Source organism: Hydrogenobacter hydrogenophilus (assembly GCF_900215655.1).
GTDB lineage: Bacteria > Aquificota > Aquificia > Aquificales > Aquificaceae > Hydrogenobacter > Hydrogenobacter hydrogenophilus.
The window spans coordinates 1-57,186 of the sequence record NZ_OBEN01000002.1 but is presented as its reverse complement, the minus strand read 5'-3'; the positions used below and the strand labels follow the sequence as shown (position 1 = coordinate 57,186).

The following is a 57,186-nucleotide window of genomic DNA, read 5'->3' as shown; positions in this document are numbered from 1 at the left end:
CTCTACGGTGTTATAGAAGATCCTTTTGGTGCATCTTTATGTCTCTTTCTTGTGGGTCTTTTCTTTGCAAAGCCTCTTTACAGGATGAACCTGCTTACCTTTGGTGATTTTTATCGTGCCATGTATGGCAGAAAAGTAGAGATAGTGGCAAGCTTTATGTTAGCTCTCTCTTACTTAGGATGGGTTGCAGCACAGATGGTTGCCATAGGTATCATCATGCAAGTTGCTCTTGGCATACCCAGAGAGTTAGGCATTTTTATAGGCTTTGGTGTAGTACTCTTTTACACATTTTTGGGTGGTATGTGGGCGGTGTCTCTTACAGACTTCATACAAACCATTATGATAGTGGTGGGACTTTTGCTTACTCTTTATGAGGTCTCTAACGGTTTTTCTCAGATAACCACAGTCCTTAAAAACCAGCCACCAGGGTTTTACAAATTCTTTCCGGATAACAATCTCAAAGACATTCTTTACTACATCAGCGCTTGGATCACCATAGGGTTAGGGTCTATACCCCAACAGGATGTTTTTCAAAGGGTTATGTCTTCAAGGTCTGAAAGGGTGGCGGTGCTTTCCTCTTTTGTGGCGGGATTTATGTATCTCACCGTTGCTATGATACCTTTGATTTTAGCCCTCTTTGCTAAGACCTACTATCCGGAGCTTTTGTCTACAGATACCCAACTGCTTCTGCCACGCATGGTAATGGAACACACAAGTATGCTAACGCAGATCCTCTTTGTAGGTGCTCTTCTTTCTGCCATAATGAGCACCGCAAGCGGTGCCCTTCTTGCACCTTCTGCAGTGCTGAGTGAAAACCTGATAAAGCCCCTTTTTAAGGAATTGTCAGATAGCGCCTTTTTGTGGATCACAAGAGCTTGTATATTAGCAGTTGCTCTTATCTCTTTAACCTTTGCCTTTATGGGAGAGTCCATATACGAACTTGTGGGAAGCTCTTCCGCTCTTAGTCTTGTGTCTCTGTTTGTGCCGTTGGTGGCAGGTTTGTACTTTAAAGGTTCTAACAGCACCAGTGCTATGGCATCCATGCTCTGCGGTTTTATTGCGTGGCTTTTGCTCTATTTATTTGATCAGGAGTATGCCTTGTTGGTGGGCTTGCTCTTTAGTATTCTTGGCTACTTAATACCTTCATTGATGAGGAAGTTTTTAACTTCTCCATCTCCTGTATAGATGGTGTGTTATGCCAAGGCTATCTAACACCTTACCCACCACAAAGTCTATCATATCCTGAAGGCTCTGAGGCTTGTGGTAAAAGGCTGGGCTTGCAGACATAACAACCGCTCCAGCTTTTGCCACTTTGAGCATGTTTTCTATGTGTATGATGGAATAGGGCATCTCGCGCAGAAGAAGCACCAAAGGCACACGCTCTTTTAGTGCCACTTCACATGTCCTGTGTATGAGGTTTTGGTTTATTCCATTTGCAATACACCCAAGAGTGCTCATGGAACAGGGAGCCACTATCACACCCTTGTAAGAGACAAGGCGCGAACCGCTGGCTATATGACTATCTATCTTCCCAGCAGGTATTAGGTTTATCTGAGGGAACTTTTTAAGAAGGTCTTCTTTTGTGAGTCCGAGCTCTTCTTTCAAAACTAAGTATCCTGAGGGAGATACAATAAGGTGCACATTAAAGTCTGGATAGAGAAGTTCAAGGAGCCTGTATCCGTACACGCTACCGCTGGCACCTGTTATACAGATCACTATGTCTTTTTTCAAACCATTACCTCTGCCAGCTGATCTTTTTTTATGTACTGTTGGAGTCTCTCTATCCTTAGTGTCTTACCAGAAAGCTCATCTATATCTACTAAGATACCGTTGAAAACAAGGTCTTCTTTTTCTTCCACCTCATACTTTTGAGGTATTCCCTTTATAAATCTTTCTATCACCGCGTTTGGCTTCATACCTATGACTGAATACCAGCATCCACTCATCCCCACATCGGTTATATAACCAGTTCCTCCCTTAAGTATTACTTGATCTGCCGTGGGTACATGTGTATGAGTTCCGTACACAAGACTTGCCCTCCCATCGGCGTAGATACCAAAAGCCCACTTTTCTGAAGTGGTTTCCGCATGAAAATCAACGATGATAATTGGGGTTTCTTGAGAAACCTCTCGGTAAATTTTGTCAAAGGTCGCAAAGGGATTTTCAAGATTTGAGTCCAAAAAAGACCTACCCATAAGGTTTATGAGAGCAAACCTTACACCCTTTTTCTCAAAAATACCGTATCCCCTACCCGGTACACCTTGTGGATAGTTGGCAGGTCTTAGCAGGTCTGGCGCGCTGTTTATGAACTCATAAACCTCCTTTTTGTCCCATATGTGATTGCCCGAGGTCATAAAATCAACACCCATGGACTTTAGCTCTTCGTAAACCTTTTTAGTTATACCAAAACCACCAGCGGAGTTTTCTACATTAACTATAACCAAGTCCACTAAGTCTCTGTAGCCCCTTAGTACATATTTGAGAGCTTTCCTACCAGGTTTGCCTATTATATCGCCAACAGCAAGCACCCTCATATTAACCTCAAGTGCGGGTGGAGGGAGTCGAACCCTCACGGCCCAAAGGCCACAGGATCCTAAGTCCTGCGCGTCTGCCAGTTCCGCCACACCCGCTATACCTTGTATATTATAATTAGCAAATTTAGATTTTTGGGTTATAATGATCACTAAGGCGCGTAGCTCAGTAGGGAGAGCGCCGCCCTTACAAGGCGGAGGTCGGCGGTTCGAGTCCGCCCGTGCCTACCACTCAAATAAACGGAAAAAACCCTCAATAGTAAAGTCATAAAGGGAGTTTTTTGAGAAAACCCTAAACCCTGTAATGTCCTTTCTTCTTAAGACCTTTCTTATTCCGAGCCTTTCTTTTAAATATTCAACATTCTCTTCATTGAAAATTTCACTCACCTCTAAGGTATAAGATGCATCATAAACATCTTTAAATAGCCTTTCCTTAAAAGCCATGTGAATATTTACAAGGTCTATGAGCTCGTTGTTTATCTTCTCCTGTCTTATTTTGTTTCTTTGAAAGCTAAGATTTGATCTTTTTCTGTCTATAGATTTTATGATCTCTCTGGTTTTGATAAACCTTGCGGAAAGTTCTGCGGAAAAATGTTCCAAAAAGATCTCTTTAAAAAGAAAGCTTAGGTAAAGTCTCAAGACTTCCTTAAGTATAAGCTCCTCATCACCTTCAAAGTTCATAACACTATCCTTTATGTAAGAGCCTTCTAAAACTGGAGGGATAATCTTTACCACTTGAGGTCTGTAGGAAGTTATGTGTCCTATAGCCAAAGGTACTTTAGGTGTGGCTCTTTTAAAAAGCTCATAAAATACCTCTCCTACTTGAACTCTTTCTCTTTTTACCGCTTTTTCTTCTTTTTCGGTTTTCTCTGCATACAGCACACCTTTTACTACAGGTCTGTTAATGGCTACATAAACCACATCGTAGTAGTTCATCATGTACTGTTCCACTACGCTCTGAAATATCTCCTGAGCCTTATGCCAATCCACATCTTTCTTAAACACATCTGTGTATATTTCTACACCTCCCCTATTTTTAAAGTACTCTGAACCTCTTTTGCCTAAAATTATAAACCTTTTTAGCTCAAGTGATGTTTTTTCTAAAAAGTCAAGGACTTTTTTCACTAAAATCTCATTAAAGTTTCCCACAAAACCTCTATCCGTACTCAAAAGGATGAGACACATACTTTTCTCCTCCCTTCTCAGATTAAGCAGACCTCCCTTGTATAGGTATACGAGTGTTCCAAGCACCTCCTTAAGCCTTAGAAAGTACATGTACTGAGCGCTTAGCTCTGCATAGTACCTTCTGTATCTGTTTACGGAAAGAAGATTCATGGCGTTTATGTACTTTTTTATTGAATCAAGGTAGTTTATCTTTTCATCAATATCCTTTAATCTCATCAGGAGGGCACTATCCTGTAAAAGCGCTTTTTACCTACCTGAAGTTTTAGCTCTTGGTTTACTTCTATTTCTTCGTTTTCGTCCTGAACCTTTCTAAAGTTTATCCTAAGACCCCCTCCCTGAATGACCCTTCTGGCGGAGTTTTTCGTTTCCTCTATACCAAGCTCGTAAAGAAGCTCGTAAGCCTTTTTCCTTAGTCCCATGGGGACCTTTATCACAGGTGCATCTTCGGGAAACTCTCTCTTTGAAAAGGTCTTTTCAAAAAACTCAAGGGCTCTGTCTGCATCTTCTTTTGAGTGGTATCTGGCAACTATGTAGTGTGCAAGCTTTTTCTTCGCAGACATAGGATGTAGTTCTCTTTTCATACGCTCTATCTCTTCCTGGGTGTAATCGGTAAGAAGCGTGTAATACTCCCACATGAGCTCGTCAGAAATGGACATGATCTTGCCAAACATGGTGTTTGGGTCTTCTGTTATGCCCACATAGTTTCCGTAGGACTTGGACATTTTCTTAACACCGTCAAGTCCCACAAGAAGTGGCAGTGTTATGCACACCTGAGGCTCTTGTCCTGCGTCTCTTTGCAGGTCCCTTCCCACCAAAAGGTTAAACTTTTGATCTGTACCACCAAGTTCCACATCAGCCCTGAGAAACACAGAATCGTAGCCTTGAAGTAGCGGATAGAGAAACTCATGTATGTATATGGGAATACCTTCTTTGTATCTTTTTGAAAAATCGTCCCTTTCTAACATTCTTGCAACAGTGTATTTACCCGCAAGCCTTATAATACCTTCCGCACCAAGCTCAGAGAGCCAAGTGCTGTTAAACACTATGTTGGTCTTTTGTGGATCAAGCACTTTAAACACTTGGTGTTCGTAAGTCTTTGCATTTTCAAGTACCTGTTCTTTTGTGAGTGGAGGCCTTGTCTCAAGCCTACCGGTTGGGTCCCCTATCATAGCGGTAAAGTCCCCTATGACGAAGTAAACCTCATGTCCAAGCATTTGGAAAGTTCTTAGCTTTTGGAGTAAAACAGTATGACCAAGATGAAGGTCAGGAGCGGTAGGGTCAAAGCCTGCCTTTACCTTTAGCTTTCTTCCACTCTTTAACTTTTTCAGAAGTTCCTCCTCTTCTATGATCTCCACAGTGCCCTTTTTTATAAGCTGGAGTTGTTCCTCCGGAGTCATCATAATCATTTTACCATGTGCTGTATAATTTTAAGTAATGGGGGTGTGGCGGAACTGGCAGACGCCGGGGACTTAAAATCCCCTGGGGTAACCCCCGTGAGGGTTCGAGTCCCTCCACCCCCATGTGTAAAGACATGATATTAAGTGATGCTACCATAAAAGAGCTAATTTTAAAAGGAGAGCTCCTTATAGAGCCTTACTCTCCAAGTCATGTGCAGGCATCTTCTGTGGACCTCACTCTTGGCAGAGAAGTGCTAATTTACAGAGCAAACTACATAGATGTGATGCAAGAGGATATACCAGTTGAGAAGGTGTCTATACCAGACGAAGGTTTTATAATACAGCCAAAGGCATTTGTTCTTGCTACCACCAACGAGTATATAAAGCTTCCGCAGGACATAACAGCCTTTGTGGAAGGGCGCTCATCTTTGGGAAGACTGGGACTCTTTATAGAAAACGCTGGTTGGGTGGATGCAGGTTTTGAAGGGCAGATCACCCTTGAACTCTACAATGCTAACTCTTGTCCTATAAAGCTTTATGCCGGTATGAGGATATGCCAGATAGTTTTGGCAAGGTTAGACAGAAAAGCGGAAAAACCTTACAGTGGTAAGTACCAAAAGCAAAAGGGTGTAACCCCATCAAAGATCTTTCTTGATTTTGGCAGGTGAGTTTATGTCTTTAAAAACTATTATTCGCATATCTATCAAGTACGTACTGACAAGCAAAGGATCTACCTTGCTTGTGTCCTTAATAGCTCTTTTGGGTGTGATCCTCAGCGTTTGCGCTATTTTACTCACTATGGGGGTCTTTGCGGGCTTTCAGCACGCTCTGAAAGAAAAAATTCTTTCCACATCACCTCACATAGTGATAAGCATTACATCTGACGAAAACATAAAGGAGTATGAGGAAAAGCTGAGTCTCACAGAAGGCATAAAAAGAGCTTATCCTGTTGTCCTTTATCAAGGTATACTATCAAAAGACGACTCTCTACAGAGTGTTAGTGTGAAAGGAATGAGACCCTCTGACATGCTTCAAAAGAAGAGGTTTCTTGTGGAAGGATCTTTTAAAGGTGGCTTGCTTATAGGAAAAGGGCTTGCAGACATTATGGGTATAAAGGTGGGACAGGAAATAACCTTAGTTTCCCCTGTGGGTAGAAGCACCCCTTTTGGCTTTTTACCCAAGGTGGGACATTTCAGAGTGGACGGCATCTTTCAAACGGGTACTTTTGATCAAGACTATCTTACTGTGCTTATGAGCATGTCTTCCGCAACAGAGTTCTTTGGAAGTCAGTGGCAACTTTACGGTTTTGAAGTTTATCTACAAGACCCTTACAAGGCTCAAGAGATAAAAAAGCAGATAGAAAAGGAGCTGGGCACTAATGTAATAGTGCGCTCGTGGATAGACCTTAACAAACCCCTTTTTAACGCCTTACAGCTTGAAAAGGTGGGTATATTCTTTGTCCTTCTTCTGATGGTCATAGTAGCTTCTTTTAATATAACCAGCTTGCTTTTTATGAAGGTAAAGGAAAAAACCAGAGACATAGCAATTTTTCGCACCTTTGGTATGAAGAAGAAAGAGGTGGCTATGATATTTCTCTTTCAAGGTATGACCATTGGTGTTTTTGGCTCTCTGTGTGGTCTTTTATTATCCCTGCTTGGTGGTTATCTCATCAACGAGTATAAACTGGTGAGAGTGCCTGCGGATGTTTATCTCATGGATCATGTGCCTGTATTCTTTGAAGTGTCAGATGTATTCATAACCATAATGGGTGCCTTTTTCCTTTCTTTAATAGCAAGCCTTTTACCTGCCTACAGAGCTAGTAAAACGAGTATAGTGGAGATCCTCAGAAATGAGTGAAGCTATAAAAGTGGTGAATCTTAAAAAGGTCTATCCAGATGGCACGAAGGCTCTAAAGGGTATTAACCTGACCATTAAAGAGGGAGAGTTCTGTGGACTTATGGGTCCTTCTGGTTCGGGCAAAAGCAGTCTATTGCACCTAATAGCAGGCCTTGACAGGCCTACGGAGGGTAATGTTTGGGTATTGGGTAGAGAGATCACATCTATGGAAGAAGACGATCTTGCAGAGTTTAGAAAGAAAAACATAGCTTTTGTGTTTCAGTTTTACTATCTTTTGGAAGATTTTAGTGTTCTGGAAAACCTCGTCATTATAGGACAGATGGCAGGGATAAGAGATGTGAAAAGAAAAGCTCTTGATATCCTTAACTTTTTGAGGCTTGAAGACAAAGTCAAACATAAACCCAGCCAGCTCTCAGGTGGTCAGATGCAAAGAGTTGCCATAGGTAGAGCTCTTATGTTAGAGCCAAAAATACTCCTTGCAGATGAACCCACAGGCAATCTTGACCTTGAGGAAGGGATGAGAATATTTGAACTTTTTAAACACCTCAATCAAGAAAAGGGAATAACCTTTGTAGTAGCAACGCACAACACAGAACTTAGCAAGTTTTTCAGTAGGATCATCAGATTAAGGGACGGTATGATCCTTTAGAGGTTTATAGTCTTCTCTATAATATACGGCTTTTCCTCTTTTATCCTGTAGTATATCCTTATCATCATCTCAGCTAATATTCCCGTGGATATCAGCTGTATACCTGCAAGTATAAGGAGCACGCTCAGAATAAGCAGAGGTCTCCTTCCTATATCCTCTCCAAAAAGCTTCAGAAAAGTAAGATAAAAAAGTGCCAACATACCAATTGAAAAAAGGACAAAACCTGCAGTACCAAACACATACATGGGTTTGTTTATGTACTCGTTTAAAAACTTCACCAAAAGTATGTCAAGTATAACTCTAATGGTTCTGCCTATACCGTACTTGGACTTACCATAAAGCCTTGGGTGGTGTCTTACCACTATCTCTGTTATCTTTGCTCCCTGTCTTTTTGTAAGAGCAGGCAAAAACCTGTGCATATCACCGTAAAGCTCAAGCTCCTTTAAAAGCTCTGCTCTATAAGCCTTTAGAGTGCACCCATAGTCGTGTAAATGGACACCCGTAGCTTTAGATATGATCCAATTGGCTATCATGGAAGGAAGTCTTCTTGATAAAAAGGGATCTTTGCGGTCCTTTCTCCATCCGCTCACAAGGTCATAGCCTTCCTCAAGCTTTTTAAGTAGAGCAGGAATGTCCTCAGGGTCATTTTGTAGGTCCGCATCCATAGTGATTATCACATCACCCTTTGCATGCTGAAAGCCTGCATACATAGCGGAGGTCTGTCCGTAATTTCTCTTAAAGCGTATAACTTTTACCCTCTTATCCTTGTTAGCTATCTTTTCCAACACATTAAAAGTGCCATCTTCAGAACCATCATCAACAAATATGATCTCGTAATCTTTACCTTCAAGCACTTGGGTAAGCTTTTGATAAAGTATGGGAATATTCTGTTCTTCGTTATAAGCGGGTATAACTACGGAAATCATTTTACATATTATAGGTTAAAATTCCTCTATCTGTATCTCTTCAAGACTTACCTTCTGTATAGCATCTATGAGCCTTTCAATAACTGTATGGAAGTCATCTGTGATACTTCTCACATACCTTCCGTAAAGGGACTGAAAAGCCTTGCTTACTATAGCCTCCTTTTGAAGTGGGTTTTTCATCTGCAACTCTTCGTACCGCTTGTTTAAAACTTCCTTTGCTTTTAGAAGCAGGTTGGCTCTGTTTTCTCTCTCTTTCTGAGCTTGGGATATGGGCTGTTCAAGGAAATAATCTAACTTCTTCAGTACCTTTTCAAAGGCATAGCCCGGAAACTTTTTATCACCTATCCTATCCGTTATAAAGCCTATTGTTATAAGGTATGCTTCCTCTATGAGCCTTTCTAACTTATACTCTGGGGTTTCTGGTGCGCTATTGAGGTATTCCAAAAATATCTCGTAAGCTTGATGAGCCTTGTCCTTCAGAGAAGGAGCTTTTTCTATGTTAAGAGCTATTATGTGCTGTTTGTATTCTGGGGGAAGCACTATAACTGGAAACTCAGTTATACCAAGCTGACGCCCTGCAAGAAGACGGTGCTGTCCGTTGATAACTTCATAAGACCCTTTACCATCTGGTACAACAGAGAGGGGTTCTATAAATCCCAGTTTCTCTATGGATTCCATAAGTCTTTTGATGTGATTTTCAGAAATTTCCCTCTGTATAGAGGGAATGGTCAATTTCTCTGAAGGTAGTATGGCAAACTCTAACTCCACACCTCTGAGCTGATCTCTAAACTTAAAACCTTCCATAAAATATAGGATATTTTATATCACGCTCAACAAAAAAGCCTTATAATTAATTCTTATGTTTAAGTTTACTGAGGAGCAGATAAAGAGATACGCAAGGCACATTATCCTACCAGAAGTTGGAGGTAAGGGACAGGAAAAACTGCTGAACTCAAAAGTTCTTGTAGTAGGTGCTGGAGGTTTGGGTTCTCCCGCTATTTTCTACCTTGCTGCAGCTGGTGTGGGAACCATAGGTATTGTTGATTTTGATGTGGTAGACTTCTCAAACCTTCAGAGACAGATACTTCACGACACTGAAAGAGTGGGCATTCCCAAAGTGGAATCCGCCCGCATGACTGTGGAAAAACTAAATCCTGATGTGAAGGTCATAACCTATAACACTATGCTCAACAAAAGCAACATTATGGACATAATAAAGGATTACGATGTAGTACTTGACGGTACAGACAACTTTCCCACCAGATTCCTCATAAACGATGCGTGCTACTTTGCAAACAAACCTTTGGTTTCTGCTGCTATGCTCAGGTTTGAAGGGCAGATCACCGTTTTTGACTTCAGAGACAAAGAGCACTCACCATGTTATAGATGCCTGTTTCCAGAACCACCCCCTCCAGGGCTTGTGCCAAGCTGTCAAGAGGCAGGTATTTTGGGCTCTATAGGTGGAATCATGGGGTGCATTCAGGCAACGGAAGCCATAAAGCTTCTTTTGGGCATAGGTGAACCTTTGGTAGGTAAGCTTCTTATCATGGATGCCCTATCCATGGACTTTAGGAAGGTAAAGCTTCGTAAAGATCCTTCTTGTCCCCTCTGTAGCCAGAAGGCAAGCATAAAGGAGCTTATAGAGTACGAGCAGATCTGCGATGTACACTTCTGAGAGATAAGATGAGGTTCGTAGTTTATTTTGTGCTCTTTTTGATTATACTTGGTGTTTCTGCTTACTTGGTGTTTTTGAACCACCAACCCATTAGTCTTTTGCTTACTCCACAGATGGGAGAATACATATACACCACATACCCTATGCCCTTGGGACTTCTCGTACTACTCTTTTTCTTTGCCGGCTTGCTTTTTGGATACTTACTTCGTATGTTTTTAAAGTAGAACATGGATGAGATCAAAGCCCTCTTAGATGTTGTGGAGAGGATAAGAAGGGAGTGCCCTTGGGACAGGTCTCAAACTCACGAGAGTCTAAAAAAGTATCTTATAGAAGAAACTTACGAGCTGTTGGACGCTATAGATAAAAAAGATGACAAGGCCCTTTTGGAAGAGCTGGGAGATGTGTTTCTTCAGGTGCTTATACACTCACAGATAGCAAAAGAGAGGGGAGCTTTCACCTTTTACCATGTGGTAAAGCATCTGAAAGAAAAGCTTGTAGAGAGACACCCTCATGTGTTTGGATGCGAGCCTGCACATGAGGTGCTCAAAAAATGGGAAGAGAAAAAGGTAAAGAATAGGGAAAGTGTCCTTGATGGCATACCAAAGAATATGCCAGCCTTGATGCGCTCTCAGAAACTCCAAGACAGAGCGAGCTTGGTAGGCTTTGATTTTGAAAATACAGATCAGGTGCTTGAAAAGCTTCAGGAAGAGATCCAAGAGCTCAAAGAGGCTTTAAAGGAAGGAAATAGAGAAAACATAGAGCACGAGGTTGGCGATGTTCTAACTGCGGTAGTAGAGCTTTGCAGACTGCTAAAACTGGATGCGGAAATGGCACTTCAAAAAGCCAACGACAGGTTTGAAAGAAGGTTCAGGTATATGGAAGAGAAAGCAAAACAGATGGGTAGAGAACTAAAAAGTATGAGTCTTGAAGAGACGGATGCACTGTGGCTTGAGGCAAAGAAGTTTGACAAAGATGAAACTCCTAATAGTAGAAGATGAACATGACTTAGGACGACTGCTCAAAGAGTACTTAGAGGATAAAGGCTATAAAGTTTATCTGGCAGAGAACGGTAGTGAAGCACTTGAACTCTTAGAAAGACAGAGCTTTGATCTGATTTTGCTTGATCTTTTACTTCCCGATGTGGACGGTATGCAGATCCTTGAAAGTGCAAAACTCTCCCAACCCCTTTCGGAAGTCATAGTGCTAACAGGGCATGGCACGGTTAAGGTTGCGGTAGAAGCCATGAAAAAGGGAGCTTACGACTTTCTTACAAAACCGTGTACTCTTGAGGAAATAGAAACTACCCTTGAAAAAGCCTATCAGTCCTTGATGATAAAGAAAGAAAACAAGCTTTTTAAAAGAGAAAGAAACTTAACAGAAGAAGAGTTTGTCTTTGAAAGTCCTAAAATGAGAGAGCTACTAAAAACTGTAGAAAAAATAGCTTGTAGTGATTGCCCTGTGCTTTTAGTAGGAGAGACGGGTGTAGGCAAGGAGTTGATAGCAAGGATAATCCATTCTACAAGTGATAGAAGAGAAAAACCCTTTATAGCCATCAACATAGCATCTATACCCAAAGACCTTCTTGAGGCAGAGCTATTTGGATATGAAAAGGGTGCTTTTACAGGTGCTGGTTCTTCCAAAGAGGGCTTTTTTGAGCTTGCAGATGGCGGTGTGCTCTTTCTTGACGAAATAAGTGAGATAGAACCTTCCCTTCAGGCTAAGCTTCTGAGAGCTATAGAGACCAAAAAGTTTTATAGGGTAGGTGGAAGAAAAGAGATAGAAAGCGATGTGAGAATTATAAGTGCAACAAACAGAAACCTTAAGGAACTCATAAAAGAGGGTAAGTTCAGGGAGGACCTTTACTTTAGACTAAATACCTTTGAGCTCCACATACCACCTCTCAGAGAAAGAAAGGAAGACATGATACCCCTTGCACAGCACTTTTTAAAGAAGTTCTCTGCAAAGTATTCCAAAAATATAAAGGGTCTTACAAAGGAAGCAGAAAAACTGCTGTTGTCGTACAACTTTCCGGGAAATGTAAGAGAGCTAAAAAACATAATGGAGAGAGCTTGCTTGCTTTGTGATGATGAATACTTAGATGAGGATGATCTTTCTTTTCTGAATATTGAAGAGCACAAACTTCTGAAAGAGCTTGAAAGGAAAAAGATAGAGGAGGTTTTAAAAGAGGTAAATTACAACAAAAAGCTCGCATCGGAAATACTGGGTATACCTCTTAGAACCCTCTACAGGAAGATTGAAAAGTACGGTATAAAAGCTCAGCCTTAGCGCCTTTTTATCCTTATGCTATCAAAGAGCTCATAAACTATAGGGAGTACCAGAAGGCTCAGTGGCAGTGCGGAGGCTATACCACCTATGACGGATATGGCTAAGGGTTGCCTGAGTTCTGAGCCTGCGGTAAGACCAAGAGATACAGGAAGAAGAGCAAAAACTATGGTCATGGTAGTCATAAGTATAGGTCTTAGTCTCTCTCTTCTTGCCTGAAGAATGGCATCTCTGGTTTCATAGCCTTCCTCTCTGAGCTGTATGATCCTCTCTATAAAGAGGACCGCATCGCGCACCACTATGCCTATTAGGAGGATGATCCCAAAGTAAGAGGGTACGCTAAGAGAGGTATCCGTCAGGTAAAGGAGACCAAACGCTCCAGAGAGACTAAGAGGCACAGTCAATAGCACCGTAAAGGGATGTCTATAGCTCTCAAAAAGGCTGGCAAGCACCATGTATATGCTTATGAGAGCCACTAACATGGCAAAAGCCAATCCCCTAAAAGCCCGTGCAAACTCCTTGGTTTGGCCCACTGCTTGAAAGGTGTAGCCCGGTGGTAGGTTGTTCCTAAGCCAAGACTCAACTTCCGCAGTGGCATCTCCAAGAGACTTTCCAGACAGGTTAGCGTAGAAGGTAAAGGAGTATTGTCTGTCATACCTGTTTATGACGTGATATCCTGGTGCTATCTGCAGGTTCACTACCTGGGTTAGTGGTATAAGTCCGCCATCTTTGGTTCTCAAAAAGACCTTATTTAGGTTCTGCCAATTTTCTAAGAATTGGGGGTCTGCCTTTATATAAGCGTCGTAGCTTTCTCCTCCCACTTCGTATGTGCCAAACTTGTACTTTCCAAAGAGTATGTTAAGGGTAGTGCCCACGTCTTCAACGGATATGCCCAAGTCTCCAAGCTTTGCCCTATCAACACTTATCTTTATCTGAGGTTCGTTGAGCCTAAGGTCTGTATCCACATCCTTAAAGCCCGGTCTGTTTCTAAACTCTGAGACCATCTTTTGGGATATCTTTTGGAGCTCCTCCAAAGATGGACCTCTTATGGCATAAGTTATATCTGTCTGTCTTCCTGCAGACATAACTATGGGGAAGGCTTCCACGCTTACTCTTATGTCCTTTATTTTGGATAGTTCCTGCCTAAGCTGGTTCATGATGATCTTTTGGTGAGGTCTTTCTGATCTGTCTTTGAGAAAGATAAAAGCCTGTCCGCCATTCACATCAGGCCTTCCTGCAACGCCCTGACCTATAGCAATACCAAATCTGTCTATGTAGGGATTTTTCAGAAGGATGGCTTCCACCTCCTTTGCCTTTTGGTCAGTAAAGTCAAAGGAAGTGCCTATGGGTGTTTCAAACCTCACTATGAAAGCGCCTTCGTCCGTGGTTGGGAAAAACTCCTTTTTTGATAACTTCACAAACATAAAGCCCAAAAGCACGGTGAGCAATGAGAAAGATATCACCACAAGCTTGTGATCTAAGGACCATCTTAGCAATCTATCAAAGAAAGCCTCAAACTTGCTGTAGATGCGCATAAAGATGTTTTCTTTTGTCTGCGTTATCATTCTTGCGCCTGCCATGGGAGTAAAGCTTATGGCTACTATGTAAGAGACACCTATTGCCACCGCAAGGGTGAGAGCAAAGCTTCCAAAGAAACTGCCTACCACGCCCTTTAGGAATATGATGGGTAAGAACACTATCACCAAGGATGCGGTAGATGCCAAAAGAGCAAACACTACAACCCGAGTGCCCACCTCCGCAGCTTGTATGGGAGGTATGCCCTCCTCTCTTCTTCTGTATATACTCTCAATGACCACTATGGCGTCATCTATGACTATACCCACCGCTACCGCAAGAGCCAGCAGGGTGAAGGTGTTAAGAGAGTTGCCTGTATAGTAAAGGAATATGATGGCACTGAAAAGGGTGATGGGTATGGCAATCACAGGAATTAGAGTGAGCCTCAGACTTCCTAAAAAGAGAAACACAACAAGACCAGTAAGAAAACTACCTATTGCTATCTCTTCTATAGCTGCCTTTGCGCTCTCTTTGGGAAACACGCTGGCATCAAAGGTTATGTCCATGTGCATGCCAGGAGGGAGTTTTTGGTTTAGCTCCTCCATCTTTTGCTTGACCGCATCTGCTACCTTCACTGTGTTAAATCCCGATTGTTTGTATATAATGAGGGCTATGGATTGCTCGCCCTTAAACCTTGCTACTCCTCTCTTTTCGTCCTCTGTGAATTCCACATAGCCCACATCTCTGAGCTTTATATTTCCTTTTATATAAGTGTTTTCAAGCTCCTTTGGGTCTTTAACTTTTCCATAGAGCCTTATGATGTAATCCTTATCTTTGCCGTAGATAGCTCCCGCAGGTGTCTCAAGGTGATTTTTAACAACTGCGTTTAGCACATCCACCGGAGTTATGCCATAAGAGTATAGCCTCCCTGGATAGAGCCTCACCCAAAGCACATTGTCCCTAAAGCCTCCTATACCCACATCGCCCACGCCGTTTATCTTTTGGAACTCTCTCTTTACCACCTTGTCCGCATAGTATGCAAGAGTCTGGTAATCCACGCTATTTGAGTGTAGATGTATGGCAAGTATGGGAAAACTGCCCGTATTAACCTTCCTAACCACTGGTGGGTCTATACCAGAAGGCATACGCCTGTAGGCTCTTTGCACTGCGTCTCTTACTTCCTGTGCAGCTATATCTATGTTCTTATCAAGGTTAAAGATGATATTAACGCTTGATAAACCCGCATAGCTCTGTGAAACTATGGCATCTATACCGCTTATGGTGGAAACTTCGTCTTCTATGTATCTAGTGACGTTGGTATCCACTACATCTGGATTAGCTCCCGGATAAGTGGTGCTAACACTAACTACAGGAAAGTCCACATTGGGAAGCCTGTCTACAGGTATTCTGTTGTAGATATACAATCCCAAAAGCACAAAGGACATCATGAACATAATGGTGGTCACTGGCCTGTGTATAAAAAATCTGTACATGGGTTTATATTATAACTGACTGACTAGTCAGTATGGTGTATAATTATGGGTATGGTAAGATGGTTTTTACTCATAGCACTATTTCTTTTGGGAAGCTGTAGCAGGGAGGAAAAAGTCCAGGGCCAAAAGAAGGAGGAGAGCATACCCATAAGCATCTACTATGTGAAACCCCAAGAGATAGAAGTGTTTTATACCACAAACGGCTACTTTGAGGGTATAAGGGATGTGATACTTAGGCCAGAGGTGAGCGGAAGGGTGCTTGAGCTTTTGGTAGATGAAGGGAGCTTTGTAAAAAAGGGTCAACCCCTTCTAAGGATAGACCCCACGGACTACCAAAACGCTCTAAACCAGATAAAGGCAAACCTTATGCAGGCAAAAGCCAATTACGAAAACCAAAAAGCCATATATGAGAGGAGAAAGTTCCTCTACGAGCAAAACCTGATAGCAAGGGAGGAATTTGAAAACGCAAGCACCCAGCTAAAGGTTTATCAAGATCAGATCTCTGCTATAGAAGCCCAGCTGAGGAATGCACAGACTCAGCTCTATAGGACAGTGCTTAGAGCTCCCTTTTCTGGATACATAGCTCAGAAGTTTATAAATGTAGGTGATTACATAACCCCTCAGTCTCAAGCCTTTAGGATAGTTACCCTTGATCCTATAAAGGTGGTCTTTCAAGTGCCACAGGAGATAATTTCCAGTGTGAAGATGGGTTCTGAGGTGTATCTTGATGTGGAGGGTATAGGCAGTTATAAGGGTAAAGTGATATTTTTGTCTCCTTCTGCGGATGCCAACAGGCTCATAACGGTAAAGGCACTTGTGAAAAACCAAGATGGAAAGATTAAACCCAACATGTACGCAAAAGTAAAGATACCCACATCCTCTACAGTGGCTTTTAAAGTCCCAGAGATGGCGGTGGTGCTCATAGGCAACGAGAAAGCAGTTTGGAAGGTAGAAGGCAACAGAGTGAGCCCAGTAAAGGTGCAGATACTAAAGCAGGAAGAAGGCTTTGTGTATGTAAAAGGTGACCTAAAAGAAGGTGACCAAGTGGCGGTTGAAAACGCATACCTCCTTAACCAGACAAGCAAGGTGAAAGTCAAATGAGGCTTGTGATCTTTTTATTTCTTTGGGTATCCTTTGGATGGTGCATCACTCTAGAGGAAGCCATAAACATAGCTCTAAAGAACAATACCAACATCAGGTTATCCGAGCTTGATCTCAAAAGGGTAGAAGAGGACATAAAAAAGGCTCGGGCAGGCATACTCCCCCAAATAAATGCCAGCTACTCCTATACAAGATTAGACAGTTCTTTAGCTTTTGGTTTTACTCCAAAAAACAGGCAGTCTTACCTGTTACAGCTAAACCAAGCCATATTTGACAAGTCCGTGTTTGATGCCCTTAGGCTCGCAAAACTTTCAAAAGACCTTCAGTCCTACTTGCTTGAGGACATAAAAAGAACGGTGGAGCTACAGACCAAAAACCTCTTTTACGCTCTGCTGTACAAAAAGCAATTGGTGGAACTATACAAGCAGAACATATCTTACTGGGAAGAGAACTACAACCTGACTTCTGCCCAATACAAGGCTGGGGTTATACCCATGGTGAATTTGCTAAGAAGCAAGGCACAGCTTGAGAGTGCAAAAGCCCAGTACGAACAGGCTCTGTCTGATTACAAGAAATCCTTAGAGGACTTTAAGGCTTACCTGAGGATCGATGAGGATGTGGAACCAGAGGGTAGTTTGCAGTTAGTGCCCTTTGAGGAGGACTACAATAAATTAGAAAAGCTTCTCCTTGAGAGGAACTCCACTCTTCTTGTGGCAAAAAAGAACCTTGAGGTGTACCAAAAGCGTATAGATTTAGCCAAGGACTCTTACTACCCTACGCTATCTGGCTTTTTGACATATCAGGGAAGCACTGGAAGGCGTAGTTTAATGGGTGGTACCGAGTGGATACAGGGCTATACCTTTGGCTTTCAGCTTCAGTACAACATATTTGATGGCTTTCAGAAGTCTGCAAATGTAGCTCAAGCAAACATAGACTACCTTAAGCAAAAAGAAAACTTTATTGACCTTCTTTACAACCAGAAGGCTCAGCTAAAGAAAAATTTAGAGGATCTTAAGTCCCTAAGGGCTCAGTTAAAGGCGGTGGAAGCTTCTTTGGAAGCAGCAAAGGAATCTTTGAAGTTATCTACTGAGCGCTACAGATACGGCGTGGGCAGTCAGCTTGAGGTCTTAGATGCCAGAAACAACTACAACCAAACACTTCAGAACTATTACTTGGTCCTCTACCAGTATATGAGCACTATAGCGGAAATAGATAGGCTTACCAAATGATGGATACACGGGAAAAGCTCATCTCCTCTGCTAAGAAGCTCTTTTCCCAAAAAGGCTACTACGAAACCAAAGTGTCTGATATAGTGGCTGATGCGGGGCTCTCTCAGGGCACTTTCTACCTGTATTTTAGGAGCAAGGAGGACATCTTCAAAGAGCTTGTAAGAATCATGTCGGAGAAGGTCCTAAACCTTTTGGAAGAATACGCACGCAAAGATGACGATGTGGAAAAGATAATAAAGGACGCTACCCTTGAGTTTTTTAGGATAATGTACGAGGAGAAACCCATCGCTTACATATTCTTGTTCCAGCTTGTGGCTACCAACGAAGAGTTCAGAGAGATGTACTTTGAGAAGAATAAAAAGGTGAGAAAACTTTTAAGAGTTATAGCAGAAAAAGGGATTAGAAGTGGGAAATTTGCTTACAAAAATGCAGAAAACATTGTTAACATACTCATGGGATATGTAAGGATAGTGTATCTTGACTACCTGCTCAAAGGCAATATGCCCCTTGAGGAGATACTAAGCATGGTAGAAGAGGGCATTGATGTGATACTAAAGGGGGTAAAAGCATGAGGTTGGCTCTACTTCTGTTTAGTTTCTCCTTAGGCTTTTGTCTAACGTTGGAGGATGCTATAAAGAGTGCCCAAGAGAGCAATCCCGAGCTAAAGGCTCAGGAGCATGCCATAAAGTCCGCCTTTTACAACTTGAAAGGGGACACAAGCCTATACCTGCCAGAGGTCTTTCTGAACTTTTCTTTCAACAGACTGTCCAGCAAGCAAAAGCTAAACATTCCAGCCTTTGACGGTTTTCCTCCTTTGGCAGTAGATTCTGCAAAGATCAGCTATAAGAACTTTAGCGCTGGGCTAAGGGAGGTCCTCTACGATGGGGGTGCAAGAGAGGGCAGGATAGGGGTTTCCAGTTCCGAAGTTAGACTCCAGGGGGCTCTCTACGAGGAGAAGATCCAAGACATAAAGTTAAGAGTTATAAAGGCTTACTTGGATGTGCTTTCCGCAAGGGACATAGTGGAAATCTACAGTAAACAGCTTGAGGCTATAAGGGCACAGTATGAGAGAGCTAAGGCTTTTTACAAGGAGGGTCTGGTAGCTATAACGGATGTGCTACAGGCTCAGGTGAGGCTCGCAGAAGTCCAAAGGGACCTAAGGCAGGCGGAGGGAAACTACAGCATAGCACTTGCTAACCTTTCAAAGCTCACAGGCATAAAAGAAGACAGTCTGAAGGACCTTGAGCCTCTCAAAAGCGTTAGCTACACACCAGAGAGCTTCCAAAAGTTATACCAGATGGCGCTGGAGAACAGACCCATACTGCGCGTGTATTCAGAAAGGGTAGTTCAAGCGCGCAGGCTCACAGAGATAGAAAGAAGCAAGTACCTGCCCAAGGTCTTTGTACAAGCCCAATACACCTACTCTGACCAAAACCCCATCATAAGCCCAAAGGGAGTCTATGCGCTTTCTGTGGGTCTAAACGTTGATTTCCAGTCTACAGAACCCTACTATAGGGTGCTCTCAAAGGTGGAGGACGAGCTAAGAGCTAAGTGGGAGCTTGAGAACGCAAAGGAAAACCTCAGGCTTGAAGTAAAGCAAACTTACGAAAACCTGCTTACAGCAAGAGACAATATGAAAGTAGCGGAAGACTCACTTAAATATGCAGAAGAGTTTTACAAACTATCAGAGGAGCAATACAAAAATCAGATCATAAGTTCTACAGACCTTCTTCTTGCTGAAGCGAGTCTCACACAGGCAAGAAAAAACAAGGTTATATCTTACTACGAATACTTAAAGGCTTACTACGAACTTATGCGTGCTGTAGGAGGTCTCAGATGAAGAGAAAGGTGGGCATAGTTGTTGTTCTTTTACTTATAGTGATCTTTGCGATCCTTGCCTTCAGGTGGATAAAACATCGCATAGAGTATGCCATAACAGATGCGGTCTTTGTCAAAGCGGATGAGCTATCCAATGTGGGCTTTCAGAAGGTCTCTGGGAAGGTCATAAAGCTATACAAAAACATGGGAGACAGAGTTAGCAAGGGTGAGGTGATAGCACAGATAGACCCAACAGATTACGAGCTTAACCTACAGAACATACAGGCAAAGATAGAGAGCCTAAAAGCCCAGAGAGAACAGCTTGAGATCCAGCTAAAGAGGGTCTCTGAGGAGCTCGTTGCGAACTACTCCATATCCACCCTTAGCGCAGGAGAAGTAGAAAAAAAGAGACAGTCCTTAGAGAGCCAGCTGGCACAGGTACAGGCACAGCTTGAGCTTGCAAAAAAAGACAGAGATCGCTACAAAAATCTGCTAGAAAAGGGCGTGATACCCAAAAGGACGTACGAAGAGGCAGAGACTCGCTACTCAGTCCTGAAGGACCAAGCGGAATCCATAAGGAGATCCCTTGAGGAGCTAAACCTGAGCTACAAAAAGAGCTTAGAGGGTGTAAAACTTTCGCGCATATCTTTCCTGAAGGAGAAGGAGCTAATATCCCAGATAGAGGCACTTAATAAGGAGATAGAGAGCCTAAAAAAGCAGGAAGAGTTAGTAAAGAATTACCTTGAAAACACAAAGCTCACCGCCCCCTTTGATGGCATAGTGGCAAAGAAGTATGTAAGCGTAGGAGATGTGGTAAGTCCAGGCATGCCCGTGTATGCAATAGTAAAGCCAGACTCCATGTATGTGGATGTGCTTTTGGAGGAATCCAAGCTAAAGGGTGTAGAGAAGGGTTGTAAGGCTTACATAAGGTTGGATGCTTACCCAGACAAAGTGTTTGAGGGTGTGGTAGAAGAGATAAGCCCAGCTTCCGCAGCAACTTTTGCACTGGTTCCGCGCGATGTGTCTGCGGGTGAGTTCACCAAGGTAGTCCAGCGCATACCCGTAAAGATAAGGATAACCAAAGGTGATATGTCCCTTCTGAGGGTCGGCATGGGTGGTGAGGTGGAAATACAGAGGAAGAGATAATGGAAGAAAAACCACTGCACGAGACCCTTAGCACTGGCGAGAGAGTGATCCTGACCTTCTCCCTGATGCTGGGCGTATTTATGGCTATACTGGACACAACCATAGTGGACACAGTAGTTCCCAAGATGATGGCACCTCTTAGCACTGACCTTTATGGTGTTCAGTGGGTTATCACCTCTTATATGATGGCCGCTGCAGTTGGTATCCTCCTTGTTGAAAGCTTGGAGAGAGTCCTTGGTCTAAAGAAGGTGTTTGTAGGTGGTTTGTTTCTCTTTGTGGTGGCTTCCTTTCTTTCTGGACAGGCGCATACCCTTGACTGGATGATAAGCAGTAGGTCCCTTCAGGGTCTGGGAGAAGCTCTGATAGTTGTGAGCGCAGAGGCACTTCTTTTTAGTGCGTACCCTCCAGAGAAGCGCGGGCTTGCCATGGGTATATACGGGCTTGGTGTGAGCTTTGCACCTGCTTTGGGTCCTACCTTGGGTGGATACATAACCGAACACATAAATTGGCGATGGATATTCTACATAAACGTCCCTGTTGGTGTCTTAAACTTGGCTCTCAGTCTGTTTTTCTTGCCAGAGTATAAACCTCAAAACACTCACGGTAAGTTTAACTTCCTGTCTTTTTTGTTTATATCATGCGCCACAACTTCTTTGCTGATAACCCTCAGCAAAGGACAGCAGTTAGGTTGGTTCAGTTCAGACCTCATACTCTACACATCCCTAATATCCATATTTTCCTTCCTTTTTTTCCTACTCTCTGAGCTCTCCTCAAAGCATCCTCTCATTGACCCTTCCATATTCCGCATAAAGGAGTTTGTAGTAGCAATTACGGTGTATTGCTTTTTGCTTGGCTTTTCCATGTACCAAGTGTTTTACCTTATACCCCTTTATTACGAGAATCTAAAGCTCGTAGGCACTTTTCAGACAGGCACACACATACTCCCCCTGGCTCTTGCCATAGGCCTCTCTTCTCCCATAGCAGGCATCTTAGGAGATAAAAAGTCTGAGCTTCTGTCTTTGACTGTTGCGGTTGCCTTTTACCTTTCTTCTGCTTTCCTGTTGCTTCCTACCCTAAACTACTTTACGCCTGCCTGGGAAGCCTCCCTAAAAATGATCCCGCTAGGCATAGGCATGGGCTTTTTCTTCGCTCCCATTACTAACCTTGCCCTCAAAAAGCTCGGAGAGAAAACCACACTGGGGGTTAGCCTTATGCACTACATTAGGTTTGTGGGCGGTTCCTTTGGTACTGCCCTTGCCACCAACGACCTTCAGCGCTATATGTGGGAGAACTTCAACAAAACCAACGAAATACAAGATTACAGTTCCGTTATGTCTTACCTTGAGAGGCTTTACAGCACCTTTATGCCCTTTGTGCATAACTACGAGAACAAAGCTAAGGCTTTCTTTTACGGGATAGAGCAAGTTTATGCTTACTCTGATGCCTTTAGCAGTACCTTTCTCTCCGCTGGCTTTTGGGGACTTTTGGGAGCCATACCCATCTTTTACCTACTCTTGGAGTTTTCTTACAGAAGGATGACAAGATGGTCTGGTTCTACACGCTCCTGATAGTCCTTGGGACCTTTCTGGCGGTTCTTGGTATAACAAGCACTAATGTGGCCATACCCAAGATGATCGCACCTTTGCAGACAGACATATACGGCATTGAGTGGGTCCCCATAAGCTACATAACTGCCACTGCCATAACTATAATAGCCTTCAACTCAATAAGCTCTCGCCTTGGTCTCAAGAAAACCTACCTTATAGGCTTGGCTACCTTTAGCTTGGGTAGTGCTCTCTCAGGACAGGCAGGAAGCCTTGAAGAGATGATAGTATTTAGATTCCTACAGGGTATAGGAGAAGGGCTTCTCATACCCTCCTCTCAAGCTATACTCTTTAACCTTTTTCCACCAGAGAGAAGGGGCACCGCTATGGGGTTTTACGCCATGGCGGTAGCCTTTGCACCGGGGCTTGGTCCCACGGTGGGCGGGTACATGGTAGAGTATTTCTCTTGGCGTTGGATATTCTACATGAATGTTCCTGTGGTGGTGATCCTCCTGCCAGTAGCTTACTTTATGCTCCCAGAGATAGGAAACAGGGCAAAAGTACCCTTTAACCTGCCGAGCTTTGTGTTCCTGTCCATATCATCCATATCCTTTATAGTGTTTCTCTCCAAAGGAGAGAGCTGGGGTTGGTTCTACTCTATGAAAACCTTTGTAGCCTTCTGCGTTGCGGTTTTTTCCTTCTTGCTCTTTGTGCTCTCAGAGCTTTTGGGGAAGAACAAACTCATAGACTACTCCATCTTTAGAGAACCCAACTACCTTTACGCCATAATCACCTTTGTCACCATATACGGCTTTGTGTTCTTCCAAGTTATATACATCATGCCCATATACCTTGAGAGCCTAAAGAATGTGCCTACCTTTCAGGCTGGTCTAACTTTCCTGTGGTACGCCTTTTTGCTTGCCACCTTTGCTTTGATAGGGGGTAGGCTGAGCGACAGGATAGAGCCTAAGCTTCTCTTACTTATATCCCAGAGCGTGCTATTTTTGACCCTGTTTTTCTTCTTGTCGCACATAGACTACTACACCCCCAGATGGAAAGTGGCTTTTTTCCTGTGCTTTATAGGTATGGCTATGGGCTTTTTCTTCGCACCCCTTACCGCTCTTGCCTTTAAGAGCCTAAAACCTCAACAGATACCTATCGGCACAGCGCTTTACAACTACGCAAGGCTCATGGGAGCCTCCATAGCCACATCTTTGGCAACCTACACCTTAGAGACCAGAAGAGCTTTCCACTTTGACGAGATAAACAGCATAAGAGCGGTTTTGAGTTCCAAGTACCCAATGGTTATTGCGCAGAAGCTTTCTGGACTTGATGCCTTCAGATACAAAGTAATTCTTGGACAGTTTCAGAATGTGATAGCAGGTACTTACGCAGTGCAGGATGCCCTCAGAATGGCTTCCTATATAAGCCTCTTGAGTATAGTAATAACCCTTACCTTTCTCTTTATCACTAACAGGAAAAAGGCTTAGACTACCACTTTAGCTCGCTTCTTTTTGCGTAGGTCTGTGGCTTTGCTTGGAAAAAGTCCGTTTTAGTGTCGTTTATGGTCCTAAACTGGTCTATCCACTTCATTGGGTTTTCGGTTATGCTGGGATAAAGAGGTTTGTATCCAAGTTGGGTGAGCCTGAGGTTGGCAAGATACTTTATGTACCTATCTATGAGCGTGTTGTTTATACCAAGTATCTGGTTCTGGGTCACGTACTGACCCCACTTGATCTCCGCATCCACCGCATACTTGAAAAACTCATACACCCACTTTTCTATCTCTGGACTAAACAGCTCTGGGCTTTCTTCCCTTAGGGTAAGTATAATGTTCCTAAAGAGAGTCACATGCGTGAGTTCATCTCTATTTATGTACTTTATCTGTTGTACGGTATTTCTCATCTTTCCCTGTCTTCCCAGCGTATAAAAGAAGGCAAAACCAGAGTAGAAGTAGAGGCTCTCAAGCACATAGTTGCCAAAGACTGCCTTTATAAAGTTCTCTTCCGTTGGCTTTCTTATAAACTCATTGTAAAGTTCTGCTATGACTTTGTTGCGTTCCATAAGCACTTCATCTTGACGCCAGTAGTTGTATATTTCATCAGCTTTTATAGGGTCTACCACGCTCTCAAGGATAAACTGGTAAGAGTAAGAGTGAAGAGCTTCCTGAAATTCTTGAGAGGTAAGAGCCATAACAAGTTCTGGAGCTGTAATGTAGCGAGCAAATTCCTTTAGCATGTTCACTTGATAAGAATCAAGAGCTATTAAAAAGCTAAGCACCATCTCGTACGCTCTTCTTTCGTATGGTGAAAGGTCTTTTTCGTACTGTTTCTTGTCTTCTTGCATGGGTATCTCCTCGGGAATCCAGAAGTTGGTAAACCCCATGGTTTTATAAAGGTCAAAAGCCCACTGGTACTTAACATTGTTTAACTCCATAATGTTGGTAGGATTGCCATGCAAGAGTCTTCTGTTGCTTGCCGATCTGTCTCCATCTGGATTAAAGATGATGGTTCTTTCCATTGCAAAACCTCCTTAGGCACTACAGCTTTCACATTCCTCTATCTCTGTTAAACTTTTACTTCTGCAGTAATACACGGTTTTTAGCCCAAGCTCCCAGGCAAGTTCGTAAAGCCTTGAGAGCTTAGGTCCGTCCACCTGCTCAGGGTCTATAAATAAATTTAAACTCTGCGCCTGATCTATCCACTTTTGTCTTTCTGCACCTGCCTTTATGACCCATTCTTGATCTATCAAGTAAGCAGATTTGTAATGCCAGAAGTACTTGTCTATTTCAGGCGGAACCTGCGGAAGAATACCTGACATGTTCTCTTCCTTGTAGTACTTTGCGAATATGGGGTCTATGGAAGGTGTGGCACCCACTATTAGTGAAGTGCTACCTGTTGGCATAAGCGCCAGAAGGTAAGCATTGCGTAAGCCGTATCTTTTGACCTCCTCTGCAAGACCTATCCAATCTAAATTGTTTCCATTCTGCTCAGATAGCCTTTGGTTTTCCTCCGCAGACCTGCCAAAAAATACGCCCTTGCTCCAGTCAGAGCCATCAAAGAGCTCATACTTACCCCTTTCTTTTGCAAGCTCCATAGAGCCTTTTATGGCATAGTAGGCTATCCTTTCAAAGAGTGAGTTTGCAAACCTAAGATGCTCCTCTGACTCCCAGAGTATGTTGTTTTTCACAAGGCAGTAGTGGTAGTTGCTAACACCTATGCCTATAGCTCTGTAGCGTCTGTTGGTGTACTCTGCCTCTTTTATAGCGTAGTAGTTCATAGAGATCACATTGTCCAACATGCGCACCAGAAGGGGTACAACCCTTTCAATGTCCGCTTTTTCATAAACCTTTCCAAGGTTTATAGAACCAAGATTACACACCACTACATCTCCAGACTTTTTCCTATGGGTTATCAAGCCTGTTGATGGGTCCAGAGAATCCTCTACATGCTGGCTTACAGACATGTTTTGGACTATCTCATGACAAAGGTTAGAAGAGTACACCATACCGCAGTGCTTGTTGGGATTGAACTTGTTAGCGGTATCCCTAAAGAAGATGTAGGGCTCTCCTGTCTCAAACACTACAGTAAGAAGCCTCTTCCAAAGCTCAAAGGCGTCCACCTCCTTTTTCGCATCTGGGGGCACTTCCCTCTCAAGTCTTTGGTAAACTTCTTCAAACTCCTCACCATACAGGTCTTCAAGGTTTTTACCATCTTTTACATTCTTACAGTAATATGGATCTAAAAGAGTCCAATTTTCCCTGTTTTTTAGGCGCTTCATGAATAGGTCTGGTATGGATATGGCAGGGTGTATGTCATGCGCCTTCTTGCGCTCATCACCCACGTTAGTTTTTACCTCAAGAAACTCCAGAACATCCTTGTGCCATATGTCAAGGGTGATGCTCGCTGAACCCTTTCTCATCCCGAGCTGGTCTACATAAACCATAACATCGTTGAGAATTTTAACTACAGGAAGCACACCAGAGCTTGCACCTTTGAATTTCCTTATAGGAGAGCCTGTTGCCCTTATTTTACCAAGGTATATACCCAGGCCTCCAGCAAACTTGGATATCTGACCAGCTTTCTGTACATTGTCAAATATGTCATAAAGATCGTCGTCAACAGTTAAAACAAAACAGGAAGAAAGCTGAGTGTGAGGCCTTCTTGCGTTCATAAGAGTAGGTGTTGCTAAAGATACCTCATGTTTTGACATAAGGTCGTAGAAAAGCTTTGTGTACTTTATCCTATCTTCCTTTCTTTCTGGTATAGCAAGAGTCATGGCAATAAGCATGTACATTTCCTGTGGAAGCTCTATAACATTTCCATCCTCATCCCTTACTAAATACCTATCGTAGAGTACTTTTATACCCGTATAGTTAAAAAGAAGGTCTCTGTCTGGATCCATGTAGCGCGCTAAGGTATTAAAATCTTCCTTTGAGTACTCTTTCAGAAGATAGTCTCCGTATATACCCCTCTCTGCATAAGTTCTAACAAGCTCAAAAAAGCTATCTGGGTTGTACGGCTTGTACTTTCCGTTTATCTTGTCTTTTACCTTATAACCACGTAGGTGCCCCACATCCTTATAAAGGTCGTAAAGAAGAAGTCTTGCTGCCACATACTGCCAATCGGGACTCTGTGGAGATACTTTTTCCGCAGCGGTCCTTATAAGAAGCTGTTGTATTTCCTTCGTTGTTATGCCTTCACGGAACTGAATCTGTGCATCCGCTTCCAGCTCAAGGGGATCAACCCTCAAGCCTTTGCAGGCAAAGTCTATAACTATGCGTATCTTGGATATATCCATAGACTCTTTAAGTCCGTTCCTCTTTATTACGTACATAACCTTTCCCTTTCTTTCGTAGGCTGATAATAGCCTACGGCTGGAGTATTTATATCCCGCCTTCTTTTGAGCAACCATCCTCCAGCAGGCGGTACTTGGTTGCCCATAAGACCTTCCCCCAGATGAATGTTAATCTGATAGAATACTCAAGTCAAACTCTTGGAAGGTTATAAAGTAAAGCACAGATAGACGAAATGCAAAATTATTGAAAATACGAAAACTTCTATTGTTGGCTTAGGTAAGCCACGCTTTCTATGTGATATGTCTGTGGAAAGTTGTCTATAAGCCTTATGCCTTTTAGAGTGTATCCTCCACTTGTAAGCTTGCCTATATCTCTTGCTAATGTGGTAGGGTTGCAGGACACATATATGATCTCTTTTGGTCTGTTCTGGAGTATAAGCTTGGTTTCTTCCTGGGTAAGCCCACCTCTTGGTGGGTCAAGAAACAGAAGGTCTATAACTTCTCCGGCGTAATTTTTTAGAGTTTGATAGGCACTCTCTTGGGAAAAGACTATGTTATCCCTCATGTTTAACTTAGCGTTGTATTCTGCATCCCTTATTGCAGACGGATTACTGTCAGAGGATAAAAGAAAGTTAGAAATTTCGGATAGGGGAATACTAAAAAAACCAGCACCACAGTAAAGCTCAACTACCTTTCTGTAGCTACCTACAACAACGCTCCTTATAAGCTCCTCCCAAAGAGTGAAGTTTACTTGAAAGAAAGAATCGTTGCTTACCCTGTAGCGATACTTTCCCACTTGCATGTAGGTAAAGTTTCTTCCTATGTGATACCTCTTAATAAGCTGATCCCCTAACTTGGAATAATTACCTATACCTACAACCTTTTTGGGTAGCAGTCTCTCTTTTAGAGTTCTCATCTTATTTACATCACACGCAGTAGGTGTTATGAGTTTTAAAAGAAACTCATCTTCAGTAGGAGAATAAAGCACATGAAGTTCCTGAAGGTCTTTGACTTTCTTAATAAGCTCTCTGAGGGAAGGAATAAGCCCATTTATAGCTGGATGTAGCAAAAGACATTCTTCTATACTCACAAGTTCGTGAGTTCCCCATGCAAAAAACCCAAGCTTACCGCTTTGAACTTTAAATTGCGCTTTTATCCTGTATCCAAATTCTTGTCCTGACTTTATGCTATCCCAGAGCCTGTTTATACTTATGTGTGCAATGCGTTGTAGACTCTCCAAAAGAATCTCCTCCTTTATCTTAACCTGTTTGTCTGGGTGTATGTGTTGAAGCTGACAACCTCCACAGTAGGTGTAGTACTTACAAGGTGCTTGTCTTCTCCAAGGGGAACTCAGTATTATATCTTTTACTACCGCTTCTACATGATCCTTTTTCTCCTTTATTACTTCTGCAGAGACAAGCTCCATGGGTGCAGAATACCTAACAAACACCTTCTTTCCTTCGTAATCCGCAAGACCGTATCCCCCATAAACCATCTTTTTTATGGAAAGTTCAGGTAGGACCTTCATTTCAGAGCGGTTAACCTTTCAAAGTCTTCCTCTGAGAGCACATCTATGTACCAGCCGGTTATTCTGTTAGCAAGCTTTACATTAACACCGTGTTTACCTATAGCTAAGGATAGCTTGTCCTTTGGTACAGCAACTTCTGCCCTTTTTTCCTGAGGAATAAGTCTAACTTTTACCACAGGTGCAGGAGATAGACTTTTCTTTATGAGTTCCTCCGGATTATCTGTCCACCTTATCACATCTATCTTTTCCCCTGAAAGTTCCTTAGATATGGGGTTTATGCGCGATCCTTTAAGCCCTACTATCACACCCACTGGATCCATTTTCATGTCCTTTGCATGGACCAAAACTTTTGCTCTCTCTCCTGGTTCTCTTGCTATGGCTTTTATTTCTATCTCTCCGCTTTTTATCTCAGGCACTTCCGCTTCAAGAAGCTTTTTTAAAAACTTGGGGTGTGTCCTTGAAAGAATAATTTCGTACTTCCCCCTGTGCTTTCTTACCTCAAGAAGAAGTGCTTTTACTCTCTCCCCTTGTCTATACACCTCTTTTGGTATCTGCTCCCTTTTAGGAAGGATACCCATAACTTTACCCAAGTCTACGAGCACATCACCGTTTTCAAGTATTCTCCTTACTATACCAACAACTATCTGACCTTCTTGCTCTACAAACTCCAAATATCCCCTTTCCTCTTCTGCCTTTTCAAGTTCCTTTAAAAACTCTTCCTTTGCAACATGAGCAGCAATCCTGTTTACTTCCTCTGTAGATATATCCAAGGGAAAGGCTAATTCCTCTGAGTTTTTTCTCTTAACTATGTAAACTTTTATACCTTCCTCTAAAAGCTCAACGCGCAAATTTTCTTTTAGCTTTCTGTCCTTTTTTACAGCTAAGGCTATAGCGTTTTTTAGTGCGTTTTCTACTGTCCATTCTGGCAGATTTTTCTCTTTGGCTACCTGCTCTATGAGCTTTTTTAGGTTTTTTACCATCCTTCTATCTCCAGATTTGCCTTAGCTATGGCAGAAAAAGGTATGTGAAGTAATTGGCCACTTTCTCTTTCCTTGAGTTGGAGTATGCCCTCTTTTACATCTGATATGTAGCCTTTGAACTCTCTCTTGCCCTCCAAAGGTGCTCTCAAAACAACTCTTATTAGTCTTCCTTTAAAAAATTCGTAATGTTCTGGTTTAGTAAGCTCTCTCGTTAAACCAGGAGATGATACCTCAAGTATGTAAGATGTGGGTATTATATCTTCCACATCAAGAAGCGAGCTTAGTCTTTTACTTACTTCTTCACAATCACTTATAGTTATGCCACCCTCCTTGTCCAATATAACTCTCAAAACCCATCCCCTTTCTGGTTTGAATTCCACATCAAAAAGCCTAAAACCCATGCTTTTTACTATAGGTTCTACAAGTTCTTTTACTTTTTGAACAATACTTTTTTCGTTTATCTGCATGATTAAAATTATAACCTATGGACATAAGCAGAATAGTAGATGAGATTAGCTCAGTTCTTAAAGGAAAGGATGATGTGATAACTTACTCTTTGGTTTGCTTTCTCTCTGGGGGACATCTTATACTTGAGGATGTACCGGGTGTTGGTAAAACTACCTTAGCCCTTGCCCTTTCTAAGGTGCTTGGATTATCTTTTGCAAGGATTCAGTTCACGAGCGACCTCTTACCTTCTGACATAATAGGTGTAAGCGTTTATGACCAATCTAAGAAAACCTTTGTTTTTAAACATGGTCCAATATTTCACAACATAGTCCTGGCAGATGAGATAAACAGAGCAACACCTAAGACTCAAAGTGCCCTTCTGGAAGCTATGGCAGAGTCCAAAGTGAGCGTAGAAGGTATAACTTACGAACTTCCCTTACCTTTCTTTGTTATAGCAACGCAAAATCCCATTGAGCAGTATGGCACTTATCCCCTTCCAGAATCTCAGCTTGATAGGTTTAGCATGAGGCTTTCCATAGGATACCCAGATCCAGAAACGGAAATGCAAATAATAAGGGGAGAAAACCCCATTGAAAAGGTAGACAAGCTAAGCCCAGTAGTAAAACCACAAGAGATCTTAAGCACTATAAACCAGATAAAGAGGTTTTACATATCGCCTGATGTAGGAAGGTTTGTAGTGGAGATCATAAACCAAACAAGGTCTCATCCTGATGTACTACTTGGCGTGTCAACAAGAGGAGCCATACACCTAGTCAGCTGTGCCAAAGCACTTGCTTACGTGAAAGGTAGAGACTTTGTAGTCCCAGAAGACATAATAGAGCTTTGTCCCCTTGTACTTCCTCACAGGATCATAACAAGGGGAGATACAGACCCAAAAGTTATAGTAGAGGAAATACTCACTAAGGTGGAAGTTCCTTAATTTTGGTGGAGGCGGGCGGAATCGAACCGCCGTCCGAGGACAGCCCGGCAAGAGAGCATCTACAGGCTTAGCAGGTGTTTTCCTACTGACCTTCGGGCGTCCACCTGCAAACTCCCGAAGGTAGGCAGGGTTTTCCTTTCGGGAAGGTTCCACCCTGCAAGAACCCTTCCCTACACCTCTGTCTCTGAACCCATCCGGCAACCCAGAGGCCAAGCCACCGGTGAGCCGCTACCTTTTCTTAGGCAGCGAGAGCGAGCTGTGCTTCGGGAACTGTTTGCTTTGGCTATTAAGGTTGCCACCCTGCCTGCTACTCTCTACCTACTGTCCCCGTCGAAGCCATTCGCCCCCTTCAACAAGGGACCAAAGGTCCCTCAAGCTCTATTATGTAAAATATACACCAAAAAACTCTTAGATCAACCTTGCATAACTGGCACTCAGCTTAAAAAGCTTAATAGCCAAAGTCTTTGCTTGCTCTTTATTTGGATAGTTTGGGTCATCTAATAGAAAGCTGTTCACCTTTCCCCTCACATAAGCCCTGTAGCACTTAAAGAATGGCAGGAATATATCAAATTCCTCATCCTTTGAAAGCTTCCTGTATTCATCTTCATATACCTTAGACAGATCATCTCTTCCGTAAAGCTCAAGCTCCATAGACAAAAAGCACATATCGTTTATCACATCACCACACCTAAAGCGTTCGTTAAACTCTATACAATCAAAAATGCATATACCATTATCCAAAAAAGCTACATGTTCAAGCCTTAAATCTCCATGTCCGTCCCTTATCCTACCATTCCTTATCCTTTTCTCAAAAAGTTCACCGTACTTTTCGTAAAAAGTTTGCGTTTTTTCCATTATAAAAGCGTAATCTTGAGCATCTATAGTTATTCCTATGTACTTTTGTGTTTGTTGAAAATTTTCGTCTGTGTTGAACTTCATAATCTCAATCCTTCCAAACTCATCTTTTCTTTCCACTTTTGTATGAAATTCAAATACACGTTTAGCTATTAGTTTCATATGGTCAGTAGATGCCTTATCAAGCATGTTTATTAAAAGTCTTTCTGTAGGTATTCTTCTCATCTTAACCGCGTACTCAACAACATGGCTATCATCTTCCAAGATATAAACGCCGTTGACATAGCTGATGGGTACAACACCAAGATATACATTGGAACAAAGTCTTCTGTTTAGTAAAACTTCTCTTTCGCAGTTTTCCCTTCTCTTTTCAAGAGTTGAGTAGTCTAAGAATCCAAAGTTTACAGGTTTCTTTATCTTATAAACCACATCCTCCAAAAGGAGTACCCAACTTACATGAGTTTGAACTATTTGAGCGCTTAACTGTTTAGCCAATTCCTCTATCTTTATCATACCTTTTTTCCTTCTTTTTATACTTGTTTTATTTATTATAAAAAAATATAAATAATAAAGCAAAAAACATGCCAAAGAGCCCAAATCTTTGATGCTCAATATTTTGCTCAAAAGAATTTCACATCCCACATCTCAAATTGTTGATTTTCAAAGACTTCCTTTATTGAAAAATGTATCGTTAGATCAATAAGTTATGATTTTTGTTCACACCTTTCACATCCCATATTTTAGACGGTTGATTCTGTAGGTTTTCCTTTAATTAAAAATGTTCCGTAATTTCAATGACTTATGCTAAATGATGTGAAATTCTATTATGAGGCTTGTGTATCAAGCCTTTGGCTAATGTGAAAATCTCTTGGTAAAAATTACGCATTTTCAATGACTTATGCATACACACCTAAAAGGGGTAAAAATATGTGGAGAAAATGTGAAATTCCATGTGGAATTCTTGGTTCATAAGTTATTGATTTTACGAATGAATTTTTAGGGATGTGAAATTCTCTACAAGTTGTTATCCGACAAGAATTTAATTAAATGACATTATATTAACACATGTGAGTTTTGTTTTCTTAGAATTACAAGCACTAAACAAGTTTTTGTGATAAAAATCATATTAACTTTTAGTTTTTGATTTGCAAGCATAAGCTATGTGGGTGTGAAATTCTTTTGATATTATATTATCATGAGGACTGCTATAGTACACGATTGGCTTTTGTCTTACGGTGGTGCTGAGTTAGTGCTTGAAGAGATATATAAGCTTTACCCATCGCCCATATATACGCTTCTTTATAATAGTTCCAAATTTTCTAAGAGCGTTTTGAGCTCTGCAGAAGTTTATACCTCCTTTATTCAAAATCTTCCCTTTTCAAAAAAGTTCTATCGTTATTACCTGCCTCTGTTTCCTTTAGCGGTGGAGCAATTTGATCTTTCTGAGTATGACCTAATAATATCCTCTTCCCACGCTGTAGCCAAAGGTATTCTGAGACACTCAGGACAGGTTCACATATGCTACTGTCATACACCTATGAGATATGCGTGGGATCTTTATCATCAGTACATGCTCCATTTGGGTATAGGAAAACTTTTAGCGGGATTTTTTCTACACTATATAAGACTTTGGGATTATGTGAGTGCCCAAAGGGTGGACCATTTTATAGCAAACTCTATTTTTGTTGCAAAGCGTATAGAAAAGTTGTACGGTAGGCAGGCAGAGGTTATATATCCTCCTGTGGATACAGAATTTTTCCTTCAGACTGAAAGATGTGCAAGTGAAAATTACTACATAACCGTCTCAAGGCTTGTACCCTACAAGAAGGTGGACATCATTATCGGTGCTTTTTCATTGTTGAAAGACAAAAAGCTACTTGTTGTGGGAGATGGTCCAGATTACGAAAGACTGAAAAAACTTGCAGGAAGAAATGTGGAGTTTCTTGGACATGTGAGCCGTGAGCAGTTAAGGGATTATCTTTCAAAGGCAAAAGCCTTCATTTACATGGCTCAAGAGGACTTTGGTATAGCTATGGTAGAAGCTCAAGCTTGTGGTGTACCAGTTATAGCATACGGAAAAGGTGGTGCCAGTGAAATAGTTGTAGATGGAAAGACAGGTATACTCTTTTGGGATCAGAATAAAGACGCTCTTGTTCAAGCTATAAATAAGTTTGAAAAGTTAGCAGATAAGTTTTCCTCGGAAGATATAAGGCAGAACGCAGAAAGGTTCAGCAAGTCTATATTCAGGGCGAAATTCAAGGCTTTTGTTGAAAAGGTCTTTTAACTTAACTACTGTATATGCTTACAGGTCTGTAAAAGGTGTCCCTCTCAACGGGTATTTTTTGTGCGTCTCTTATTAGTTTTATGAGCTTTTCCTTTGAATGTCCGTAGGCGGATTTGGTACCCGCAGAGTGTACTATCTTTTCTTCTTCTATGGTGCCATCCAAGTCATCAGCTCCAAAGTTTAGAGCTATTTGTGCTATCTTTTCTCCTAAGGTGATCCAGTAGGCTTTTATGTGATTAAAGTTGTCAAGGAAGAGCCTTGATATAGCTATTGTCTTTAAGTCATCAACGGAAGATGTCCTTTTTCCACCTAACTTGGTACCTTCTGGCCAGTAAGCTAAAGGTATGAAAACTTGAAAACCTCCAGTTTCGTCCTGAAGTTCCCTAAGTTTTAGCATGTGCTCCACTCTCTCTTCATAAGTTTCTATATGACCGTAGAGCATAGTTGCATTTGTAGGAATGCCAAGCTTGTGAGCTGTTTTATGAACCTGAAGGTACTCTTCCGCGCTGGCTTTATAAGGTGCTATTACTTTTCTGACTCTCTCAGAGAATATTTCCGCACCACCACCCGGGAGCACCTCAAGCCCTGCATCCAAAAGCTCTTTTAGTATGTCCTCATAGGACCTTCCTGATATTTTTGACATGTGATGTATCTCTACCGCTGTCCATGCCTTTACAGTTATTTTAGGAAAAGCCTTCTTTATCTCCCTCACGAGCTTTATGTAATCCTCTACCTTCCAGTGAGGTGGCAATCCTCCAACCATGTGAATTTCTCTACCACCTTGAGCATAAGTCTCTTCCACTTTTTTGAGTATTTCTTCAAGACTCATCTCGTAAGCTCTTGGATCAGATTTGACCACTCCAAAGGCACAGAAACTACACTGATACACACAAACATTTGTTGGATTTATCTGTCTGTTTACAATAAAGTAAGCAAACATACCATTCTTTTTCCTATTCACATACTCCGCAAGCGCTCCTATAAAGGTAAGTTCATTAGAGTAGAACATGTAAACCGCATCATCAAAGGAAAGCCTATCACCCTTTAATACCTTTTCTCCTATGCTTCTTAACCTCTTGTCAGATACATACTCCAAAAGCTCGGATACTTGCATTTTTAACGCTCCTTGTCTATAAATTTAATCCCTTTAGATCCTTTAACACACTTTCCACATGCCCTTTGGCTTTTACATTGTACCAAGCTTTTACTATCTTTCCCTCTTTGTCTATTAAAAAGGTGCTTCTTATAATGCCTTCCATTTCTTTTCCGTACATCTTCTTTTTACCGTATGCAAAATAAAGTTTTGCCACCTCTTTGTTTGGGTCGCTGAGTAAAGTAAAGTTAAGTCCGTATTTTTCTCTGAATTTTTTATGAGAGGATAAACTGTCAGGGCTTATGCCTATAACCTTTATACCCATAGAGCTAAGTACAGACATATTGTCTCTAAAATCGCAAGCTTCTTGGGTACAGCCGGGTGTGTCATCCTTTGGGTAAAAGTACAGAACAAGAGGCTTTCCCAAAAAGTCCTTAAGGCAGAACCTGCCTTCCTTTCCTTCTTCATCTATACCTTCCAAACAAAAATCTGGTGCTTTTTCCCCTTCTTTCAACATACCCCTATTATACAATATGGGCTATATTTTTATTCATGGTTGAGATATTGATAGCACCCCATGCAGGATTTTGTTTTGGAGTAAAGAGAGCTATACACATGGCTGAAAAAGCCTCACAGCTTGCCAAAGAGGGTAAAAGGGTTTTCACCATGGGACCCCTCATACACAACCCACAGGAGGTAGAAAGACTAAGAAAAGAAGGAGTTGAACTTCTAAAACAGGAGGAGGACTTAAAAGAAGGAGATACAGTCATCATAAGGTCGCACGGCATACCACCTTACAAAGAAAGAAAGCTTAGAGCTATAGGTTTGAATATAGTTGATGCTACATGCCCTTATGTAAAGGCTGTACACGAAGCTGTGGTGCAACTCTCTAAGGAGGGATATTTTGTCGTCCTTGTGGGTGAGAGGAACCATCCCGAGGTCATAGGCACATTGGGCTACCTTCAAGAGGTCGGTGGGGAAGGCACAGTTGTTGAGAAGAGAGAGGACCTCCTTTCTGTTCTCGGTAAAGATAAAGTGGGTATTGTGGCGCAAACAACTCAAGACGAACAGTTTTTCAAAGAGGTGGTAGGTGAAATAGCTCTTTGGGCAAAAGAGGTGAAGATAATAAACACCATATGCAATGCCACCTCAGAGAGACAAGAAGATGTTTACAAGCTTGCACCTGAAGTTGATGTGATGATCATAATAGGGGGTAAAAACAGTGGGAACACCAGGAGGCTCTATCAGATATCTAAAAGCCTAAATCCAAACACATATCATATAGAAACTGCAGACGAGATAAATAGGGAGTGGTTCGTAGGTGTGAAAAAAGTTGGTATAACTGCAGGAGCTTCTACTCCAGATTGGATAATAAAGGATGTGGTGGATAAGATAAAACTTATAATTAATTATCATGCAAACACTCATTCCTGATGTTTTAACCTTTGTTGTCTTTTTGGTCCTCTTAAGCTTGATAAGACCCCTTTTAGGGGAGTATATGGCAAGGGTCTTTAGCGCTAAGCTTCTGCCAGGGGAGGCGCTTATCTGCAAAGTTTTGGGTATAGACCCACAAAAGGAGATGAACTGGAAGGAGTACGCTTTTCATTTGCTTTCCTTCAACATATTGGGTATGGTAGTGCTCTTTCTCTTACTTGTCTTTCAGGGATACTTACCTCTGAACCCTCAGGGCTTTGGGGGCTTTTCTTGGAACCTTGCGCTCAATACTGCGGTGAGTTTCACTACCAACACAAACTGGCAAGCTTACTCAGGTGAAAACACTATCTCTTACCTTTCCCAGATGATGGGCCTTGCGGTCCAAAACTTTCTTTCTGCATCCACGGGTATAGTGGTGGTCTTGGCACTTTTGAGGGGCATAACCAGAGCGGAAACTCCCTACATAGGCAACTTCTGGGTGGATATCACGAGAGCCACTCTGTATGTACTGCTTCCCATATCCGTGTTTGGTGCCATCTTTTTGGTGAGCCAAGGAGTGATACAGAACCTTGACCCATATGTAAAGGTAAAGCTCTTAGACCCAGCTTTTGGTGGCAAAGAGCAGATCATACCCATGGGTCCTGTGGCAAGTCAAGAGGTTATAAAGCTTTTGGGTACCAACGGAGGTGGTTTCTTTGGTGCTAACTCTGCCCATCCCTTTGAAAATCCTACGCCCCTTTCTAACTTCTTTGAGTGTCTTCTTATGCTGATGATACCTGCATCCCTGACCTATACCTTTGGAAAGCTCACAGGTAGGCGCAGGCTGGGTCTTGTGCTGTACGGGGTTATGCTGGCTATATTTGTGAGTGCTTTGATTTTTGAGTACCTTTACATGTCTAAACCTCATCCAGACTTTGCGCGTATGGGTATAGAGGGTCCTTATGTGGAGGGTCAGGAGACGCGCTTTGGGATATCTGGTAGTGCTCTCTTTGGCGTGGTCACGGACTCCGCAGAGACGGGCGCGGTCAATGGCATGTTTGACTCTTACCTACCTTTGGCAGGCATGATACCTCTAATGTTGATGGCTCTGGGTGTTGCCTTTGGGGGAGTAGGAGCGGGTCTGTACGGCATGATAGCCTATATGATAATATCCGCATTCATCGCAGGTTTGATGGTGGGCAGAGTGCCCGAGTTCCTGCAAAAAAAGCTCTACCCCAGAGATATGTGGGCATCCGTTATCGCAGCTCTGACATCTACCTTCTTGATCCTCTTCCTTTCCTCTGTTGCACTCAAAACCAAGGCAGGCACCACCTCTATACTCAACCCCGGACCTCACGGCATCACTGAAGTGCTCTATGCTTATACCTCTACTGCCAACAACAACGGAAGTGCCTTTGCGGGCTTGAATGCCAACACGATCTTTTATAACCTCTCAACTGCCTTTGCTATGTTTGTAGGTAGGTATGTGCCCATAGTTGCCCTTCTGTTCCTCGCAGGTAGCTTCTCTCATAAGAAGACGGTACCCCAAAGCCCCCACAACCTCAGAGAAGACAGTCTGGTTTTTGCCATCTGGCTCATATTTGTGATACTGCTCATAAATGTCCTTGGCCTGTTCCCGGCTCTTTCTATGGGTCCTGTGCTTGAGCACTTTCTGCTGTACGCAGGAAACTAAACATGAAAAACGGTGCTTTTGGTAGGGATCTCCTTGTAAAGGCGCTCTATGGCTCCTTCAAGAAACTTAACCCCCTTGACCTCTGGCACAATCCTGTGATGTTCTCTGTGGAGTTAGGTGCCATAGTGCTCACTGTGGAGTTCGTGCTGGAGGCTTTGGGCTACAAAAAGGGCGTACTTTGGTTCACAGGATGGACTACCTTTTGGCTATGGCTCACTGTTTTGCTTTCTAACTTTGCGGAGAGCCTATCAGAGATAAGAGGCAAGGCGAGGGCAGAGTCCCTAAAGAGCTACAAAACCGCAGTGATGGCTAAAAAGCTCAGAGAGCCTTTGCCCGATAGCCCCTACGATACGGTGAGCTCTACGGACCTGAGGAAAGGAGACTTGGTGCTTGTGGAGGAGGGAGACATCATTCCAGGCGATGGTGAGATAGTAGAGGGTGCAGCGCTTGTGAACGAGGCGGCAGTCACGGGAGAGTCCGCACCTGTGATCAGGGAGGCGGGTTCGGACAGAAACGCAGTCATAGGAGGTACCAAGGTGGTAGCTGGTAGGATAGTGGTGAAGATAACAGCAAACCCCGGAGAGACCTTCCTAGACAAGATGATAGGCATGATAGAGACAGCAAAGCGTAGAAAGACACCCAACGAGAGAGCCCTTGAGGTCCTTCTTGTATCTCTCACCGCCATATTCTTGGTGGTGGTGCTAAACTTTAGGGTGCTTTCTGAGTACCTTGTAAGAACTACAGGTAGGGGTGAGCCCGCATCCATAACCATCCTTATGGCTCTTTTTGTGTGTCTTGCACCCACTACCATAGCAGCACTCTTGCCTGCCATAGGCATAGCGGGTATGGACAGGCTCTTTAGAAGAAATGTAGTAGCCCTTTCCGGAAGAGCCATAGAGGCAGCGGGAGATGTCAATGTGCTTCTGCTGGACAAAACAGGCACCATCACGCTGGGCAACAGGATGGCTTCCGAATTTATACCAGTGGGAAACCACACCTTTGAGGAATGCGTGCACACTGCCATGATAGCATCCATAGCGGACGAGACACCAGAGGGCAAGAGCATAATGGAGTTGGCAAAGAAGACCCTCGGTGTACGGTCAGACGCCCTGCCCAAGAATGTAAAGGTTATACCCTTCACCCCAGAGACCAAGATGAGCGGTGTAGAAGTAGACGGTCATAGCTACCGCAAAGGAGCTTTCAGCGCGGTAAAGGAGTATATCCTAAGGATAGGTGGCACGCTTCCCCCAGAGCTTGAGAGGGTGGTGGGTAGGATAGCCATGAGTGGTGCTACTCCGTTGGTGGTAGTCAAAGACAAAGAGGTGGTGGGAGTGGTGGCACTAAAGGATGTGCTAAAAGAGGGCATAAAGGCAAGGCTTGCCAAACTAAGGAACATGGGCATAAAGTCCATCATGATAACTGGTGACAATCCCCTGACCGCATCCGCAATAGCAAAGGAAGCAGGTGTGGACGACTTCGTGGCAGAGGCAAAACCCGAAGACAAGCTTAACCTCGTCAGGGACTTACAGAAACAAGGCTACATAGTGGCGATGACAGGTGATGGTACAAACGACGCACCAGCATTGGCGCAGGCAGATGTAGCGGTTGCTATGAACGCAGGCACTCAGGCGGCAAGAGAGGCTGCAAACCTCATAGACTTAGACTCAGACCCTTCTAAGCTCTTGGACATAGTGGAGGTAGGAAAGAGCATGCTCATAACGAGGGGTGCCCTTACCACCTTTTCCATAGCCAACGATATAGCCAAGTACTTTGTAATAGTGCCCTCCGCAGTCAGTCCCATCTTTCCACACTTAGACAAGCTCAATATCCTACGCTTAGAAGACCCGTATGTAGCAGTGCTTTCTGCGGTCATTTTCAACGCACTGATCATACCCGCTCTTACACCCCTTGCCCTAAAGGGAGCCTTCTACAGGGCGGTGGCACCTGACAAGCTCTTTGTGTATAACCTTCTCATCTACGGCGTGGGTGGTGTGATAGCACCCTTCGTAGCCATAAAGCTCATATACCACCTTATAGAGTTCTTTGTGGGGTAAGGTGCCATGAGAGATCTTCTAAAGACCACAAAGCTATACATACTACTCCTTATTATTACGGGCTTGGTGTATCCTCTCTTGATCACGCTCGTGTCTCAGGTAGTCTTCAGAGAAAAAGCCAAGGGAAGCATCGTGTACTACAAAGGACAGCCTGTAGGCTCAGAGTTAATAGCCCAACCCTTCCAGAGCCCATACCTTTTCTACAGCAGGCCATCTGCTACAAACTACGACACGCTTTCCAGCGGAGGCTCCAACTTGGGACCCACCAACCCTGAACTATACAAAGGGGTAAAAGAGAGGTTAGAAAACCTCAAAAAGCAAGACATAAAAGAACCCATCCCATCCTACTTGGTCTTTGCGTCCGCAAGCGGACTAGACCCTCATCTGCCTCCCTCCGCAGTCTACGCACAGGTGGAGCGCGTCTCCAAGAACACAGGCATACCGGAAGAAGAGCTACGCCAAATGATACAGAAGCACACAGAAGGGAGAACCTTTGGCTTTTTGGGACAGGAGAGGGTAAACATCCTTATGCTCAACTTGGAGCTTTTGGAGGTTATAGAAAAGCATGGACATAGAAGATAGGGACATAGAGAGAGAACTTCTGGCGCAGGAACTTTTGGAGCTAAGCGAGGCATACAAAGAAGAGCCTATCGGTGTAGGAAATCTCACCGTTTATCTGGGCTATGCGCCAGGTGTGGGTAAAACTTACGCCATGCTTTATGACGCACACCTTCTCAAAAAGGAAGGTATAGACATAGTGGTAGGCTACGCAGAGACCCACCAAAGACCAGAAACGGATGCCCTCTTAGAAGGCCTTGAGGTCATAGAGCCCAAGGTGGTGGAGTACAAGGGTCTCAAACTAAAAGAGGTAGACTACGAGAGTATACTGAGCAGAAAGCCACAGATAGTGATCATAGACGAGCTACCTCACACAAATCCCCCCGGCTTTCCTGAAGAGAAGAGGTACCAGAGCATAAAGAAGGTCTTAGACGCAGGCATAGATGTCTTTACCGCCATGAATATACAGCACTTAGAGAGTCTAAAGGACATAGTTTTGCAAATTACAGGTGTGGAAGTAAAGGAGACGGTCCCCGACCCCTTTGTGAAGAGTGCCAAAGAAATAAAGCTCATAGACTTACCCCCAAGGGACCTTCTCAAAAGGCTAAAAGAGGGTAAGGTTTATGTGAAGGACATGGCACAGGAGGCAGTCAACAGGTTTTTCAGGATAGGAAACCTGATAGCTTTGAGGACATTAGCCCTAAGGGTGCTTGCAGAACAGCTGGACGAAAGGCTCAAAGAGTACCTAAGACAGAGAGGCTTTTCGGGACCTCTTGGCTTTAAGGAGAAATTACTCGTAGGTATATACGCAAGCCCTTACGCCACACAGCTTGTGAGAGCAACCTATAGGCTCTCCTCTGAGCTTGGGGGTGTAGAGTGGATAGCCTTGTATGTAGAAACAGACAGAGCCAAAAACTTCACCGAAGAGGAGAAGAACTGGCTAAACAAAGCTATAGAACTCACCAAACGCTTAGGAGGTAGGGTAGAGGTTCTAAAAGGCAACAATGTGGCAAAGGAGATCATCAACTACGCCAAAAGGGAGGGTATCACCAAAATCATCTTGGGCAAGCCACGGAGGGAGGGTGCCTTTGCAGGCGGTATATACAAAGACCTCATCTTGCAGACAGAAGGTATAGATGTGTACCTAATAGCACCAAGGGGCAAAAAGGACATGCTACCAAGAGAAGAAAGCCAGAGCTTTTGGAAGAAGCTACTCAAAAAGTTAAAAGTCCACGAAACATTATACGGAGTGTTATAATTTTATCCTATGAAAAAAGCACTTTGGTTTATCCTTTTAGGTCTCACAGCGTGTGGTCCCATTACAAAGGAGGAGTTAGATCAGAGGTTTGCAAAAGTTGACGAGCGACTAAGCAAGCTTGAGGAAAGGCAAAGGAGACTTGAAGAGCAGAATATAAAAACGGAAACCAGGGTGGATAATCTCGCGGAAAGTCTCACAAAGCTTAGGCTTGAGGTAGAAAAACTAAAAACGGGTAAGGACAGTACAGTTTCTGTAAGGCTTCCGGAGGAAAGTAAAAAGAATATACAAATACAGCAAAAACCTTCGGAAAGTTATCAAGCAGAGTATGACGAAGCTATGAACCTATATAACCAAAAACAGCTTAGTCTTGCAAAGGAAAAGTTTATAGAATTCATAAGGAAAAATCCCAAAACCCCACTCACGGACAATGCTTACTTCTGGCTTGGGGCCGTCTTTAGAGACCTTGGAGAACTTGATAAGGCACAAGCGGTTTGGCTTACCTTAGTAGAAAAGTGTAAAAAAGGTGAATTACCAGACTGCAACAAAGCACCATCTGCGTATCTTCAACTTGCCAAACTTTACGAGCTTAAAGGTGATAGGCAAAGGGCTGACGAGTTTTATGAGAATGTAATTAAGGACTACCCTCTTTCGGAAGAGGCGGAGATAGCTAAGAGAAAGCTTGGAAAATGACCTCTCTGAAAATACCCAAACACATTGCGGTTATAATGGATGGGAACGGAAGATGGGCAAAGGAGAGAGGGCTTCCAAGAATAAGGGGACACTACGAGGGTGTAAAAAGGGCGGAGGAGCTTGTAGATACATGCTTACAGCTTAGTGTTAAGTATTTAACCCTCTTTACCTTTTCAACGGAAAACTGGAAAAGACCTAAGGAAGAAGTGAGGGCACTTTTTGAACTTTTTGAGTCTTACTTTAAAAAAAGAAAAGAGGACCTCATAAAAAAGGGCGTTAGACTAAAGTTTATAGGGAGGAGAGATAGATTATCAAAAAGACTCGTCCAACTTATGGAAGAGTTAGAAGAGGACAGCAAAGAGTGTAATAAGCTAACTGCCTGTATAGCCATTGATTACGGAGGTAGGGATGACATTTTAAGGGCTGTAAAGAAAGCCATATGTGCTGGATTGAGTGATGTTGATGAAATTACCTTTTCAAACTTACTTGACTTAGGTGGTCTGCCAGACCCAGACCTTCTTATAAGAACAGGAGGAGAAAAGAGAATATCCAACTTCCTTCTGTGGAATTTAGCCTATACAGAGCTCTACTTTACAGAGACTTACTGGCCTGATTTTGACAGAGCAGAGCTTCTAAAAGCCATAGAGGACTACTCAAGGAGGGTGAGAAAGTTTGGAGCGGTTCTACAAGAGTAGGGAGGTTGTAGGACTTACTGTAGGTCTTGTTTCTATAGGGGTGGCATTCTCACCTTCTTATGTTTTTCTTTTTGCGGTAGCCTTTTTGTCCCTTGTCATCGCTTGGGAGGTATCAAAAGCTCTTATGTTTTATCTTAATCCTTTAATTGCAGTTTTGGTATTTTTAGTTGCCTGTATCCATACTGGTGTTGGTATAGTCCTTTCTGCCTTTTTCTCCCTAGTCATAGGCTACAGAAGTTGGAACATGGAGGACTTCCTGAAAGCTCTTTTTGTTCTTATATACGCAGGAGTTTTACCATCCTACCTTTATAGCATCAAAGTAATAGACAGCTACCAACTTTTAAAGCTTTTGATCTTTGTGTGGGTTGTGGATATATCTTCCTACTATGTGGGAAAAAACTTTGGTAAACACGCCTTCTTTCCTAAGCTTTCACCTAAAAAAACTTGGGAGGGCTTTATTGGTGGTTTTGTAGGTGGTATAACTTTTTTATATTTTGCTTCAGATATTCCTGTAATCTATGGGTGTTTTTTGGTTCTTTGTGCTGTGATTGGTGATCTTTTTAAAAGCTTTATAAAGAGACAGGTAGGAATAAAGGATTTTTCTGGAGTGCTCGGAGAACATGGTGGTTTTACAGACAGATTTGACTCTTTACTCTTTACCGCTCCTGTTTACTTGGCTCTTGTGAACCACCTCGTATCACAGATACAGAGCTTCGGGTGAGTTTTGACGCCACAAACAGTAGCATTTTTACTCAAAGTTTTACTTATATTCTTGATTGAAAGATAATAATCATATTCCTCTTTTATTTTAGTATCTCAAAGGTGTGGCTGGTGCCTATTCTTTCTGCTCCTATTTTCAGAAACCTTTGCGCTTGCTCCTTGGTCTTGATGCCTCCGGATGCTTTTACTTTAATCTGTCCTTTTGATAGCTTCACTAAAAGCTCAACATCCTCTTCCTTTGCACCTTCAGGAGCGTATCCCGTAGAGGTTTTAACAAACTCCATACCTGCATCTATTACAAGCTCCAACGCTCTTTTTATCTCATCTGTGGTAAGATAGGCTGTTTCTATTATAACTTTTCTCGTGTATCCTTCTGTATGCCTACTTAGTGCTTTTAGTTCCTCAGCTACATATCCCAAAAGTCCGCTCTTGAAGGCAGATATGTTCATAACTATGTCAAGCTCGTCCGCTCCGTCCTCCAAAGCTTTCAGAGACTGCTTTACCTTTTGCTCTTTTGTATCAAGCCCGAAGGGAAAGGAAACCGCACAACAGACTTTTAGACTCTTGCCCGCTAAAGCTCTTGCCCTTTTTACCCAGAAAGGGTTAATACAGACTCCGTAGACTCCCAGCTCTTTGCACTTTTCTACTTGCTCTTCAAGGCCCTTGAGAGTATGGTTAGGTTTCAGTATGGAATGGTCTATATATTTGCTTAGATCCACGAGCTCACCCCGTAAGTAAGATCGTGGTATATGGAAAGCAGAGCCTTTGCACCCTCTCCTGCAGCTGTTATGATCTGCTTAGCAAATATGTTGGTGCAATCTCCAGCAGCGTAAATGCCTTTCTCTGAAGTCCTGTTGTTGCAATCTATTATTATTATTTCTCCTCTGTTTGTAGTTAAAACGCCAAGTTCTTTAGCAAGTTCTGAGTTAGGCTTTAAACCAATCTCCACAAACACTCCTTCCACATCAATAGTATAAGTTTCACCTTTTTGCATATCTTCCAAGATAACCCTTTTGACCTCTTTTCCATCTCCATCTATCTGTAGTACCCTGTGTTTGAGAAGAGGCACAACCTTTGAATTTCCGAGTACTTTATCTCTGAGTACTTCATCTGCAATAAACCTATCGGATATTTCCACTATGTATATCTGCGAAGCGTAATTGAGCAACTGCTCTACCGCCTCAAAACCAGAATTTCCACCACCTACCACAACCACCTTTTTATCCTTAAAAAACGGAGCATCGCATGTATAGCAGTAAGACACGCCCCTTCCTGTGTACTCTTTTTCGCCCGGAACATTTAGTTTTCTGTGCTCAGCTCCTGTACAGAAAAGCACGGTTTTTGCTTCGTACTCCTTGCCAGAGAGCGTCTTGAGTTTAAAACCCTCATTTTTTCTTTCTACTTTAATAACTTCATCTAATATGGGTTTTACACCGAGTTTTTCCATCTGCTGTATCATCTTCTCCACAAAGGCTATTCCATCCACCATAGCGTACCCAAGGTAGTTTTCTATTTCTCCCGCTTTTATCACCTGCCCTCCCACTTCGCGCGTTATTAAAAGAAAATCCATCTTTTTCCTTGAAGCGTATATGCTTGCGGATATACCCGCAGGTCCACCACCCACTATAATAAGCTGGTGCATCATCACTTCACACCGTGAGTTTTGTAAGGCACAGGTATGTATTGAACGGAAGGCACTTGGGAGCCCATAGGTTGTGGGAAGAGCTCCATAAGAGCGTACACTTCTTCTGGCACATCTGTGCTTACATTAAGTCCTATCTCTTTGAGCTTTTCCACACTTAGAGGATAATCGTGAGTGTACTTGCCTGTGGCAAGCTCTTGAGCTATAGTTTTTGCCTTGTTCTCTTCCATACCGTTATTTTTTAAAAGATTCACGAGGTATTCCACCATTTGATCTATAGCTTTTTTAGCCACATCAGCCAGTATAAGGGTTTGATCGTCTATCTCGTTGATGTTTTTGAGCTCAAGCACCTTAAGTATAGATGCAGCAGGCATCTGTCCCAGCTGTGGGTCAACGGGACCAAGCACTGCATTGTGATCCATAATGATCTCATCAGCAGCAAGGGCTATAAGGGTACCACCAGACATGGCATAGTGAGGTACTATTACTCTTACAGGAGCCTTGTGTCTTGAAAGGGCATTAGCTATCTGCGTAGCGGCAAGAGCAAGACCACCGGGCGTGTGTATGATGAGGTCTATGGGCATGTCCTCCGGAGTCATTCTTATGGCTCTTAGGACCTGTTCCGAGTCCTCTATGTTTATAAACCTAAATATGGGGACACCCAGTAGCGCAAGACTTTCTTGTCTGTGTATTAGAGTTATAACCCTACTTCCTCTTTTCCTTTCAAGCTTTTCTATTATGGCTTCTCTGGCTTTATCCAGCAAAAACCTCCTCCATACGGGTAGAACTACGAAAAGTATGAGAAGTAAAATCCAGAAGAGATTAAAAATGTACGCTATTGGATTAAAGTAGGGTTGTTCCATAAAAAACAATTATAACGTATACACGCTAAATTACCAACTTTTCTAACTCCCTTCTTTTTATTATCTCTATGTATCCCCTCTCTGTGTTTATAATACCCTGCTTTTTCCACTTACTCATGACTCTTATGGTGGTCTCCACTGTAGTGCCCGTCATTTCCGCTATGTCAAGCCTTGTTAAAGGTGCTTCTATTATTATGGTGTCATCGTACTTTTTACCTATTCTGTCCGCTATCTCCAAAAGCACCTTTGCGATCCTCTCTTCCACTTTTCCTCCCGCTATGCTCTTTATGGTTTCGTAGGTCTGTATGAGGTTTGCTGTTGCCTCACAGGTCATTTTTATGGCTACTGCAGGGTGTTTTATAGCAAGGTTTATAAAGTCCTTGTTGGAAATGTAAAGAGCTTTGGATTCTGTCATAGACTTGGCTGTGTATGTGTTTTTAGGAGCCTTTTTACCCCACTCTATCCACCCAAACACATCCCCAGGATACACGAGCCTAACTATCACTATACGTGCATCTTGCGTCTCCTTCAAAAGCTTTATGAGTCCCTCTATGAGTATGTATATACCGGGTTCCGCTTCCTCTTCAAAAAATATGTACTCATTTCGTCTAAACTCTTTGACTTGCATATACTTTATAGCCTCTTTTAGCTCCTCTTCTCCTAAACCTTCAAAAAGGTGTATGTTTTTGAGCATATCCAACTTTATGTGCATATCTTCCCTTTCTCTAATAGCCTCTTTTGCCATCCTTTACCTCCTACTATAACTTCTGGTTTAAAAACTACATAATCCGTGTGAAAGGGTACTCTGTTAATACCACCAAAGGTGTGGTTATCTCCTATGGCTATGTGAATAGTACCAAGTATTTTTTCTGCTTCTAACACATTGTCCACCCTTTTAGCTCCTGGGTTTGTACCTACACCAAACTCCGCTATGAACCTTGCATTTTCGTACTTTTTAAACACATCCTCAAGGGTGTATCTGTATGGCTCAAAACCTTCTATCTCTTCCACAGCACCATCTTTAAACTTAAGACTGATGGGTCTTTCTAACCTTCTGTCAGGACCGTAAGTGATCACGAGCTTTCCGTAAGCTGATGTTTCCAAAGGTGCAATAAATGCTTCTCCTGCGGGAAGGTTTCCAAAATCACCCCTTGTGTGAAATAGTCCCGTATCCGCTATGGCTTTCCTATCTTGAAGGGAGAACTCTACGCTTGTGCCTTCCTCACCTTTTACGATGGCCCACTCTGCTTCCGTTAGTATGTCTGCCACATCGCTACTTAATCTGCTTACTAAGTTCCAATCTACATTCATGGGACCTTCAAACATGTCAGGGTCAAAGAGAGGCATAGATGCGTAGCGCGCTCCAAACACCTCTGTAAGAAGCTTTCTGTAAAAGGTGTGGGTAGTGGAATAATAAGGAAATGCTATCACAACTTGAGGGACATCTTGCGCATGTTCCTTGATGATGTTTATCACTTCTTGTTCTGGGTAAGCTTCTTTGTTAAGCAGTTTTTCCAAAAATCCCTTTTCTTTTAAAAGGTCTATTGCCTTTCCCCCAAAGGTGGCTCTCCATACCTCTTCTGGTGGTTCTTTACCGTGAGACTTAAGGGATGCATAAAGAACATACCTCACCTTTGCGGTGATTCCTTTGGCAACCTCCAAGAACTCTTCTAAAAGCTCCACTAAGTAATCCTTTTCATCATCTACAAGTAAAAGCAGACTCTCGCCCTGTTTTAGGTCCATATTCACCTTATAGAGCCTGTATATATGATCTTCGTACATGGTAATAAAATTTAAACCATTTTTTGTTAAAAAGGTATCTTCAAAGTACCAATTAGGTATTTAAGGTCGTTGTCTGTAAATAAGAGTCCTACACCACCAAAAGCACCTCTCAGCTTGGAATTCAAAAGGTCATCTGCCCCAAAGCGCACAAAGAGTGGTCCGCTCACTTTGTAGTTTACACCCACTTGAAGGTTAGGCTTGAGGTTTCTATCTTGGGGTCTATCGCGTCTTCCAAAATCCCACAGGTCAGAGGTGAAGGTAATTTTCTCGTTGTAAACGAGGTCCGCACCAATACCCCCAGTGGATTCCTTTAGTCCACCCCTGAGCACCAAGCTTTTGTCTCCCATTATGGGGAATATTCTTGCATATTGCAGTGTAAACTGTGGTTTGAATTCCTTTTTTACTACAGTCTGGTTAGGAAGGATCTCTTCTCTATAAACTCTACCTCTTGAGTTTCCCACCACCTCAAGAAGGTAATACTTTTGTTCATCAGGTTGCAAGGCTATACTTAGGATTCCCTTTGAATCACCCGCCTTGTAAAGCTCTGCTCTAAAGCCTATGTAAAGGTTAGCTTTGTCCGCTACTTCTCCTGCTTTGGCAAAGGTTTTGGTAGCAAAGTTTATATTTCTGTATAGCTCTTCGTCTTTGACCAGCTTACCCAACGTGCCTTCGCCTTTTTCTATTCTTGCAAGGATTCTGTGAAGGTTCTCTGTGGCTTCCGCAAGGTTTGAAGTGGTTGTTTTGAGATTCTGCCTGTTTTCTAACACAACCGCATTGAGGTTATTAGAAAGCTCGTTAAGGTTTTTGGCAAGCTCAGGGAGTGTTCCTTTAAGTCCGTATGTAAGTTCTTTTAGGTTTTCAACGGTTTGTCTCAGATCCTGCCTGTTTTCAACTGTCAGTTTATCCACATCTTGAGCCAATCTGTCCACAGACGCTATGGCGGAAGGTAGGGTCCTGTTTAGGTTTGCCACCAGCATATTGAGGTTCGCTATGGTCTGCCTGAGGTTCTCTCTGTTTTCTATAGAGATCTTGCTTAGGGTGTCCGAGAGCAGTTCAAGGTTTTGAACTATTCTTCTTATGTCCTCTCTGTTCTCCGCAAGAATCATATGAAAGTTTTCTACCATGAGCCTGATAGCCTCAGAAGCGTTGGTAAGCTCCTTTACCATTCTATCTGTGTCTGCATAACTGTAAGTTTTGGGTATGGCAGAACCCTCAGAAAGCACACCAGAGGAGGGATCACCAGGGTTTATAGATAAGTACTTGTCTCCCATAAGCCCCAGTGTGCCTATCTGGGCGCTCGCATCTTTGTAGAGCTGTATATCCTTATCTATTTCAAACACTACTTCTACTCTTCCGTCTTTTAACTCTACGCTACGCACCTTTCCACTCTTTATTCCGGCAACCCTCACCTCCGCACCTTTTGATAGTCCACCCACATTGTCAAAATAAACTTTATAAACCTTTACGCCGGGTTTGAAAAAGGGAATCTCTCCAAAAGTGAGTACAAGAAATGCAAAAGCAAGGGATACAGCAACTACAAAAGCACCTACCTTAAATTCTGTGGACAGTTTCATATAGTTTATATTAACCTAATTTCTTCTTGATGACATTTTGACAACGTTTTGTCTTTTTGACAATACACCCTTAGATTGGTGCGTTGAAAAACAAAGCTTTTTTGCAAAGAAGGTACTGGCATACTCTTTGCATCTCTTTGTTAAAGGAGGTGCACCATGGACAGAAGAAGCTTCTTTAAGATTGGGGTTTTGATGGGGTTTATTCCCATATTGAATAAGTTAGCTCATTCAGCACCTGCTAAGATCAATCCCAGTGATTTAAAAAAAGACACACCTATAGCGGTTGTTTACCACTGTGACTTTCCACAGGAGGCACGTTTTAGTGCCATGCTTAGCAACATAGGTAATCACCTATCTGTGTATGATAACGATCCCTTCAAGATAAAGATAGTTGTTGTGGCACACGGTCCTGGTGTGAAGTTCTTCATGAAGGATCTTTCGGGAAGCCCTTGGGAAAACGAGCCCATAAACATTTCGGAACTTGCAAGAAGGGAAAAGGACCTGACGCTTTACGGCGTTGAGTACTACATATGCAACATAACGCTAACACGCTTAAGACTAAATCCAGACAAGCTTCACGAGTTTACTAAGATAGTACCCTCAGGTGTGGGTGCTATAGGAGAGCTTCAGTCAAAGGGTTTTGCGTACATAAAAGTTCAGTAAAAGGAGGAAGGAATGAAAAAGGGAAAAATTTTAAGCTCAGGGCTTTTGATGGCTTGCCTTTTTGCTCCCGAATTTGCACATGCTATAAGACTCTCTGGTCCCGCAGAGGAACAATACCTTGACATTAACTTCCTAATGCAACTTTGGTTCAGACACCAAAACATAAGTTCCACAAACAGGCCTAACTTTGTAAACGCGAGCGACAGGGACGATGTATTCTTCAGAAGGGTGAGGCTAAGGTTTTTTGGCAGTGCTTCTCCTTGGTTCAAGTTCAACTTGGTTTTAAGGGATAACGACTTTGGGAGAGATCCATACGATGCACCCTTTGGTGGACAGCCAACACACTCCAAAAGGCAGAGCAACAGAAACACTGGTTATTTCCATGAGTTTGATGCGATACTTGTTCCAAGCGCTATGATGGATACAAAAGGAATAACTTTTGACCTGCATTTGGGTTATCCGAGAGTACCTTTGGGAAGAGAGCAGTTTCAGAGAGCCTACGATAACTTGGATTTAGACAGGACAAACGCTTCTTTGAGGTGGGCGCATTTAGCGATAGGAGATGTGACAGGTAGAGCCTTTGGTGGTTATGCACATATAAGAGCTTCTAACAAGGGTAGTGGTTATTCTAAGATCACCCTTGACGGTTTTGTGGGTGCTTTCGGAGGCTTTAAAAATGTTAAAAACCCGTGGGATGAATCCGTTGTAGGTGTAAGTACAGGTACTCCTTTGTGTGGGTATACATCCCCTAATCCCGCAATAGCTACTTGCCTTTCCAAAGCAAGAGGTAATTCTTCTAACAACTTTCTGTACACTTTTAGGGCAACGGTGCAGTTTGGAGAGCCAGAAGGCAAACCAGCCATATACAACTGGCTTTACAGGGATACATACCTCGGAAAGAGGAAGGGCATTACCTTAGGTGTTTCTTACGCTTTTCAGAATAAAATAAGCCAACATATAATTACGGACACTCAGGGTATATCCCCCGGATTTCTTGGAAACGGAGCTCCTTCAAACGGTGCGGGGACAGTAAATGTGAGAATACCCTACCTTCTCTTACCCAATCCTATAGGTGTAAGTAGTCCTACTGTATCTGACAGTCTTTTGAATAACAAGGTGGACATGAAGTTTTACGGTGCGGACATAGCGTGGCATCACGGACCCATCTCCTTTGTGGCTGAGGTAGGTCAGGTGAAGTTTAGCAAACTCCTCCTTACGGACGGTGTCAACAACCCGTATCCTGGAAGGAGTATAAAGAACGACTTTTGGCTTGTTAAAGCTGGCTATATGATAAACCCTAATGCGGTGCATAAGTTTGAACCTTACATTAGCTACTCAGAGTACAAACCCCAGATAGTTCAGGTAGGTAGCGGTGCAAACGCAAGACTGTATGGAGACGCTACCAACTTTGTAGGTGCCAACCAACTCACAGCGGGTCAAGACAGGTCAAGCCTTGGGAAGATAAAACAGGTAGGCATAGGAATAAACTACTACTACAAGAGTGAGAACTTCAGGTGGACTTTAGAGTACACAAGGTTTGACGAGCAGAGGAACAAGATAAACAACGATGCGGTGACCCTACAGTTTCAGTGGATCTTTTAGAAGCTGTCAAGCCCCTACTCACCTCCCTTTTCTTTCTCTTTTTTTCTTTTTAAATACTCATCAACGATTATGCCTTCCTTTAGTCCCCAATCACTCACGAGTATCTCCTTCTTTCCAAACAACACCATGCTCCTGTAAAATATGATTATTCCCGGGATAATGACCTTTGCCCTCTTTGGCTCTATCTGAGGGAAGCTCTTTATCCTTTGCTCTTCTTTCATGGAACTTAGGGTCTCAAGCCAGAACATGACACTATCAAGGCTGAGCCTTTTGCCATGCACCATATGACCTTTGTATGGAAAAACTCCGTATTCTATAGCTGCAATGGTGGTTATAGTGCCTCCCAAACCTACCAAAGTTTGGCAGTCTTCTTTTACTTCCTTTATCTGCTCGTCTAAAAAGTTCTTAAGAGACTCAAGTTCGTAGTTAAGAGGAGGGTCGTTATGTATAAACTCTTCCGTTAAGTTCACTATACCAAAAGGTAAGGAGGCTACTTTTTCTGGTAGAAGGTCCTGACCGCACACATACTCTGTTGATCCCCCTCCTTGGTCTATTATGCAGAACTTACCTTCGGGTCTTAAAGAGTATCCTACTGCAAGAAAGGCGTATCTACCTTCTTCTTCTGGGCTGATTACCTTTACTTCTAAGCCAAGGCTCTCTTTTACCATGCTAATAAACTCTTGAGTGTTTTTTGCTATCCTAAGAGCCTGTGTGCCTACAGCAACTATGCTATCCACTTTAAACTCTTTGGCTTTATTTATGTAATCTTTTAGCACGCCGAGGGTATACTCCATTTTCTCTTTCTGTAAAAGCCCGGAGCTTTTGACTCCTTCACTTAGAGCGGTTATATTGCCTTCTTCGTAGATAATCTCAAGCCCATCTTGTATGTTCCCTATACTGAGCCTGCAAGAGTAAGAGCCTATATCTATGACTGCTACCTTCAAAACAGACCCCTCAGATAAGGATTGAAAACCCTCTCGTGTCCTATGGTAGTCTCTTCGTAGTGTCCACAAACTACCAATGTATCATCTGGAAGCTCGCTAAACACCCTCCGCAAGGATTTTTTAAGATCTTCTAAACTGCCACCTGGTAGGTCCCACCTTCCTACGCCACCTCTGAAAAGGAGGTCTCCTGCAATGAGAAGGCTGTGCTCTTGCGCATAAAGACAGCAGAGTCCGGGTGTATGTCCCGGTGTGTGAAGCACCCTAAGGGTGATCTTACCTACCTTTATTTCTTTTCCATCTTCTAAAAATTCGTCAGGTTCAGGGCACGGAAGATTAGCACCTATATGCTTTTCAAATCCTGGCCATATAGGGTCGTTTATAAGGAAAACATCTGCTTTGTGTAGGTAAAAGGGAACACGGAATTTTTCCTTAAGGGTTCTTACCTGACCCACATGGTCTATGTGTCCGTGTGTGCATACTATGGCAGTGAGTTCAAAACCTTCAAGCTCCTTTTCTATCTTTTGTGCATCCGCACCAGGATCAAACACAACAGCCTTTCCTTCCTCCTCATCAACCAAGATGGAACAGTTCACAGAGAGCATGCCTACTGGAAGAACTTTGAGCATCATAGCCCTTTGAGTATAAGGTCATAAAGAGCATTGGGGAAAAGGCCTAAAGACACTACAGCCATCGCACACACTAATATAACAAGAGCTTCTCCCACAGATATTTCTGCCTTTTGCCACTTTCTTTCCCTGCCTTCCATAAACATATAAACTATCACCTTAAGATAATACCCTGCGGATATAAGGCTTGCCAGTAAGAAAAGCAAAGCCAGAGGCAAAAATCCGAGCTTTATAAGACCTGCAAAGATACCCAGCTTGCCTATAAAGAGAGCCATGGGTGGTATCCCTATCATGGCAAATAGAAAAAGGGACAGAAACACCGCTAAAAGCGTATCGTACCTTCCAAGTCCCCTATAGTCCATAAAGTGGTGCGTAAAGTTCTCCCTTTTTTCAAGAACCGCAAGTATTACAAAAGAGCCAAAGGATGCAAAAGCATAGACGGACAGATAAAAGAGCATAGCGGAGTTTAAAAATTTATCCCATACAACTACGCCCAGCAAAAAGTAGCCTGCATGTGCTACAGAAGAGTATGCCAAAAGTCTCTTTACAGACCTCTGAACATAGGCTATCAATCCAGCGTAGAACATGGAGAGAACAGACAGAAGGATCACTAAAAGCACCCACGCTTTCATCTGTGAAAAGAGCATAGCCATCTTAGAAAGCAAGAAGTAGAGAGCAATCTTAGGAGCTGTTGATATGTAAGCAGTTATAGGTGTAGGAGCCCCTTCATAAGCGTCTGGTGTCCAAAAGTGGAAGGGAACGGAAGAAACCTTAAGAGCCAAAGCGGAAAGGATCAGGAACATACCCAATAAGAAAAGAGTATTATCTTGTGAATATTGCTTAAGCGTTAGGCTACCTACAGCACCGTAGTAAAAGGCACTTCCAAAGGCTAACATGGCTGTACCTATGCTACCTATAACCAGATACTTATAAGACGCTTCCTTTGAAAGGTATTCTCCTTTAAAAGTACCTATGAGTATGTACATGGTTATTGATGCAAGTTCCAAGGATAAAAAGAGAAGTGCTAAGTTAGCAGAAGAAACAAGAAGAGAAAGTCCTAAAGAAGCCAAAAGTACAAGATACGCAAGCTCACCGTACTCTGAACTTTTTTTGAGAAAGTAGTCATAACTCGCAAAAAGACTCAAGCCCGTGATAATATATATCAAGCCCTTGGCAATAAGACTGTAAGTGTCTGTGTAAAGAACACCAAAGAAAGCTTGTGTAGGTGTTTGTACTAAAAACAGGGAAAGCACGCTCAGTAAAGGAACGAGTCCTGCTACAAAAATGAGCAGTTTGTAATGTTTCCTGCTCAAGAAAAGTTCAAGAAAGAACACCACGAGGATACCTATTGAAAGCAGGAGTTCGGGCAGAATAGCATTCCAGTTCACCTTTAGCCCCCTAAAACGTACCTTGAAGTTTGTTCAACTATTTTAACAAAAGGTAGAGGGTATAACCCTAACAAAAAGGCACAAGCTAATATGAGCACAAAAGGTATAAAATGATGAAGTTCTAAATCCTTAAGATGTTTCCACTTTTCAAGCCTATACTCGGATATGGTTTCTTCCTCAAACATAACCCTTTTGTACATATAGAGGAAGTAAGCAGCACTGAGTATCATACCAGTTCCTGCTATAAAAGCCCAAAGAGGGAAGTTTTTAAAAGTGCCCAAAAATACCAAAAACTCCGCCACAAAACCAGCAAGTCCAGGAAACCCTATTCCCGCAAGGCCACTTATCATAAAAACTACCGCAAGTTTTGGTAGATATCTGGCAAGCCCTCCAAGGTCATCCATGTGATAGCTGTGTATCCTGTCGTATATAAAGCCTGCGGACATAAAGAGCGTTGCAGAAGAAAGTCCGTGAGCGATCATCATGTATATGGCACCGTTCAAAGCGTTTATGTCCGACGCAAAAGTGCCTAATGTAACTACACCCATGTGGCTTATGGAAGAATAAGCTATAAGCCTTTTTATGTGCGTTTGAGCTATAGCCATCATGGCAGCATATATGATAGCTACCAAGCTTAGAAAGAATATGAGAGGAATATAGTATTTGCTAGCTTCTGGAAAGAGAGGTAAAGAGTAGCGCACAAAACCGTAAGTACCCATCTTAAGAAGTACAGCAGCAAGTATCACAGACCCTGCGGTAGGAGCTTCTACGTGAGCATCAGGAAGCCAAGTGTGGACAGGCCACATGGGGATCTTTACTGCAAAACCTATACCAAAAAGTAGGAAAGCTAAAAGTTGTAGCCAAAGAGGGTAGCTAAAGTTTTTGTGAAAGGTGTAATCAAAGGATATTTGCCCTGTGGTTATGTATACGTAGGCTATCAAAGATGCTATACCCAAAAGTAAGAACAGGCTACCAAAAAATGTATAAACAAAAAACTTATTGGCAGCGTAGACTTTCCTTTCGTGTCCCCACAGACCTATAATGAAGTACATAGGTATGAGCATGCCTTCCCAGAATATGTAAAAGAGGAAAAAGTCCAGAGCTGAAAAGACACCTAAACATGCAGTCTCAAGTATCAAAAATAAAGCATGATACAGGTTTGGTCTGTCCTCTATCTTCCAAGACCAGATAAAAGATGCAAAGAACATGATAGCAGTCATAAGTAGCAAAGATATGGCCATACCATCAACGCCTATGTGATAATAAATCCCAAGTGTTGGTATCCATGGGTACTTGGTCTCATACTGAAAACCCCCCTTGCTCCAATCAAAACCCAAAAAGAGTGTGAGGATAAGTAAAAGCACTACGCCAGAAGAAAATACAGAGATTAGCTTGGAAAACTTCTCTCGTCTTAATAAGAGCACTAATATGCCAGCAAGAAGAGGTAGGAATATGGCTACGCTTAACATCCATCACCTCCAGAAGATTAGTAGAAGAAGTATAACGGTAAAGCCTGCGTATATAAAAAGGCTATAATAATTTATCTTACCACTTTGGAGCGGTGTCAAAAGGCTTCCAAAAAACTGCGCACTGTAATAAGTGTTATTCACCGTATTGTCTATAAACTGCCTTTCCATGAAAAGATACACAACCTTAGACACCATCAGATAGCCTTTGGCAAGCACTTTGTGGTAGAGTCTTTCTGTGTAGAACTGTTCCCTGAAGGTGTCCGCTATGGGTTTTAAAAG

General features: G+C 42.7%; 52 protein-coding genes, 3 tRNA genes, 1 other RNA gene and 1 pseudogene (1 of these 57 only partly in view). 29 read left to right on the top strand and 28 right to left on the bottom strand.

All coding sequences use genetic code 11. From position 1 onward, the window contains the following. Window positions 1–1,185 carry the 3' portion of a high affinity choline transporter 1 gene (locus CP948_RS02985; protein ID WP_096600959.1) on the top strand. The gene continues 201 nt to the left of window position 1, outside the view, so 1,185 of the gene's 1,386 nt are visible here — the last part of the coding sequence; its start codon lies off the left edge, out of view; the stop codon is at window positions 1,183–1,185. Here the strand turns inward: CP948_RS02985 and CP948_RS02980 are convergent. The 3 genes from CP948_RS02980 to CP948_RS02970 form a co-directional block, all read right to left on the bottom strand. After that, window positions 1,162–1,731, bottom strand: a complete 570-nt coding sequence (locus CP948_RS02980) for a UbiX family flavin prenyltransferase (RefSeq protein ID WP_096600957.1) — start codon at window positions 1,729–1,731, stop codon at window positions 1,162–1,164. The genes CP948_RS02985 and CP948_RS02980 overlap by 24 nt on opposite strands. Beyond that, on the bottom strand, window positions 1,728–2,534 hold the full coding sequence (locus CP948_RS02975) for a TIGR00282 family metallophosphoesterase (RefSeq protein WP_096600955.1): 807 nt from the start codon (window positions 2,532–2,534) through the stop codon (window positions 1,728–1,730). The genes CP948_RS02980 and CP948_RS02975 overlap by 4 nt, the downstream gene beginning before the upstream one ends. A gap of 12 nt (window positions 2,535–2,546) precedes the next feature. Next, window positions 2,547–2,630, bottom strand: a tRNA-Leu gene (locus CP948_RS02970). Window positions 2,631–2,686: 56 nt separating this feature from the next. Between CP948_RS02970 and CP948_RS02965 the strand changes: the two genes are divergently transcribed. Then, window positions 2,687–2,762: transfer RNA gene (locus CP948_RS02965), tRNA-Val, on the top strand. Here the strand turns inward: CP948_RS02965 and CP948_RS02960 are convergent. Together CP948_RS02960 and tyrS are read right to left on the bottom strand one after the other, a co-directional pair. After that, window positions 2,757–3,932 carry a F0F1 ATP synthase subunit gamma gene (locus CP948_RS02960; protein ID WP_096600952.1) on the bottom strand — a complete coding sequence of 392 codons (1,176 nt, stop codon included), beginning with the start codon at window positions 3,930–3,932 and terminating at the stop codon, window positions 2,757–2,759. The two genes, CP948_RS02965 and CP948_RS02960, sit on opposite strands and share 6 nt — an antisense overlap. Continuing rightward, entirely contained in the window at window positions 3,932–5,113 is a 1,182-nt protein-coding gene (tyrS, locus tag CP948_RS02955) for a tyrosine--tRNA ligase (RefSeq protein ID WP_096601277.1), read from the bottom strand. Before tyrS ends, CP948_RS02960 begins: the two co-directional genes overlap by 1 nt. 39 nt (window positions 5,114–5,152) lie before the next feature. On the opposite strand from tyrS, the gene CP948_RS02950 reads away from it, so the two are divergent. From CP948_RS02950 to CP948_RS02935, 4 genes are all read left to right on the top strand, one after another. Then, window positions 5,153–5,236: transfer RNA gene (locus CP948_RS02950), tRNA-Leu, on the top strand. Between the two features lie 11 nt (window positions 5,237–5,247). Beyond that, window positions 5,248–5,781, top strand: a complete 534-nt coding sequence (gene dcd, locus CP948_RS02945) for a dCTP deaminase (protein ID WP_096601275.1) — start codon at window positions 5,248–5,250, stop codon at window positions 5,779–5,781. Then, a complete protein-coding gene (locus tag CP948_RS02940) occupies window positions 5,771–6,970 on the top strand; it encodes an ABC transporter permease (RefSeq protein WP_245810064.1) in 1,200 nt (399 codons plus the stop codon). The genes dcd and CP948_RS02940 overlap by 11 nt, the downstream gene beginning before the upstream one ends. After that, the gene (locus CP948_RS02935) at window positions 6,963–7,619 is read left to right on the top strand and encodes an ABC transporter ATP-binding protein (RefSeq protein ID WP_096600942.1); all 657 of its coding nucleotides are present in this window, start codon (window positions 6,963–6,965) and stop codon (window positions 7,617–7,619) included. Before CP948_RS02940 ends, CP948_RS02935 begins: the two co-directional genes overlap by 8 nt. On the opposite strand, the gene CP948_RS02930 is transcribed toward CP948_RS02935, so the two are convergent. After that, window positions 7,616–8,545, bottom strand: a complete 930-nt coding sequence (locus tag CP948_RS02930) for a glycosyltransferase family 2 protein (RefSeq protein ID WP_096600940.1) — start codon at window positions 8,543–8,545, stop codon at window positions 7,616–7,618. The two genes, CP948_RS02935 and CP948_RS02930, sit on opposite strands and share 4 nt — an antisense overlap. 15 nt (window positions 8,546–8,560) lie before the next feature. Continuing rightward, window positions 8,561–9,349: a ParB/RepB/Spo0J family partition protein gene (locus CP948_RS02925; protein WP_096600938.1), complete on the bottom strand. Its 789-nt coding sequence runs from the start codon at window positions 9,347–9,349 to the stop codon at window positions 8,561–8,563. Between the two features lie 55 nt (window positions 9,350–9,404). Between CP948_RS02925 and moeB the strand changes: the two genes are divergently transcribed. From moeB to CP948_RS02905, 4 genes are read left to right on the top strand one after another with little or no spacing between them, the layout of a single operon-like run. Further along, window positions 9,405–10,220, top strand: coding sequence for a molybdopterin-synthase adenylyltransferase MoeB (moeB, locus tag CP948_RS02920; protein ID WP_096600936.1), 816 nt, complete (start codon window positions 9,405–9,407; stop codon window positions 10,218–10,220). Window positions 10,221–10,228: 8 nt separating this feature from the next. Continuing rightward, the gene (locus CP948_RS02915; protein WP_096600934.1) at window positions 10,229–10,444 is read left to right on the top strand and encodes a hypothetical protein; all 216 of its coding nucleotides are present in this window, start codon (window positions 10,229–10,231) and stop codon (window positions 10,442–10,444) included. Between the two features lie 3 nt (window positions 10,445–10,447). Then, on the top strand, window positions 10,448–11,218 hold the full coding sequence (gene mazG, locus CP948_RS02910) for a nucleoside triphosphate pyrophosphohydrolase (RefSeq protein WP_096600932.1): 771 nt from the start codon (window positions 10,448–10,450) through the stop codon (window positions 11,216–11,218). Then, window positions 11,193–12,506: a sigma-54-dependent transcriptional regulator gene (locus CP948_RS02905; RefSeq protein WP_096600930.1), complete on the top strand. Its 1,314-nt coding sequence runs from the start codon at window positions 11,193–11,195 to the stop codon at window positions 12,504–12,506. The genes mazG and CP948_RS02905 overlap by 26 nt, the downstream gene beginning before the upstream one ends. Here CP948_RS02905 and CP948_RS02900 read toward each other — a convergent pair. Further along, on the bottom strand, window positions 12,503–15,511 hold the full coding sequence (locus CP948_RS02900; protein ID WP_096600928.1) for an efflux RND transporter permease subunit: 3,009 nt from the start codon (window positions 15,509–15,511) through the stop codon (window positions 12,503–12,505). The genes CP948_RS02905 and CP948_RS02900 overlap by 4 nt on opposite strands. A gap of 45 nt (window positions 15,512–15,556) precedes the next feature. Between CP948_RS02900 and CP948_RS02895 the strand changes: the two genes are divergently transcribed. The 7 genes from CP948_RS02895 to CP948_RS02865 are packed head-to-tail and all read left to right on the top strand — an operon-like array spanning window position 15,557 to window position 23,839. Next, the gene (locus CP948_RS02895; protein ID WP_245810063.1) at window positions 15,557–16,612 is read left to right on the top strand and encodes an efflux RND transporter periplasmic adaptor subunit; all 1,056 of its coding nucleotides are present in this window, start codon (window positions 15,557–15,559) and stop codon (window positions 16,610–16,612) included. Next, entirely contained in the window at window positions 16,609–17,841 is a 1,233-nt protein-coding gene (locus tag CP948_RS02890; RefSeq protein ID WP_096600926.1) for a TolC family protein, read from the top strand. Before CP948_RS02895 ends, CP948_RS02890 begins: the two co-directional genes overlap by 4 nt. Continuing rightward, window positions 17,838–18,413, top strand: coding sequence for a TetR/AcrR family transcriptional regulator (locus tag CP948_RS02885; RefSeq protein ID WP_245810062.1), 576 nt, complete (start codon window positions 17,838–17,840; stop codon window positions 18,411–18,413). Before CP948_RS02890 ends, CP948_RS02885 begins: the two co-directional genes overlap by 4 nt. Then, the gene (locus CP948_RS02880) at window positions 18,410–19,681 is read left to right on the top strand and encodes a TolC family protein (protein WP_096600924.1); all 1,272 of its coding nucleotides are present in this window, start codon (window positions 18,410–18,412) and stop codon (window positions 19,679–19,681) included. The genes CP948_RS02885 and CP948_RS02880 overlap by 4 nt, the downstream gene beginning before the upstream one ends. Beyond that, window positions 19,678–20,805, top strand: coding sequence for an HlyD family efflux transporter periplasmic adaptor subunit (locus CP948_RS02875; RefSeq protein ID WP_096600922.1), 1,128 nt, complete (start codon window positions 19,678–19,680; stop codon window positions 20,803–20,805). The genes CP948_RS02880 and CP948_RS02875 overlap by 4 nt, the downstream gene beginning before the upstream one ends. Then, window positions 20,805–22,373: a DHA2 family efflux MFS transporter permease subunit gene (locus CP948_RS02870; protein WP_096600920.1), complete on the top strand. Its 1,569-nt coding sequence runs from the start codon at window positions 20,805–20,807 to the stop codon at window positions 22,371–22,373. Before CP948_RS02875 ends, CP948_RS02870 begins: the two co-directional genes overlap by 1 nt. Further along, the gene (locus tag CP948_RS02865) at window positions 22,349–23,839 is read left to right on the top strand and encodes a DHA2 family efflux MFS transporter permease subunit (RefSeq protein WP_096600918.1); all 1,491 of its coding nucleotides are present in this window, start codon (window positions 22,349–22,351) and stop codon (window positions 23,837–23,839) included. Before CP948_RS02870 ends, CP948_RS02865 begins: the two co-directional genes overlap by 25 nt. Before the next feature lies 1 nt (window position 23,840). On the opposite strand, the gene CP948_RS02860 is transcribed toward CP948_RS02865, so the two are convergent. The 5 genes from CP948_RS02860 to CP948_RS02840 form a co-directional block, all read right to left on the bottom strand. Beyond that, window positions 23,841–24,869 carry a ribonucleotide-diphosphate reductase subunit beta gene (locus CP948_RS02860; RefSeq protein WP_096600916.1) on the bottom strand — a complete coding sequence of 343 codons (1,029 nt, stop codon included), beginning with the start codon at window positions 24,867–24,869 and terminating at the stop codon, window positions 23,841–23,843. Between the two features lie 12 nt (window positions 24,870–24,881). Further along, window positions 24,882–27,263, bottom strand: coding sequence for a ribonucleoside-diphosphate reductase subunit alpha (locus CP948_RS02855; RefSeq protein WP_245810061.1), 2,382 nt, complete (start codon window positions 27,261–27,263; stop codon window positions 24,882–24,884). 145 nt (window positions 27,264–27,408) lie between these two features. Next, a complete protein-coding gene (locus CP948_RS02850; RefSeq protein WP_096600914.1) occupies window positions 27,409–28,674 on the bottom strand; it encodes a class I SAM-dependent RNA methyltransferase in 1,266 nt (421 codons plus the stop codon). Next, window positions 28,671–29,654, bottom strand: a complete 984-nt coding sequence (nusA, locus tag CP948_RS02845) for a transcription termination factor NusA (RefSeq protein ID WP_096600912.1) — start codon at window positions 29,652–29,654, stop codon at window positions 28,671–28,673. Before nusA ends, CP948_RS02850 begins: the two co-directional genes overlap by 4 nt. Beyond that, on the bottom strand, window positions 29,648–30,121 hold the full coding sequence (locus CP948_RS02840) for a ribosome maturation factor RimP (RefSeq protein WP_096600910.1): 474 nt from the start codon (window positions 30,119–30,121) through the stop codon (window positions 29,648–29,650). Before CP948_RS02840 ends, nusA begins: the two co-directional genes overlap by 7 nt. Window positions 30,122–30,138: 17 nt before the next feature. On the opposite strand from CP948_RS02840, the gene CP948_RS02835 reads away from it, so the two are divergent. After that, the gene (locus tag CP948_RS02835) at window positions 30,139–31,041 is read left to right on the top strand and encodes an AAA family ATPase (protein ID WP_096600908.1); all 903 of its coding nucleotides are present in this window, start codon (window positions 30,139–30,141) and stop codon (window positions 31,039–31,041) included. Window positions 31,042–31,044: 3 nt separating this feature from the next. On the opposite strand, the gene ssrA is transcribed toward CP948_RS02835, so the two are convergent. Then, window positions 31,045–31,389: a transfer-messenger RNA gene (gene ssrA, locus CP948_RS02830) on the bottom strand. A 60-nt stretch (window positions 31,390–31,449) separates the two neighbouring features. Beyond that, entirely contained in the window at window positions 31,450–32,409 is a 960-nt protein-coding gene (locus tag CP948_RS02825; RefSeq protein ID WP_096601267.1) for a gluconokinase, read from the bottom strand. 682 nt (window positions 32,410–33,091) lie between these two features. On the opposite strand from CP948_RS02825, the gene CP948_RS02820 reads away from it, so the two are divergent. Beyond that, window positions 33,092–34,180, top strand: a complete 1,089-nt coding sequence (locus CP948_RS02820) for a glycosyltransferase family 4 protein (RefSeq protein WP_096600906.1) — start codon at window positions 33,092–33,094, stop codon at window positions 34,178–34,180. Between the two features lies 1 nt (window position 34,181). Here the strand turns inward: CP948_RS02820 and mqnE are convergent, their stop codons facing one another. Next, window positions 34,182–35,294 carry an aminofutalosine synthase MqnE gene (mqnE, locus tag CP948_RS02815; RefSeq protein WP_096600904.1) on the bottom strand — a complete coding sequence of 371 codons (1,113 nt, stop codon included), beginning with the start codon at window positions 35,292–35,294 and terminating at the stop codon, window positions 34,182–34,184. Between the two features lie 16 nt (window positions 35,295–35,310). After that, a complete protein-coding gene (gene bcp / locus CP948_RS02810; protein ID WP_096600902.1) occupies window positions 35,311–35,790 on the bottom strand; it encodes a thioredoxin-dependent thiol peroxidase in 480 nt (159 codons plus the stop codon). A 35-nt stretch (window positions 35,791–35,825) separates the two neighbouring features. Between bcp and ispH the strand changes: the two genes are divergently transcribed. Genes ispH through CP948_RS02770 form a run of 8 tightly spaced genes read left to right on the top strand, consistent with a single transcriptional unit; the run spans window position 35,826 to window position 44,355 of the window. Continuing rightward, entirely contained in the window at window positions 35,826–36,707 is an 882-nt protein-coding gene (gene ispH, locus CP948_RS02805; RefSeq protein WP_096600900.1) for a 4-hydroxy-3-methylbut-2-enyl diphosphate reductase, read from the top strand. Continuing rightward, the gene (gene kdpA / locus CP948_RS02800) at window positions 36,688–38,379 is read left to right on the top strand and encodes a potassium-transporting ATPase subunit KdpA (protein WP_096600898.1); all 1,692 of its coding nucleotides are present in this window, start codon (window positions 36,688–36,690) and stop codon (window positions 38,377–38,379) included. The genes ispH and kdpA overlap by 20 nt, the downstream gene beginning before the upstream one ends. 2 nt (window positions 38,380–38,381) lie before the next feature. After that, window positions 38,382–40,433, top strand: a complete 2,052-nt coding sequence (kdpB, locus tag CP948_RS02795) for a potassium-transporting ATPase subunit KdpB (RefSeq protein ID WP_096600896.1) — start codon at window positions 38,382–38,384, stop codon at window positions 40,431–40,433. A gap of 6 nt (window positions 40,434–40,439) precedes the next feature. After that, on the top strand, window positions 40,440–41,015 hold the full coding sequence (gene kdpC, locus CP948_RS02790) for a potassium-transporting ATPase subunit KdpC (protein WP_096600894.1): 576 nt from the start codon (window positions 40,440–40,442) through the stop codon (window positions 41,013–41,015). Then, window positions 40,999–42,249 (top strand): histidine kinase, encoded by a 1,251-nt coding sequence (locus CP948_RS02785; protein ID WP_096600892.1) that lies wholly within the window; start codon window positions 40,999–41,001, stop codon window positions 42,247–42,249. Before kdpC ends, CP948_RS02785 begins: the two co-directional genes overlap by 17 nt. Before the next feature lie 9 nt (window positions 42,250–42,258). After that, window positions 42,259–42,939 carry a tetratricopeptide repeat protein gene (locus CP948_RS02780; RefSeq protein ID WP_096600890.1) on the top strand — a complete coding sequence of 227 codons (681 nt, stop codon included), beginning with the start codon at window positions 42,259–42,261 and terminating at the stop codon, window positions 42,937–42,939. Beyond that, entirely contained in the window at window positions 42,936–43,634 is a 699-nt protein-coding gene (gene uppS, locus CP948_RS02775) for a polyprenyl diphosphate synthase (protein ID WP_096600888.1), read from the top strand. The genes CP948_RS02780 and uppS overlap by 4 nt, the downstream gene beginning before the upstream one ends. Continuing rightward, window positions 43,612–44,355, top strand: coding sequence for a phosphatidate cytidylyltransferase (locus tag CP948_RS02770; RefSeq protein ID WP_096600886.1), 744 nt, complete (start codon window positions 43,612–43,614; stop codon window positions 44,353–44,355). Before uppS ends, CP948_RS02770 begins: the two co-directional genes overlap by 23 nt. Window positions 44,356–44,437: 82 nt before the next feature. Here the strand turns inward: CP948_RS02770 and deoC are convergent, their stop codons facing one another. The 6 genes from deoC to CP948_RS02740 are packed head-to-tail and all read right to left on the bottom strand — an operon-like array spanning window position 44,438 to window position 50,215. Next, window positions 44,438–45,073, bottom strand: a complete 636-nt coding sequence (gene deoC, locus CP948_RS02765; protein ID WP_096600884.1) for a deoxyribose-phosphate aldolase — start codon at window positions 45,071–45,073, stop codon at window positions 44,438–44,440. After that, complete coding sequence (locus CP948_RS02760; RefSeq protein ID WP_096601265.1) at window positions 45,064–45,996, bottom strand: NAD(P)/FAD-dependent oxidoreductase; 933 nt, start codon at window positions 45,994–45,996, stop codon at window positions 45,064–45,066. The genes deoC and CP948_RS02760 overlap by 10 nt, the downstream gene beginning before the upstream one ends. Window positions 45,997–45,998: 2 nt before the next feature. Continuing rightward, entirely contained in the window at window positions 45,999–46,859 is an 861-nt protein-coding gene (locus tag CP948_RS02755) for an SDH family Clp fold serine proteinase (protein WP_096600882.1), read from the bottom strand. Window positions 46,860–46,884: 25 nt separating this feature from the next. Then, window positions 46,885–47,604 (bottom strand): Crp/Fnr family transcriptional regulator, encoded by a 720-nt coding sequence (locus CP948_RS02750; protein ID WP_096600880.1) that lies wholly within the window; start codon window positions 47,602–47,604, stop codon window positions 46,885–46,887. Next, window positions 47,562–48,641, bottom strand: a complete 1,080-nt coding sequence (locus CP948_RS02745; protein ID WP_096600878.1) for an aminopeptidase — start codon at window positions 48,639–48,641, stop codon at window positions 47,562–47,564. The genes CP948_RS02750 and CP948_RS02745 overlap by 43 nt, the downstream gene beginning before the upstream one ends. Window positions 48,642–48,667: 26 nt before the next feature. Beyond that, window positions 48,668–50,215 carry an MlaD family protein gene (locus tag CP948_RS02740; RefSeq protein ID WP_096600876.1) on the bottom strand — a complete coding sequence of 516 codons (1,548 nt, stop codon included), beginning with the start codon at window positions 50,213–50,215 and terminating at the stop codon, window positions 48,668–48,670. 156 nt (window positions 50,216–50,371) lie between these two features. Between CP948_RS02740 and CP948_RS02735 the strand changes: the two genes are divergently transcribed. Together CP948_RS02735 and CP948_RS02730 are read left to right on the top strand one after the other, a co-directional pair. After that, entirely contained in the window at window positions 50,372–50,878 is a 507-nt protein-coding gene (locus CP948_RS02735) for a DsrE family protein (protein WP_096600874.1), read from the top strand. A 12-nt stretch (window positions 50,879–50,890) separates the two neighbouring features. Next, window positions 50,891–52,480, top strand: a complete 1,590-nt coding sequence (locus CP948_RS02730; protein ID WP_096600872.1) for a porin — start codon at window positions 50,891–50,893, stop codon at window positions 52,478–52,480. 14 nt (window positions 52,481–52,494) lie between these two features. Here CP948_RS02730 and CP948_RS02725 read toward each other — a convergent pair whose 3' ends face one another. The 5 genes and pseudogenes from CP948_RS02725 to CP948_RS02705 all read right to left on the bottom strand — a co-directional run. After that, window positions 52,495–53,424 (bottom strand): Ppx/GppA phosphatase family protein, encoded by a 930-nt coding sequence (locus CP948_RS02725; protein WP_096600870.1) that lies wholly within the window; start codon window positions 53,422–53,424, stop codon window positions 52,495–52,497. Further along, on the bottom strand, window positions 53,421–54,053 hold the full coding sequence (locus tag CP948_RS02720) for an MBL fold metallo-hydrolase (protein ID WP_096600868.1): 633 nt from the start codon (window positions 54,051–54,053) through the stop codon (window positions 53,421–53,423). The genes CP948_RS02725 and CP948_RS02720 overlap by 4 nt, the downstream gene beginning before the upstream one ends. After that, entirely contained in the window at window positions 54,050–55,438 is a 1,389-nt protein-coding gene (locus CP948_RS02715; protein ID WP_096600866.1) for an NADH-quinone oxidoreductase subunit N, read from the bottom strand. Before CP948_RS02715 ends, CP948_RS02720 begins: the two co-directional genes overlap by 4 nt. Before the next feature lie 2 nt (window positions 55,439–55,440). After that, entirely contained in the window at window positions 55,441–56,907 is a 1,467-nt protein-coding gene (locus CP948_RS02710; RefSeq protein WP_096600864.1) for a complex I subunit 4 family protein, read from the bottom strand. 3 nt (window positions 56,908–56,910) lie between these two features. Further along, window positions 56,911–57,186, bottom strand: a pseudogene (locus CP948_RS02705) (NADH-quinone oxidoreductase subunit L); the annotation flags it as partial.

Excerpts from the sequence above, each read along its gene's own strand:
- mqnE (WP_096600904.1), bottom strand. The coding sequence starts at position 35,294 with ATGCAAGTATCCGAGCTTTTGGAGTATGTATCTGACAAGAGGTTAAGA.
- CP948_RS02865 (WP_096600918.1), top strand. The coding sequence starts at position 22,349 with ATGGTCTGGTTCTACACGCTCCTGATAGTCCTTGGGACCTTTCTGGCG.
- dcd (WP_096601275.1), top strand. The coding sequence starts at position 5,248 with ATGATATTAAGTGATGCTACCATAAAAGAGCTAATTTTAAAAGGAGAG.
- CP948_RS02785 (WP_096600892.1), top strand. The coding sequence starts at position 40,999 with ATGGACATAGAAGATAGGGACATAGAGAGAGAACTTCTGGCGCAGGAA.
- CP948_RS02855 (WP_245810061.1), bottom strand. The coding sequence starts at position 27,263 with ATGGTTGCTCAAAAGAAGGCGGGATATAAATACTCCAGCCGTAGGCTA.
- kdpA (WP_096600898.1), top strand. The coding sequence starts at position 36,688 with ATGCAAACACTCATTCCTGATGTTTTAACCTTTGTTGTCTTTTTGGTC.
- CP948_RS02825 (WP_096601267.1), bottom strand. The coding sequence starts at position 32,409 with ATGATAAAGATAGAGGAATTGGCTAAACAGTTAAGCGCTCAAATAGTT.
- CP948_RS02780 (WP_096600890.1), top strand. The coding sequence starts at position 42,259 with ATGAAAAAAGCACTTTGGTTTATCCTTTTAGGTCTCACAGCGTGTGGT.
- CP948_RS02880 (WP_096600924.1), top strand. The coding sequence starts at position 18,410 with ATGAGGTTGGCTCTACTTCTGTTTAGTTTCTCCTTAGGCTTTTGTCTA.
- CP948_RS02720 (WP_096600868.1), bottom strand. The coding sequence starts at position 54,053 with ATGATGCTCAAAGTTCTTCCAGTAGGCATGCTCTCTGTGAACTGTTCC.
- CP948_RS02895 (WP_245810063.1), top strand. The coding sequence starts at position 15,557 with ATGGGTATGGTAAGATGGTTTTTACTCATAGCACTATTTCTTTTGGGA.
- CP948_RS02835 (WP_096600908.1), top strand. The coding sequence starts at position 30,139 with ATGGACATAAGCAGAATAGTAGATGAGATTAGCTCAGTTCTTAAAGGA.
- ispH (WP_096600900.1), top strand. The coding sequence starts at position 35,826 with ATGGTTGAGATATTGATAGCACCCCATGCAGGATTTTGTTTTGGAGTA.
- moeB (WP_096600936.1), top strand. The coding sequence starts at position 9,405 with ATGTTTAAGTTTACTGAGGAGCAGATAAAGAGATACGCAAGGCACATT.
- CP948_RS02925 (WP_096600938.1), bottom strand. The coding sequence starts at position 9,349 with ATGGAAGGTTTTAAGTTTAGAGATCAGCTCAGAGGTGTGGAGTTAGAG.
- CP948_RS02935 (WP_096600942.1), top strand. The coding sequence starts at position 6,963 with ATGAGTGAAGCTATAAAAGTGGTGAATCTTAAAAAGGTCTATCCAGAT.
- tyrS (WP_096601277.1), bottom strand. The coding sequence starts at position 5,113 with ATGACTCCGGAGGAACAACTCCAGCTTATAAAAAAGGGCACTGTGGAG.
- CP948_RS02745 (WP_096600878.1), bottom strand. The coding sequence starts at position 48,641 with ATGTACGAAGATCATATATACAGGCTCTATAAGGTGAATATGGACCTA.
- CP948_RS02890 (WP_096600926.1), top strand. The coding sequence starts at position 16,609 with ATGAGGCTTGTGATCTTTTTATTTCTTTGGGTATCCTTTGGATGGTGC.
- uppS (WP_096600888.1), top strand. The coding sequence starts at position 42,936 with ATGACCTCTCTGAAAATACCCAAACACATTGCGGTTATAATGGATGGG.
- CP948_RS02750 (WP_096600880.1), bottom strand. The coding sequence starts at position 47,604 with ATGGCAAAAGAGGCTATTAGAGAAAGGGAAGATATGCACATAAAGTTG.
- CP948_RS02820 (WP_096600906.1), top strand. The coding sequence starts at position 33,092 with ATGAGGACTGCTATAGTACACGATTGGCTTTTGTCTTACGGTGGTGCT.
- CP948_RS02885 (WP_245810062.1), top strand. The coding sequence starts at position 17,838 with ATGATGGATACACGGGAAAAGCTCATCTCCTCTGCTAAGAAGCTCTTT.
- CP948_RS02915 (WP_096600934.1), top strand. The coding sequence starts at position 10,229 with ATGAGGTTCGTAGTTTATTTTGTGCTCTTTTTGATTATACTTGGTGTT.
- CP948_RS02860 (WP_096600916.1), bottom strand. The coding sequence starts at position 24,869 with ATGGAAAGAACCATCATCTTTAATCCAGATGGAGACAGATCGGCAAGC.
- CP948_RS02730 (WP_096600872.1), top strand. The coding sequence starts at position 50,891 with ATGAAAAAGGGAAAAATTTTAAGCTCAGGGCTTTTGATGGCTTGCCTT.
- CP948_RS02710 (WP_096600864.1), bottom strand. The coding sequence starts at position 56,907 with ATGTTAAGCGTAGCCATATTCCTACCTCTTCTTGCTGGCATATTAGTG.
- CP948_RS02735 (WP_096600874.1), top strand. The coding sequence starts at position 50,372 with ATGGACAGAAGAAGCTTCTTTAAGATTGGGGTTTTGATGGGGTTTATT.
- mazG (WP_096600932.1), top strand. The coding sequence starts at position 10,448 with ATGGATGAGATCAAAGCCCTCTTAGATGTTGTGGAGAGGATAAGAAGG.
- CP948_RS02875 (WP_096600922.1), top strand. The coding sequence starts at position 19,678 with ATGAAGAGAAAGGTGGGCATAGTTGTTGTTCTTTTACTTATAGTGATC.
- CP948_RS02930 (WP_096600940.1), bottom strand. The coding sequence starts at position 8,545 with ATGATTTCCGTAGTTATACCCGCTTATAACGAAGAACAGAATATTCCC.
- CP948_RS02840 (WP_096600910.1), bottom strand. The coding sequence starts at position 30,121 with ATGCAGATAAACGAAAAAAGTATTGTTCAAAAAGTAAAAGAACTTGTA.
- CP948_RS02960 (WP_096600952.1), bottom strand. The coding sequence starts at position 3,932 with ATGAGATTAAAGGATATTGATGAAAAGATAAACTACCTTGATTCAATA.
- bcp (WP_096600902.1), bottom strand. The coding sequence starts at position 35,790 with ATGTTGAAAGAAGGGGAAAAAGCACCAGATTTTTGTTTGGAAGGTATA.
- CP948_RS02740 (WP_096600876.1), bottom strand. The coding sequence starts at position 50,215 with ATGAAACTGTCCACAGAATTTAAGGTAGGTGCTTTTGTAGTTGCTGTA.
- CP948_RS02900 (WP_096600928.1), bottom strand. The coding sequence starts at position 15,511 with ATGTACAGATTTTTTATACACAGGCCAGTGACCACCATTATGTTCATG.
- CP948_RS02850 (WP_096600914.1), bottom strand. The coding sequence starts at position 28,674 with ATGAAGGTCCTACCTGAACTTTCCATAAAAAAGATGGTTTATGGGGGA.
- CP948_RS02760 (WP_096601265.1), bottom strand. The coding sequence starts at position 45,996 with ATGCACCAGCTTATTATAGTGGGTGGTGGACCTGCGGGTATATCCGCA.
- nusA (WP_096600912.1), bottom strand. The coding sequence starts at position 29,654 with ATGGTAAAAAACCTAAAAAAGCTCATAGAGCAGGTAGCCAAAGAGAAA.
- CP948_RS02870 (WP_096600920.1), top strand. The coding sequence starts at position 20,805 with ATGGAAGAAAAACCACTGCACGAGACCCTTAGCACTGGCGAGAGAGTG.
- CP948_RS02975 (WP_096600955.1), bottom strand. The coding sequence starts at position 2,534 with ATGAGGGTGCTTGCTGTTGGCGATATAATAGGCAAACCTGGTAGGAAA.
- kdpC (WP_096600894.1), top strand. The coding sequence starts at position 40,440 with ATGAGAGATCTTCTAAAGACCACAAAGCTATACATACTACTCCTTATT.
- kdpB (WP_096600896.1), top strand. The coding sequence starts at position 38,382 with ATGAAAAACGGTGCTTTTGGTAGGGATCTCCTTGTAAAGGCGCTCTAT.
- CP948_RS02905 (WP_096600930.1), top strand. The coding sequence starts at position 11,193 with ATGAAACTCCTAATAGTAGAAGATGAACATGACTTAGGACGACTGCTC.
- CP948_RS02755 (WP_096600882.1), bottom strand. The coding sequence starts at position 46,859 with ATGGAACAACCCTACTTTAATCCAATAGCGTACATTTTTAATCTCTTC.